This is a genomic window from Phyllobacterium pellucidum, from assembly GCF_013327855.1.
Taxonomy (GTDB): Bacteria; Pseudomonadota; Alphaproteobacteria; order Rhizobiales; family Rhizobiaceae; genus Phyllobacterium; species Phyllobacterium pellucidum.
Genome location: NZ_JABUMX010000004.1, coordinates 285121 through 342791, shown reverse-complemented (window position 1 = coordinate 342791; position 57671 = coordinate 285121). Strand labels below are relative to the sequence as shown.

The 57671-nt window shown below is 57.7% G+C and carries 36 protein-coding genes and 4 pseudogenes (2 of these 40 only partly in view); 9 read left to right on the top strand and 31 right to left on the bottom strand.

The annotated features are described in order from the left end of the window. From HQ945_RS18165 to HQ945_RS18110, 12 genes are all read right to left on the bottom strand, one after another. Positions 1–17 carry the 5' portion of a GrlR family regulatory protein gene (locus HQ945_RS18165; RefSeq protein ID WP_091923065.1) on the bottom strand. 328 nt of this gene lie to the left of the window's left edge, so only the first 17 of its 345 coding nucleotides appear in the window; its start codon is at positions 15–17; the stop codon falls past the left edge of the window. Between the two features lie 903 nt (positions 18–920). Further along, positions 921–1700, bottom strand: a complete 780-nt coding sequence (gene ehuA, locus HQ945_RS18160) for an ectoine/hydroxyectoine ABC transporter ATP-binding protein EhuA (protein ID WP_027232345.1) — start codon at positions 1698–1700, stop codon at positions 921–923. After that, positions 1697–2389 carry an ectoine/hydroxyectoine ABC transporter permease subunit EhuD gene (gene ehuD, locus HQ945_RS18155; RefSeq protein WP_027232344.1) on the bottom strand — a complete coding sequence of 231 codons (693 nt, stop codon included), beginning with the start codon at positions 2387–2389 and terminating at the stop codon, positions 1697–1699. Before ehuD ends, ehuA begins: the two co-directional genes overlap by 4 nt. 13 nt (positions 2390–2402) lie before the next feature. Beyond that, on the bottom strand, positions 2403–3068 hold the full coding sequence (gene ehuC / locus HQ945_RS18150; protein WP_027232343.1) for an ectoine/hydroxyectoine ABC transporter permease subunit EhuC: 666 nt from the start codon (positions 3066–3068) through the stop codon (positions 2403–2405). A gap of 59 nt (positions 3069–3127) precedes the next feature. Further along, positions 3128–3979, bottom strand: coding sequence for an ectoine/hydroxyectoine ABC transporter substrate-binding protein EhuB (ehuB, locus tag HQ945_RS18145; RefSeq protein WP_174208360.1), 852 nt, complete (start codon positions 3977–3979; stop codon positions 3128–3130). A gap of 64 nt (positions 3980–4043) precedes the next feature. After that, positions 4044–5051, bottom strand: coding sequence for a N(2)-acetyl-L-2,4-diaminobutanoate deacetylase DoeB (gene doeB / locus HQ945_RS18140; RefSeq protein WP_175585048.1), 1008 nt, complete (start codon positions 5049–5051; stop codon positions 4044–4046). A gap of 10 nt (positions 5052–5061) precedes the next feature. Next, positions 5062–6240, bottom strand: a complete 1179-nt coding sequence (doeA, locus tag HQ945_RS18135; protein ID WP_027232340.1) for an ectoine hydrolase DoeA — start codon at positions 6238–6240, stop codon at positions 5062–5064. Then, positions 6237–7250: an ectoine utilization protein EutC gene (gene eutC / locus HQ945_RS18130; protein ID WP_091923058.1), complete on the bottom strand. Its 1014-nt coding sequence runs from the start codon at positions 7248–7250 to the stop codon at positions 6237–6239. The genes doeA and eutC overlap by 4 nt, the downstream gene beginning before the upstream one ends. Next, positions 7247–8266, bottom strand: coding sequence for a hydroxyectoine utilization dehydratase EutB (eutB, locus tag HQ945_RS18125; protein ID WP_174208358.1), 1020 nt, complete (start codon positions 8264–8266; stop codon positions 7247–7249). Before eutB ends, eutC begins: the two co-directional genes overlap by 4 nt. Before the next feature lie 67 nt (positions 8267–8333). Beyond that, positions 8334–9782 (bottom strand): MocR-like ectoine utilization transcription factor EhuR, encoded by a 1449-nt coding sequence (gene ehuR / locus HQ945_RS18120; RefSeq protein ID WP_174208357.1) that lies wholly within the window; start codon positions 9780–9782, stop codon positions 8334–8336. 174 nt (positions 9783–9956) lie between these two features. Beyond that, positions 9957–11360, bottom strand: a complete 1404-nt coding sequence (locus tag HQ945_RS18115; protein ID WP_091946779.1) for an aspartate aminotransferase family protein — start codon at positions 11358–11360, stop codon at positions 9957–9959. A gap of 12 nt (positions 11361–11372) precedes the next feature. Beyond that, complete coding sequence (locus HQ945_RS18110; RefSeq protein WP_174208356.1) at positions 11373–12851, bottom strand: NAD-dependent succinate-semialdehyde dehydrogenase; 1479 nt, start codon at positions 12849–12851, stop codon at positions 11373–11375. A 120-nt stretch (positions 12852–12971) separates the two neighbouring features. On the opposite strand from HQ945_RS18110, the gene HQ945_RS18105 reads away from it, so the two are divergent. After that, entirely contained in the window at positions 12972–13439 is a 468-nt protein-coding gene (locus HQ945_RS18105) for an Lrp/AsnC family transcriptional regulator (RefSeq protein WP_027232334.1), read from the top strand. A 4-nt stretch (positions 13440–13443) separates the two neighbouring features. Here the strand turns inward: HQ945_RS18105 and HQ945_RS18100 are convergent. Then, positions 13444–13840, bottom strand: a pseudogene (locus tag HQ945_RS18100) (transposase); the annotation flags it as partial. Between the two features lie 630 nt (positions 13841–14470). On the opposite strand from HQ945_RS18100, the gene HQ945_RS18095 reads away from it, so the two are divergent. The 3 genes from HQ945_RS18095 to HQ945_RS18085 all read left to right on the top strand — a co-directional run bounded on the left by HQ945_RS18095 (position 14471) and on the right by HQ945_RS18085 (position 20234). Then, complete coding sequence (locus HQ945_RS18095; protein ID WP_113281203.1) at positions 14471–17200, top strand: aminotransferase class I/II-fold pyridoxal phosphate-dependent enzyme; 2730 nt, start codon at positions 14471–14473, stop codon at positions 17198–17200. 94 nt (positions 17201–17294) lie between these two features. Further along, positions 17295–18989, top strand: a complete 1695-nt coding sequence (aspT, locus tag HQ945_RS18090; protein WP_113281202.1) for an aspartate-alanine antiporter — start codon at positions 17295–17297, stop codon at positions 18987–18989. A 150-nt stretch (positions 18990–19139) separates the two neighbouring features. After that, a complete protein-coding gene (locus HQ945_RS18085; RefSeq protein WP_174208355.1) occupies positions 19140–20234 on the top strand; it encodes a porin in 1095 nt (364 codons plus the stop codon). Between the two features lie 928 nt (positions 20235–21162). Here HQ945_RS18085 and dapA read toward each other — a convergent pair. The 5 genes and pseudogenes from dapA to HQ945_RS18060 form a co-directional block, all read right to left on the bottom strand. Further along, a complete protein-coding gene (gene dapA / locus HQ945_RS18080) occupies positions 21163–22113 on the bottom strand; it encodes a 4-hydroxy-tetrahydrodipicolinate synthase (protein WP_246272710.1) in 951 nt (316 codons plus the stop codon). A 511-nt stretch (positions 22114–22624) separates the two neighbouring features. Next, the gene (locus HQ945_RS18075) at positions 22625–23938 is read right to left on the bottom strand and encodes an epoxide hydrolase family protein (protein ID WP_174208354.1); all 1314 of its coding nucleotides are present in this window, start codon (positions 23936–23938) and stop codon (positions 22625–22627) included. Next, a pseudogene (locus HQ945_RS18070) lies at positions 23935–24344 on the bottom strand (isochorismatase family protein); the annotation flags it as partial. The gene HQ945_RS18075 and the pseudogene HQ945_RS18070, both read right to left, overlap by 4 nt. Before the next feature lie 88 nt (positions 24345–24432). Beyond that, positions 24433–25212 (bottom strand): sulfite exporter TauE/SafE family protein, encoded by a 780-nt coding sequence (locus HQ945_RS18065; RefSeq protein WP_081815915.1) that lies wholly within the window; start codon positions 25210–25212, stop codon positions 24433–24435. After that, on the bottom strand, positions 25212–25448 hold the full coding sequence (locus HQ945_RS18060; protein WP_027232328.1) for a DUF1127 domain-containing protein: 237 nt from the start codon (positions 25446–25448) through the stop codon (positions 25212–25214). The genes HQ945_RS18065 and HQ945_RS18060 overlap by 1 nt, the downstream gene beginning before the upstream one ends. Positions 25449–25628: 180 nt before the next feature. Between HQ945_RS18060 and HQ945_RS18055 the strand changes: the two genes are divergently transcribed. Together HQ945_RS18055 and HQ945_RS18050 are read left to right on the top strand one after the other, a co-directional pair. Next, the gene (locus HQ945_RS18055) at positions 25629–26966 is read left to right on the top strand and encodes an aminotransferase-like domain-containing protein (RefSeq protein WP_091923534.1); all 1338 of its coding nucleotides are present in this window, start codon (positions 25629–25631) and stop codon (positions 26964–26966) included. Positions 26967–27238: 272 nt separating this feature from the next. After that, positions 27239–27436 carry an SDR family NAD(P)-dependent oxidoreductase gene (locus tag HQ945_RS18050; RefSeq protein ID WP_207719716.1) on the top strand — a complete coding sequence of 66 codons (198 nt, stop codon included), beginning with the start codon at positions 27239–27241 and terminating at the stop codon, positions 27434–27436. A gap of 230 nt (positions 27437–27666) precedes the next feature. Here the strand turns inward: HQ945_RS18050 and HQ945_RS18045 are convergent, their stop codons facing one another. Both HQ945_RS18045 and HQ945_RS22945 read right to left on the bottom strand, forming a co-directional pair. Next, on the bottom strand, positions 27667–28632 hold the full coding sequence (locus HQ945_RS18045; RefSeq protein ID WP_174208379.1) for a L,D-transpeptidase family protein: 966 nt from the start codon (positions 28630–28632) through the stop codon (positions 27667–27669). A 351-nt stretch (positions 28633–28983) separates the two neighbouring features. Continuing rightward, positions 28984–29148, bottom strand: a pseudogene (locus tag HQ945_RS22945) (3-keto-5-aminohexanoate cleavage protein); the annotation flags it as partial. Positions 29149–29462: 314 nt separating this feature from the next. Here HQ945_RS22945 and HQ945_RS18035 point away from each other — a divergent pair. Then, positions 29463–29621, top strand: a pseudogene (locus tag HQ945_RS18035) (integrase); the annotation flags it as partial. A 315-nt stretch (positions 29622–29936) separates the two neighbouring features. Here the strand turns inward: HQ945_RS18035 and HQ945_RS18030 are convergent. Genes HQ945_RS18030 through HQ945_RS18005 form a run of 6 tightly spaced genes read right to left on the bottom strand, consistent with a single transcriptional unit; the run spans position 29937 to position 37334 of the window. Further along, the gene (locus HQ945_RS18030) at positions 29937–31601 is read right to left on the bottom strand and encodes a Na/Pi symporter (protein WP_113281402.1); all 1665 of its coding nucleotides are present in this window, start codon (positions 31599–31601) and stop codon (positions 29937–29939) included. 55 nt (positions 31602–31656) lie between these two features. After that, positions 31657–32400 (bottom strand): 5'/3'-nucleotidase SurE, encoded by a 744-nt coding sequence (locus tag HQ945_RS18025; protein ID WP_113281401.1) that lies wholly within the window; start codon positions 32398–32400, stop codon positions 31657–31659. Between the two features lie 26 nt (positions 32401–32426). Then, positions 32427–33581, bottom strand: coding sequence for an MBL fold metallo-hydrolase (locus HQ945_RS18020; protein ID WP_343051256.1), 1155 nt, complete (start codon positions 33579–33581; stop codon positions 32427–32429). Beyond that, positions 33578–34648, bottom strand: a complete 1071-nt coding sequence (locus HQ945_RS18015) for an ABC transporter ATP-binding protein (protein ID WP_113281400.1) — start codon at positions 34646–34648, stop codon at positions 33578–33580. Before HQ945_RS18015 ends, HQ945_RS18020 begins: the two co-directional genes overlap by 4 nt. Next, positions 34636–36339, bottom strand: a complete 1704-nt coding sequence (locus HQ945_RS18010) for an ABC transporter permease (RefSeq protein WP_027232320.1) — start codon at positions 36337–36339, stop codon at positions 34636–34638. The genes HQ945_RS18015 and HQ945_RS18010 overlap by 13 nt, the downstream gene beginning before the upstream one ends. Before the next feature lie 8 nt (positions 36340–36347). Beyond that, positions 36348–37334: an ABC transporter substrate-binding protein gene (locus tag HQ945_RS18005; protein WP_174208353.1), complete on the bottom strand. Its 987-nt coding sequence runs from the start codon at positions 37332–37334 to the stop codon at positions 36348–36350. A 186-nt stretch (positions 37335–37520) separates the two neighbouring features. On the opposite strand from HQ945_RS18005, the gene HQ945_RS18000 reads away from it, so the two are divergent. After that, positions 37521–38468: a sugar-binding transcriptional regulator gene (locus tag HQ945_RS18000; protein ID WP_113281399.1), complete on the top strand. Its 948-nt coding sequence runs from the start codon at positions 37521–37523 to the stop codon at positions 38466–38468. On the opposite strand, the gene HQ945_RS17995 is transcribed toward HQ945_RS18000, so the two are convergent. From HQ945_RS17995 to HQ945_RS22935, 5 genes are all read right to left on the bottom strand, one after another. After that, positions 38465–38830 carry a hypothetical protein gene (locus HQ945_RS17995; protein WP_113281398.1) on the bottom strand — a complete coding sequence of 122 codons (366 nt, stop codon included), beginning with the start codon at positions 38828–38830 and terminating at the stop codon, positions 38465–38467. The genes HQ945_RS18000 and HQ945_RS17995 overlap by 4 nt on opposite strands. A 1214-nt stretch (positions 38831–40044) precedes the next feature. Next, complete coding sequence (locus tag HQ945_RS17990) at positions 40045–41382, bottom strand: HlyD family type I secretion periplasmic adaptor subunit (protein WP_174208352.1); 1338 nt, start codon at positions 41380–41382, stop codon at positions 40045–40047. Positions 41383–41419: 37 nt separating this feature from the next. Next, entirely contained in the window at positions 41420–44050 is a 2631-nt protein-coding gene (locus HQ945_RS17985) for a cadherin-like domain-containing protein (protein WP_174208351.1), read from the bottom strand. Next, positions 44047–45813, bottom strand: coding sequence for a type I secretion system permease/ATPase (locus tag HQ945_RS17980; protein WP_027232306.1), 1767 nt, complete (start codon positions 45811–45813; stop codon positions 44047–44049). Before HQ945_RS17980 ends, HQ945_RS17985 begins: the two co-directional genes overlap by 4 nt. A gap of 453 nt (positions 45814–46266) precedes the next feature. Then, positions 46267–55194 carry a peroxidase family protein gene (locus tag HQ945_RS22935; protein ID WP_281358769.1) on the bottom strand — a complete coding sequence of 2976 codons (8928 nt, stop codon included), beginning with the start codon at positions 55192–55194 and terminating at the stop codon, positions 46267–46269. Between the two features lie 2415 nt (positions 55195–57609). Here HQ945_RS22935 and HQ945_RS17945 point away from each other — a divergent pair. Continuing rightward, positions 57610–57671: the start of a LacI family DNA-binding transcriptional regulator gene (locus tag HQ945_RS17945; protein ID WP_174208377.1), read on the top strand. 955 nt of this gene lie beyond the right edge of the window; only the first 62 of its 1017 coding nucleotides appear in the window; its start codon is at positions 57610–57612; its stop codon lies beyond the right edge, outside the window.

Here is a 57671-nt window from a genome sequence, read left to right as displayed (position 1 = left end):
CGAAAGTTGTTAGGCATTAGCGTTCCTCCAACGTTCAAATTGTAAAACGATCTTACCACCGGTGAAGGTAAGTACTGGGAAACTTTCTAGATGGATCTGCGGAAGATTGGCAACGATTGCGATGAGCAGCATACGTTGCAGCGACCGGCGTACAGTTGCTCTGCCAAAGCCTGACAGTTCTATTGCAAAGAAGCCGGGTACCCGCAAAACCCCCTGGCGCGCCGATATTCGTAAAATCTAATTACCCGACAAATCGGCTATCACGGGAGGCAGTTCTTATGAAATGTTGGTTGGCACGACGCGGGGCCTTGTTGCTGACGCCGCACTTGTGTTTGTTCTTCGACACCTGGCCCTTCAGGGTAACCACAGCGACAAACAAAACTGATCTCGTCTGGCCACATGTGCCCGCTGTGCAAAATACGCAAGATGCGGATCGTATCCATCGCTACGGCGTGGACCGCAACATAAGACGTACGCGGACAATGGCGCCGTCCTTAACTTCGAAATCTATTCGCATTTAAACCGAAGCGTCTGTTTATCAACGAACCGTACAATCGCCGGAGCCATTCCCCCATTCGTCACGGATTGCGCTTAACGTATTATCATGAAAATTAGGGAAAACGGTCGTTTGAAGCTGCCGATATAGCAGGATTCGGCCCAAATCGGTCATTTATACTGAAGCATTTGAGATGAATGGATTGCAGCAAGGGGATTAGTGCCAGTCTGCTGTGGCCGCCCGTGGCCGCCGTTGGAAATGGCATTACCACATCGAGTCATCTGTTGGTTTCAACGGCGCCAACCGGATAGCAAGTAGTTGCTTGGACTGGAAAATTTAGTGCCAATAGAAGCTAGTTAATCACGGGGTCGTCGGTTCGATTCCCTTCAAGACCGTAGGTTTCTCTAAAAGGCTACAACTAGGATTATCCCAGAACCGAAGACAGAAACTCACGCGTGCGCGCCTCTTTCGGCGCGCCGAATATCTCCTCCGGCGTTCCCTGTTCGCAGATGCTTCCCTTGTCGAAAAAACAGACGCGGTCGGATACTTCCCGCGCGAAGCGCATTTCATGTGTGACGAGCAGCATGGTCAAGTCGTGCTCGTGCGCCAGGCTGCGAATGACGGAGAGGACTTCCCCCACCAATTGCGGGTCAAGCGCTGACGTCGGTTCATCGAAAAGTAGAACCTGCGGGCGCATCGCAAGCGCACGGGCAATAGCCACACGCTGTTGCTGCCCGCCGGAAAGCTGCACCGGATAGTGGTCTTTCTTCTCCGCAAGCCCCACCATCTGTAGCAGTTCAATTGCACGCGCTTCCGCTTCCGCCCGCGCCATCCCCAAGACTCGAACCGGCGCTTCGACAATGTTGCGCAGGACGGTCATATGAGGAAAAAGATTGAAGCTCTGGAAGACCATGCCGACGTGATTGCGGATCTGGCGCAGGTGTTTTTCCGAGGCCTGGAACCGGCCTTTGCCGCCCGGCTCGTGGTAAGGCGTGCCGGCAAGTGTCAGCCTGCCTTCCTGGAACGGCTCGAGCGTCATCAGCACGCGCAGAACGGTCGACTTGCCGGAGCCGGACGGGCCGATCAGTGTCACTTTTTCTCCCTTCGCGACGCTGAAATTGAAATTGTCGAGCACAGTCAGAATACCGAAGCGCTTGGTGACGTCGGAAAATTCGATGATGGGCTGATCATTATTATTGGTCATCGCAAGGGTATTCCCGCTTTTGGAAGGGCTTTCTGCAGGCGGTGGAGGCCAGCTGAGCAGATCAACGTCAGGACAAGGAAGATCAGGCCGACAAGCGTCAGGGGCACGAGATATTCAAAAGTGCGTTCGCCGATCATGTTGGCGAGCCCCATCATTTCTAGAACTGTGACCACGGAAAGGACGGGCGTTTCCTTAATCATGGCAACGAGATAATTGCCCATGGCAGGCACGATTCGCGGTATCGCCTGAGGAATGATCACATCGCGATAGGTCTGCATCCGCGTCAGATTGAGGGCGGTTGCTGCTTCCCATTGGCCACGGTGCACCGCCTCTATGCCGCCTCGATAAACCTCAGAGGTATAAGCAGCGTATTGCAGGCCGAGCGCCAGCGCGCCGGTGAGGAAGGCGGGCAGAACGACGCCGAAATCAGGCAGAACGTAATAAAGGAAGAACAGCTGCACCAGCAGCGGCGTGTCCCGCAGGAACTCGACGATGAAAGCGGTCGTCCAGGAGATCACCTTGATGCGGCTGCGGCGCAACAGCGCAAACACCAGGCCAAGCACCAGCGCAATTGCAAAGCCCGCCGCCGCCGCCTGTAACGTGACTGTCAAACCGATAAGGATGATGGGCAGGATCGAGGTTGTATAAGTGATCCAGTTCGTTGTGTCCCATTCGTAGCCGTACATCATAATGGTAAGATCCTCACGAATGGCGGGCGCGGGGGAAGACGTCGCCGCGCCGCACGAAATGCTCGATGATGCGGATAGCGACCATTAGCAAGAGCGACATGCCGAAGTAGCAGACGAGCGTGATCGAATAGATACTGGCGCTATCCAGCGTGATGTTGCGGATCGACTGGGCCGCGAAGGTGAGATCGGCGATCGATATCAGCGACAACAGCGACGAAAGCTTAAGCGTTTCGATGGCGAGATTGCCAAAAGCCGGCATCATCTCGACAACCGCTTGGGGCAGGGAGATGCGAAACAGCGTCTGAAAGCGACCGAAATTCAGTGCACGAGCGGCCTCAAGCTGCTGCGTGGAAACGGCCGAAAGCGCGCCGCGTACGATTTCCGCGCCGTAGCCGCCGGCATGGGCAGCCAGGACCAGAATGCCTGTGGTGATGGGATCGAAGCTCAAGCCGACCAGCGGCAGCGCATAATAGAACCAGAACAGTTGGACGAACAGGGAAGTGCCGCGAAACACCTCCGTATAGCAGAGCGCTATCGCCGACAGGATCGGCCCACCTTCGACACGCAGAATGCCGAAGACAAAAGCAAGCAGGACGCCGATGGCAATGGCGGCAAGCGTAATTGTCATAGTAACGACGGCACCTTGCCACAGCATCGGCAGGTAGGCTGTCCAGTCCATCTGGAAGTCTCCCGGTTATTGCGAATGGCGCCCGACTCTCGACCGAGCGCCTTCTGCCGTTACTTCCCGGCGCAAAGGTCGGCGACGTTCTTTTGCGCGGTTGCGGCGATGCTTTGTTCCGAAAGGCCGTATTTGCCGAGGATTTTCTTATAATCGTCTGTCTCGCGGAAGGCGACCAGGGCAGTGTTGAAGGCGTCACGCAGTTCCTTGTCTTCCGGGCGGAAGGCAAAGCCGCCGTAATTGCGTACCGGTGCTCCATTGACGACCGGATCCTTGAAGGGAGCGACCTGCTCGACATTGGCCTGGCCCTTGGCGAGCTCCGAAACTGTCAGCTCGGTCGCCGCATAGGCATCGGTCCGGCTTTGCACTGTCGGAATCGCATCCGCGTTGGCCGGAATGAAGACGATCTGCTCGTCCTTGACGCCGACGGCGCGCAGGAAGTCGACATTGTTGGCACCCGAAACGACGGCGACCTTCAGTGACGGATCCTTTGCGATATCCGCATAGGTGGTCAGGCCCTTGGGATTGCCCTTCTTGACCAGCAGTCCTTCGCCATACGACGAGTTCGGCTCGGTGAAGGCGACCTGCTTGCAGCGCTCTGGCGATATGTTCTGCTCTGCGGCTGCAAAGTCGAAGCGACGGGCCTTAAGACCGGGAATGAGTGTTCCGAAGGGCGTTACGGTCCAGTTGACCTCCTCGATGCCCATGGATTTGAGGACCGCATTGGCGACGTCGGGACCGATTCCGGCCGATGTTCCGTCCGGCTGCATGTAGGAATAGGGCACTTCGTTCGCCGTTGCAGCGCGAATATAGCCCTGCGACTTGGCTTCCTCAACGGTGAGGGCGCTGGCGGTCGTGACGCCGATGGACAGTGCAATGGCGCCAAGCGACGCGATTTTCGTCATAGTCATTCGTCATTCTCCTCTGGTTAAAGTTTCGGCGGTCCGTTTTCGGATCTCGCATCGATTGTTCCGGTCAGATGTCCTCCGTGATCGTCGCGATGACGGAAAGGCAGTCGCCGACCTTGATGAGGCCGGGCACATGGCGTGCTGCAAGAACGCCATCCATGACGGCGCAGTATTCGACAGGGGCGATGCCGGTCCGGCCCAGCGGGTAGACGTGGGCAACGGTCTCGCCGGATCTGACCGGATCACCGAGATCACGGACAAATGCGATCAATCCGTCGTCCTGCGCGAAAGTGAAGCAATCGTCCGACCGCATATCCAGCCAACGGGTCGGACGGACATCCGGCTCGCCTTTCAGGATGCCGGCGTGGCGCAGGAGGTTAAGGCTGCCCTTGCGTGCGATCTCTATGGAGCGGGCGGTTGCCGTGCCGGCCCCGCCAAGCTCGGTCGTGACGAAAGTCTTGCCCATTTCCTCGACCGTCGTATCCAGCATTCCAACCGCGTCGATCTCCAGCATCTTCATCGAGAAGGGCGCCGAGAAGGCGGCAACCGCTTCGAAGCAGCGGGCTTCCTGGTCCTTGTCCGGCAGCTCGTGAGCCGCAGCATAGGGCAGAAAGTCGAGCGTCTTTCCACCCGAATGGAAGTCGAGCACGATATCGGCCAGCGGAATGAGATGGCGCGTCACGTAGTCGGCGATCTTCTCCGTCACCGTGCCGTCCGGACGGCCCGGAAAGCTCCGGTTGAGGTTGCCGCGATCGATCGGCGAGGTGCGCGTACCGGCGCGGAAAGCCGGATAGTTGAGCGCCGGGACGATGATAACGCGCCCGCTCACCTGCGACGGATCGAGTGTCTGTGCCAGTTCCAGCAAGGCAGCCGGTCCTTCATATTCGTCGCCATGATTGGCACCGGTTAGCAGCGCAGTCGGGCCTTCCTCGTTGGCAATCACGCAGATCGGAATCATTACCGAACCCCAGGCGCTGTCATCGCGGCTGTAGGGCAGCCGCAGATGACCGTGCTGCACCCCATTGGCGTCGAAATCGACGGTCGGAGCAATGGGCGAAGGGCGGGACACGCTCATCAGCACGGTCTCAGCCCTTCACGAAGAGCTGGCGCGGCACGTTCGACAGGCATTCGACACCTGTTTCCGTGATCGCGATGCTCTCGGTGATTTCCAGTCCCATGTCTTCCAGCCAGAGGCCCGTCATGAAATGGAAGGTCATGCCGGGCTTCAGTTCCGTACGGTCGCCCGGGCGCAAGCTCATCGTGCGCTCGCCCCAATCCGGCGGATAGGACAGACCGATCGGATAGCCTGTGCGGTTGTCCTTGATGATCCCGTATTTCTTCAGGACGGCAAAGAAAGCGTTAGCGATGTCCTCGCAGGTATTGCCCGGTCTTGCGGCGGAAAGGCCTGCTTCCATGCCTTCGAGCGTCGCCTTCTCCGCGTCGAGAAAGGCCTGTGTGGGCTTTCCCAGGAATACGGTTCGCGACAACGGGCAATGATAGCGTTTATACGCGCCGGCGATCTCGAAGAACGTGCCTTCGCCCGACTGCATCGGCTTGTCGTCCCAGGTCAGGTGGGGGGCCGAAGCGTCGGCCCCGGAGGGCAGAAGCGGTACGATTGCCGGGTAGTCGCCTCCGAATTCGGATGTACCGCGAATGCCGGCATCGTAGATTTCGGCGACGAGATCGCATTTGCGCATGCCGGGCTCTACGACATCGACAATGCGCTTGTGCATGAGCTCGACGATCTTGCCCGCCTTGCGCATGTAGTTGATTTCGGTCGGGCTCTTGACGGCGCGCTGCCAGTTGACGAGGCCCGCAGCATCCTTGAAGCGGGCATTCGGCAAATGCTTTTGCAGCGATGCGAAGGCCGCAGCCGAGAAATAATAGTTGTCCATCTCGACGCCGACGGTGAGACCCGACCATTTGCGCTCGTCGATGATCTGCGACAGGAGATCCATCGGATGACGCTCGGTCGACTGCACGTAGTGATCGGGGTAACCGATGATATTGGCGTGGTTCAGATAGGCGGTGCGCTTCGCGCCATTGGCATCCTGCTTGCGGCCGTACCAGATCGGCTCGCCCATCGGCGGGACCAGCACGCATTGATGCACGTAGAAGGACCAGCCGTCATATCCGGTAAGCCAGTGCATGTTGGACGGGTCCGTGACGATCAGAAGATCGATTCCGGCCTTTTCTGCGGCATGACGGGTTTTGGACAGGCGCTCGGCATATTCCTCGCGCGTAAAGCTCAGTGTCACGCTCACACTGCATCTCCCGTGTTGATATGGTTTTCGATGACCTGACCGCTTCCAGCATCTTTCGCGCGGGTGACGGCCAGATTGGCAATGGCGGTGTCCTGCACACCGGTGCCAGTAAGGTCGGCGAGGGTGATGTCATTCGCACCGGTCCTGCCTTGTGCCTTGCCGGCTATGACGGCGCCGAGTTCGGAAAAGGGCTGGTCGGGCTGTGCCGCGCCTGCGATGATCGCATGATGCAATTCGCCGAGAATGCGCGTCTGCGTGATGCGGTCGGCGATATAGGTGGCGCAGGAGAAGACGGCCGGATCGATCTCGTTCTTATGTTCGGCGTCCGATCCCATCGCGGTCAGATGCTGCCCGGGCTCCAGCCAGTCGGCCATCAGGATCGGCTTTTCCGCCGGCGTCGTGGTGACGACGATGTCCGCGCCTCGTACGGCTTCATGCGGATCGGCAATGGCGACGACGTCGATGCCGTGGGCGTGGGAAAATTCGGCCGCGAGCGTTAGCGCTTTCGCGTGATCGCGCGCCCAGATGCGTGCGGACCTGATTTGCCGCACCAGCATCAGCGCCTGAAGTTGCAGTTGCGCCTGCATGCCCGCTCCGAAGATCGTGGCGACGGCAGCGTCCTCGCGCGATAGATGCCGTGCGGCGACCGCTCCGGCCGCAGCCGTTCGAATGTCCGTCAGATAGCCATTGTCGAGAAGAAGGGCTTCGACCAGTCCGGTTCTCACACTGAAGAGGATCATCAGACCATTGAGGCTCGGCAGGCCAAGCCTGGGATTGTCGAAGAAGCCGGGGCTGATCTTGATCGCAAAGCTGTCGAAACCGGGCACATAGGCCGTCTTGACGTCTACCTCGCCACGGAATTCCGGAATGTCCAGACGCAGGATCGGCGGCATCGCGATTGCCTTGGTGGCGAGCGCGGCAAAGGCCTGCTCGATACAGTCGACCGCAGAAATGTCGAGCCTGACAGCCGCGCGAAGATCTCTTTCCGTGAGGATGCTCATCCGGCTCATGCTGCGGTCCCCTCGACGATTTGCCGATGGGTGTCCGGATCGATATTGCCACCCGATACGATGATGACGGTGGGTCCCGAAAGTTTGATCTTCCCGGCGAGGATCGCAGCGACGCCGACCGCTCCGGCACCCTCCACGACTTCGTATTCCTCTCGTGCCATGTGGCGAACGCCAGCGGCGATCTCGGCTTCCGTCAGCAGGACGATGTCATCGAGTAGGGCGCGGCAGAGCGGGAAGGTGATGGTGTTTGTGAGGCCAATGCCGCCGCCGAGGGAATCCGCCAGCGTCTCTTCTTCGCGGACCCCGACCGGTTTGCCGGCTGCGATTGCCGCATACATGGCCGCGCCGCGTTCCATGGAGATAGCGATAACCTGTACCTGTGATTTCGCGGCTTTGACGGCTACGGCTATGCCGCCGACCAGGCCGCCGCCGGAGAGAGGAACGAGCACGGTTGCGAGATCGGGCAGGTCCTTGACGATTTCCAGGCCGATCGTCCCTTGACCGGCCACTACATCGACATGGTCGAATGGCGGGATTGAAACGAGGCCAAGGCTTCGAACCAGGCGCTCGACTTCCTCCTGCGCATCGTCCTGCGAGACGCCGACGATACGGATCTTGGCGCCGAGTGCGCGGATAGCCTCGATCTTGTTCGCGGGAACTCGCGACGACATGCAGATAGTGGCCGACAAGCCGAGTTCCCGAGCGGCATAGGCTACGGCACGGCCGTGATTGCCCGTTGAGGCGGTGACAAGGCCACGTTTCCGCTCGGCATCATCGAGCGACAGGATGGCGTTCATTGCGCCACGCAGCTTGAAGGCCCCGATCGGCTGGCGCGTTTCGAGCTTGAGATAGACAGACTGGTGGGTGCGTTCAGACAGTGTGCCGGAGTGCGCTAGGGGCGTAGGCTCCAACCGACCGGCAATGCGCGCCGCAGCCTGCTCGATATCCGTCGGCGTAACCGGCAGCATCGCTTGGTTGGGAGTTCTGGGCAGGTTGGCGCTCGTCATGATTGTCATGTTGGGAGCGAAGTAAAATCATGTCAATTATTATATTGTCATGATTCAATGATTGTGGCGGACAGCCTCAGCCGATCGAACCTATATCGTAGACGGGCGGCAATTGCTCGAACGCCTGGCGCACCGTCGTTAGCGCCTTGGAGAGGCTCGAATGGCTCATGCGGCCGCCGATGCAGATGCGGATGCCGCCGCCATGGCCGGGGCCGGCGACGAAGGGCTCGGATGGCGTTACGGCGACATTCTGGTTGGCGAGCGAACGCACCAGTCCGTCTTCCGCCCAGTGCTTCGGCACTTTCAGCCAGGCGCAAGGCGACAGCGGATGGCTGGAAGCGATGTGATCGCCCAGAATGTCTGTCGTGATTCCCTGGCGGGTTCGGATTTCGCCGCGCTGGAGACCGATCAGCCGCTGGACCGTACCGTTTTCGATCCAACGTGTGGCGATTTCGGCGGTCAGATAGGTGCCGCTCCAGCTCGATACGCGCAAGATGGAGGCCGCACGAATGGAATAGGCGGGGGGCACGACAAGATAGCCAACACGCAACCCGGTCAGCACGGTCTTGGTGAAACTCGTGACGAAGAAGCCGAGATCGGGCAGCATTTCGGCGATCGAGGGCAAGTCCTCGTCGATCATCGGCCGATAGACCTCATCCTCTATGACAAAGATACCGTGACGCTTTGCGATCGTGGCGATTTCATGTCGTCGGGCGGCGCCTGCGACATGACCCGTGGGATTGTTGAGTGTCGGAATCCAGACGAGCGCTCGAACGCCACCTGATGCGCACGCGGCTTCAAGAGCGTCGGGCAGGATACCTTCTTCGTCGGTGGGCAGGCCCTTCAGGCTGAAGCCGAGTATATTGGAGAGGCCGATAATGCCGTGATCGGTGAGATTTTCGCAAAGAACCACATCGCCGGAACGAATGATGCAGGTAAGCGCGAGAAATATGCCGTGGGCCGCACCGTTCGTCACGAGGATGCGTCCGGCATCGGCGGAGACGCCCAGCGTGCGCAGCCAGATCCGTGCGGTCTCGCGATGACGGTCGAGACCTGCGATCGGGCGGCAGGGACGCATGAAATCGGCGACATTCCCTTCAGCCATCTCGCGAAAGATTTCTCGCGATGCGGTTTCATGCTCATCGAGATAGACACCGCGAATGATGGACAGGTCGAGGACTTCGTTGGAGCTATGATCCAGCATCATTCGACCGGCACGATCAGTCACGCGCGCCTTCACGAAGGTGCCGCGGCCGATCTCGCCGCTCAGATAGCCGAGCCGTTCCGCCTCCTTGTAGGAAAGGCTGACGGTCTGCACGGAAAGCCCGAGATCGCGCGCCAGGTCGCGATGTGTGGGCATCCGGTCCATCGGTTTGAGAAGGCCGCCATCGATATCGGCGATGATGCGTTCGGTCAGTGCCGCGTGCTTAGTCTCGCCCTTCTGTTTGGCGAGGCTTGGTCGCCACACCACCGGCCTCGTCGCAGGGCTCGGGTCGGTGGCAAGCGGATTGGCTTGGCGGCGCATGAAATTGTCTCGTTATTAGAGCTATAATTTCATGACATTATGCACGCTTCATCCATAAAGATGAAGCGTTTTGCACGACGCGGCGGCAATTGCCTTGAAGATAAGCGCAATTGCCGGGCTTTTGGGCTCCGAATATGTGCCGGGAGAGCGAATCCAGCCCGGCACATGCCGGGATCAGATTTTTTCGCCAGCTTGTGCCAGCTCATCCATGACGGATCGGACGGCAGATTCTGCAATGGCGACGATTTCGTCGACTTCGGCTTTTGTGGTGACGAGCGGCGGCGCAAAACCCAGGATGTCGCCATGCGGCATGGCGCGGGCAATCAGGCCACGATTGCGAGCCGCCTTGGAGACGCGTGCGCCGACAGCGAGAGCCGGCGCGAAACGCGTCTTCTTATCGCGATCCGCGACGAATTCGATCGCACCCATCAAGCCCACTCCGCGCACTTCGCCGACGATGGGAAGCTGGGCGAACCTCGCCTTCAACTGCTCCTGGAAGTAGGTGCCGACCGCCCGCGCATTGCCCGGCAGGTCTTCTTTCTCGACGATGTCGAGAACGGCATTTGCTGCTGCAGCACCGATCGGATGGCCGGAATAGGTGTATCCGTGGGAGAAGGTTCCGACGCGATCTGCTCCTTCCTCCATGACCTTGTACACCTTCTCGCCGACGATGGCGGCCGAGAGCGGGAAATAGGCTGAAGTAAGGCCCTTGGCGACGGTGATCAGGTCTGGTTCGATGCCGTAGTGCTGCGAGCCGAACATGGAACCGGTTCGCCCGAAGCCGGTAATGACTTCATCGGCGATCAGCAGGATGTCGTATTTCCTGAGGATTTTTTGCACTTCTTCCCAATATCCCTGCGGCGGCGGCGTGATGCCCCCGGTGCCGAGCACGGGCTCGGCGATGAAGGCCCCGATGGTCTCAGGGTCTTCTCGCAGGATCAGGGCCTCAAGTTCTTCGGCACGGCGCTTGGAAAACTCGAGCTCCGTCTCGCCGGCCTCCGCTCCCCAATAATGATGCGGAGCGCCAGTATGGAGGATGCCCGCACGCGGCAGATCCATGTGGTCATGGTAGAAGCTCATGCCGGTCATGGATCCCGAGACGACGCTGCAGCCGTGATAGCCGCGTTCGCGGGAAATGATCTTCTTCTTGTTCGGCTTGCCGCGAAGGTTGCTGTAGTACCAGACGAGCTTTGCCTGGGTCTCATTGGCATCGGAACCGGACATGCCATAGAAGACCTTGCTCATCTTGCCCGGCACCATCTTCACGAGGCGATCGGAAAGGATTGCCAACTCATCCGTCGTGTGCGCGGCGTAGGAATGGTAGTAGGCGAGACGATAGGCCTGGCGCGAAATTGCCTCGGCGACCTCGGTGCGGCCATAGCCGACATTAACACAATAGAGGCCGGCAAAGCCGTCGATCAGCTGATTGCCAAGCGCGTCCTCTATGCGGATGCCCTTGCCGGTCTCGACGATCGTCGGATCGCCCATCTTGCCGCTGGCGAAGTCATTGAGTTTCGTGAAGGGATGCAGGACCGAATTGCGGTCCATCTCTGCAATCCGAGTGACGTCTATGGCCATGACAGGTTCCTTTCAGGCAGAGAGGTTGCCGAAGCAAACATATTTTGATTCGAGATATTCGGAGAGGCCGTGGCGCGAGCCTTCGCGACCGAGTCCGGATTGCTTCCAGCCACCGAAGGGGATGGGCGCGCCGGTGAATTTTGCGGTGTTGACCGCCACCATGCCGTATTCGAGCCGGTCGCTAAGGCGCATCGCGCGGCCGAGATCGTTCGTGTAGACATAGGCCGCCAGCCCCATTTCGGTGGCATTGGCGCGCGCGACTACATCCCGCTCGTCGTCGAACGGTAGTATCGCGGCGACCGGTCCGAAAGTTTCCTCGCGAGCAATCGTCATGTCGTCGGTCACATCGGCCAGCACGGTCGGTGTGACGAAATTGGCGCCAAGTGGGCTCTCCTGCGCGCCGCAGACAAGGCGCGCGCCGGCAGAAAGCGCCTGCGCGATCTGCTGGCCGCATTTTTCCGCCACCGACCTCCGTGTCATCGGGCCGATATCGGTCCCGTCTTCAAGACCGTGCCCGACATGGAGTTTAGACGTCGCCTCGGCGAAGGCCTCGACGAAACGATCATAGATCCCGCGTTGAACGTAAATCCGGTTGGCGGCGAGGCAATCCTGGCCCGAGGTTGCGAATTTGGCACCGATACAGCCTTCGACAGCCTGAGCGAGTTCGACATCGTCGAACAGGATGAAGGGTGCGTGCCCGCCGAGCTCCAAGGAAGCTTTCTTGACGGTAGCAGCCGATTGCGCCAGCAGGATGCGGCCGACTTCTGTAGAACCGGTGAAGGAAAAAGCGCGCACCTGCGTATGTTCCAGAAGCCGGCGTGCAAGCGGCTCGGCTTCGCCGGTCAGAACCTGGAATACGCCGGCGGGCATGCCGGCCTCGTCGGCCAGCTTCGCCAGGGCGAGCGCCGAGAGGGGAGTTTCCGGAGCGGGTTTGACGATCATCGCGCAGCCGGCGGCCAAGGCTGCGCCCGCCTTGCGGGTGATCATCGCCGAGGGAAAGTTCCAGGGCGTGATGGCGACGGTCACCCCCAGCGGCTGCATGTGGACCGAAAGCCGGCTAGCGGGCAGATGGCTCGGAATTGTTTCCCCATAGGCGCGCTCGCCCTCGGCGGCAAACCAGTCGAGGAAATTGGCAGCGTAGGAGATCTCGCCAAGCGACTCCGCCAAAGGCTTGCCCTGTTCGGCCGTCATGATGACTGCAAGATCCCGTGCGTTGTCACGCATCAGTTTGCCCCAGGCCCGAAGGACCTGGCCCCGTTCAACGGGAGGTCTGTCCCTCCAGTCGAGAAATGCCTTTCCCGCCGCACCGACGGCGTCATCGGCATCTTCAAGCGAGCAAGCCGCAACATCAACGAGGTGTTCTCCCGTCGCAGGATCGACGACGTCCAGCGTCCTCTCGCGCGCGGCCCAGGTGCCATCCAGAAAGGCCCGACGTTCGATCAGATCAGGTCGTGACAGATTGGTCAAGGCAGCAGCGGCGGTACGGTTCATAGTTGCTCCGGATTGTCTTCATAGGAAGTGTACTCGCGTCTTCGCATCGCATTTCTGCGTTGACTTCCTATTTGATGCAGAAAATATGCGATTATCGATTTGCTTTCACCGGAGTTCTGCATGGGTGAACTTGATAGAGCTGACAGGGTACTGCTTGATGCAGTGCAGAAAAACAACCGCATGACGTCGGAAGAGTTGGCGCAGATCGCCAACCTGTCGCCGACCGCTTGTCAGCGACGACTGAAACGGCTGCGTGAAGAGGGCGTGATCGAGGCGGACGTGGCGATCGTGTCGCCGAAGGCCGTCGGGCGCGGCATCACCATGATAGTGCTTGTCTCCCTGGAGCGCGAACGGGCGGATATCGTGGACCGGTTCAAGACAGCGATCCGTATGACCAAGGAAGTCATGATCGGCTACTATGTGACGGGCGACGCAGACTTCATCCTGGTGATCACGGCAAAGGATATGGAGGACTACGAGGCTTTCACGCGGCGGTTCTTCTATGAGAACCACGATATCAAGGGCTTCAAGACCATGGTCGTCATGGATCGAGTGAAGGCTGGCTTTGCTTTTCCGATTGAAAATTGACCATCTTCATGCTCGCCCAGGCTTTGATCAAGGTGCCGACCACCGAGAAGAACTCGTCTGACAACTAGAGAGCCTTAACCCGCAGCTGGCTCAGCAAGGCGACTAGGAACTTGGCGGCGACGTCCGTCCGCCAAGAGGCGCTCGCGGTTCTTGGTGAATACTGTGACGTCCCGACCGGGTGTCCATCGACAAGCCGACGAACCATCGGAACAACACATTGTAGTCCACCTGCTCCATGAACTGACGCTCAGAGCGGATCGTAAAAGGCCCGCAACAACAGGGCACGCAAGCAGTTTGTCCGGCGGAATCGACGGGCGGGTAATCGCCGAATACATGACCTCGAAATCAGGCGATTGAACTTCCAGCGCCTCGTCTACAATGGCACGGATCGTCTGCAGCGGATCAGGACTCATATTCCTAGACTGGTTGTCGAACCGTTCAGTGACCTTTCGGGTATGCAGCGGTCTGCAAATCCGCACAACCTGTTTAAACTTCAAGACGACATCGCTGGTTCGATGGCTACGCCGCTGGCGCACCCCTACGGTGTTATTTTTCGAAGCGACGTAGCCCGCTTCTCACAATAACCTCCGGTCGGTGTCCAGGCCTTGCGCACCTAGGCTTATTGTGGCCAGGCCATATGAATTTACAAAACCCACACTTCGGTCCCGAGCTGGTTGAAGCGGGCTTCGAGCGCTATCCGGGCTGCATAACTGTCTGGGCACTTCACTCACTGCCTTATCTCGTCGCGGTCCGCTTTCGATAACGTCTCAACTCTCTCCGAAAAGCGGGCTTGACGATCCCGGAAACTGACTGTTTTGCTGGCCTGGTCTGTAAGTGGGCGCCGTATATTACACGATGCTACACGTATTCGCGTTCACATCGGTCTACACTCTAAGTTGCATGAAACGGGCAAAGCGCCCGCTCGACGGAGGCATAGTGAAGCGGCTGAAGAGACGCTCCTCTGCCTGACGTCAGCCCACTCGCTCGCCCAGACGAATGAACTAGTCACCATAGGCAGGGGAGATACCGCGATGCCGAAACCGGCCAAGATGCTTGAGCAGCGGATAGACCACTTCTTCTCGATGCCCGCGGAACGCGCAGACCGGTGGCGCGATGTTGTTGCCGCAGCGCGCGCATGGTCGGTCGGGCGAGCCGATCAGAACGCGGCCGAAGCTGCCTTTGCAGAGTTAGGCCCCATTGAAGGGTTTCACGCATTCCCAGGCTCTGCGCTCATGGCGAGGCTAAGCGACAGGCTGCGGGGAGGCGATGCTGTTGGCTTTACTGATTTGGTGCGACGCGTTTCGGCCGCGATTGTCACGCGTGACTTCAAGTATGATCCTGCCGAGTGGCGAACGACCGAGGAAGTCGTCGATACGCCGGCTGATGTCCTACCGCCCACGCTCAGACACGGAGACGCAAAGCGCCCCTACTTCGAAATGCTGATTGTTGCGCCGGGTGCCACAACGCAAGCTGCCGATCAAATCGCGCAGTTGCGCAACCTGCGACGTCCTGAGGACGCGTTTATTTACGAAATTGTCCCGGTAGACAGCTTCGAAGATGCGATCTGCGCTGCGATTATCAATCCGGATATTGCCGCGGTTACGATCTTCGAGGGCTTTAACTACGCTTCGCGACATTCGGCGCCGGTGTTGCGCAGCGTGCTGTCCGGCCTCGGACTGGATGGGGCGCGAGCGGAGGATGCTGATCTGGCGTTGCTCTTGGCAAACTCGTTGAAACGCCTGCGACCAGACCTCGACATTTATCTTCTGTCTGACCGCCAGGTAGAAAATTTGGCGGGCGATGCACGGTCGGCATCCATCCGTCGCGTTCTCTATGCGATCGAAGAACCGTTGGAACTCCACCTGTCGGTGCTTGAGGGGATTCAAGACCGTTTCGAGACGCCGTTCTTCGACAACCTCAAGAGATATGCGCGGCGCCCGATAAGCACATTCCATGCGCTTCCGCTCGCTCGAGGAAAGTCGGTTTTCAAGTCTGACTGGATCCGCGATATGGGGGAGTTCTATGGTATCAACCTTTTCCTTGCGGAAAGCAGTGCCACAACGGGCGGACTTGATAGCCTGTTGGAGCCGACAGGCAATATCAAGCGCGCTCAGGAAATGGCCGCGCGGGCTTTTGGCGCGGACCATGCCTTTTTCGTAACCAACGGCACAAGCACGTCGAACAAGATGGTCCACCAGGCGATAGTCGCGCCCGGTGACATCGTCATTCTCGACCGAAACTGCCACAAGTCCCACCACTATGGGCTTGTCCTTGCCGGCGGGCAACCGCTCTACGTTGATGCATTCCCGATGACAGAATACTCGATGTATGGCGCGGTACCCCTCAGGAGCATAAAAAAGGCACTCCTGGATCTGAAGGCCGAAGGCAGGCTTGACCGTGTCAAAATGGTGGACCTCACGAATTGCACCTTTGACGGCCACATCTACAACACGCGTCGGGTCATGGAGGAGTGCCTCGCCATTAAACCGGACCTCGTATTCCTCTGGGATGAGGCGTGGTTCGGCTTCGCGCGGTTCTCACCGGTATTGCGTCCTCGCACCGCAATGGGCGCCGCTGCCGCAATTGAAACATGGATTCACGGTTTGGCCGCGGTTGAGGCCTACGAAAAACAACAGCAGGAACTTGGGTCTGACCCCACCGTCGACGAACTGCTAACGACGCGGTTGCTCCCGGACCCGCGGAAGGTTCGTATTCGCGTTTACCAGACCAACTCGACGCACAAATCCATGTCAGCGCTGCGCCAGGGCTCGATGGTTCTCGTGAAAGACGTCGACTTCTACACAGTTGAGTCGCAGTTTCACGAAGCAATCTTTACGCATGCTTCGACAAGCCCCAACCAGCAACTGATCGGCAGTCTCGACGTAGCGCGGCGGCAAATGGAATTGGAAGGCTACGGCCTCGTGCTCAACGCCATCGAGATCTCGCTTGCTATCCGGCGTGCGGTCAATTCACATCCGATAATCTCGAAATACTTCCATATGCTTGGTGCTGACGGCATGATCCCCGCGCAGTACCGGGAGAGTGGGTTTGTGGATTTTCTGGCGCCGGACACAACCTGGGCCAGCCAGGTGCGCAGCATGCACGACGACGAATTCTGCCTCGATCCTACGCGTATGACGCTTGTCTGTGGAACGGCAGGTTTCGATGGAACCGAGTTCAAGGCGTTGCTGGCCAATGTCTACGACATTCAGCTCAATAAAACGTCGCGCAATTCGGTTCTGCTGCAATCCAATATCAACAATACACGGAGCGATGTGGCGCAGCTCGTTCGCGTGCTCCTGGAGATTTCTAACGGGATCGAGACACGCCTTGCCCGGGGCGGCGATGGCGAAAGAAACGCGCTGGCCGCTCGCGTCAAGTCGCTAATGACGGACGTGCCTGACCTACCGAATTTCAGTCATTTCCATGAAGCGTTTCGACAAGACGCGGGGCGTGCCACACCGGAGGGGGATATGCGCACAGCTTTCTACGGTGCTTACGATGCCACGGGCTGTGAATACATTCCTTTGCATGGAGATGAATGTAATCGTCGCCTTCGCGAGGGGCCGGAAATGGTGTCCGCCAACTTCGTAATTCCTTATCCACCTGGCTTCCCGATCATGGTGCCGGGTCAAGTGATCACAGAGGAGACAATTGAGTTCATGCGCAAACTCGATGTGAAAGAGATTCATGGCTACGAGAAAGCGCGCGGTCTCAAACTGCTAAAGCCGGAGGTCATCTCAACCAAACTGAGGCACTAGATAAGCGCCTGTGGGCGCGTCTGCTTGCCCACGGCGGGTTCGATCCGGGGTTGGTCGTTGACTCCTTGAGCTTGACAATGGGCAGGAGTAGGGGATGGCTTTTTTTGTACAAGCATTGCGCGACAATCCTGAACTGGCAATCTTCCTTGCGCTGGCCATTGGCTTTTTGATTGGACGGGTAAAGCTCGGAAGTTTCAGCCTCGGAATCGTGGTGGGGACGCTCTTGGCGGGGGTGTTGATTGGACAGCTCGATATCAAGATTCCACCGATTGTGAAGATCATCTTCTTTGATCTTTTTCTGTTTACAACCGGCTACAAGGTCGGACCGCAGTTTTTCCGCGGGCTCAAACAGGACGCAATTCCACAGGTGGCGCTTACCTTGGTCTTATGCGTTGCATGCTTGCTCACTGCATTCGGTTTTGCGACGCTGCTTGGGTACGACGTCGGAACGGCCGCCGGACTGCTTGCAGGAGCATTTTCAGAATCGACGGTTATTGGCACGGCCGGGGAGGCTATTCAGCGCCTGGCTATTCCCGAAGCGGAAAGAATTAGCCTGCTGAACAATATTCCAGTGGCTTACGCAGTCACATACCTCATTGGAACCGCCAGCCTTGTATGGTTTCTCCCTACAATCGGACCCAAACTGATGGGAGTTAACCTGCGCGACGAAGGGATGCGTATGCAAGGCACCGCATTGGCAGGCTCCGCGCAACTGGAACTTGGCGTGACCTCGGGAGCAAGACTGTTCGATCTGCGTGCTTACCGTGTCACCAATCCGAAACTCGTTAACAAGACGGTGGCAGAACTTGAAGCCTTGCCGCAAGGCTCGCGGGTGTTCATCGCAAGAATCCGACACCACGGAGGCATCATGGAGGCGCTTCCCAATTCGGTCATCCGCGAAGGTGACGTCGTCGCCGTACTCGCTCGGCAGGAAATACACGTGAACAGCGGAAAGATTGTCGGCCCGGAAGTAGACGACAAGCCTCTGCTCGACCTACCGGTCGAAGTGTTGGATGTCGTGGTTACGCGAGGGATCGCGGTTGGGAGAACACTTGGAGAACTGGCGCAGCTCGAATTCACTCGGAGCGTGTTTCTGCGGAAGCTTACACGGGCCGGACAGGAGATGCCCGTTACTGCAAAGACGACCATCGATGGTGGAGACGTGCTCAGTCTGATCGGCACTAAGCCGGAGGTTGAGAGGGCCGCAATGGAATTAGGCTATCCAGACCGCCCAACTATGGCGACGGACATGGTTTTTGTTGGGACAGGCATCGTGCTTGGGGGCCTTGTTGGCCTCTTGTCGGTAACCGTTGGCGGTATCCCGTTAACTCTGACTGCAAGCGGAGGTGCGCTGATCATGGGGCTGGTTTTTGGCTGGCTTCGGTCTGTACACCCATTTTTCGGCCGAATCCCGGAACCGGCGATCTGGATCTTCGACACTGTCGGTCTGTGCATTTTTATCGGTGTGGTTGGCATCAACGCCGGGCCAAGCTTCTTCTCTGGGCTCCAACAAACCGGTTTGAGTCTTGTGGTGGTGGGGCTGGTATCGGCGTTGCTGCCGCATACGATAGCGATTCTTTTTGGCCGCTATATGCTCAAGATGAATCCCCTTATTGTTCTTGGTGCATGTGCCGGTGCCGGAACGATCACGGCCGCCCTCCGGGCGATACAAGATGAATCTCGGAGTAGTATTCCTGCGCTCGGTTATACGGTCCCCTATGCAATTGGTAATATTCTTCTCACTGCGTGGGGGCCCGTGCTCGTCGCATTGATGACGATTGGCGAATGACGAATGTCCACCTCGCCTTTGGTACGATGGACCACCGGGTGTGGCTGAGCGGAGACACTTTGGATGGGCCGACTGATGATATGATTGTGGAATCTGCGCGAAGTGCTCGAACGTATCTTGCTGACTAGTTGGCAGAGAATGGGGGATCGCATGGCTATTCGGAGGCTTTTTCTGATATCGGGTGCAGTACTCGTGACGACGTCGGCCTATGCAGCGGATGCGGTGGTCGTTGCGGAGCCCGAGCCTGTTGAATATGTCCGGGTATGCGATGCCTACGGAGCGGGCTTCTTCTATATCCCGGGAACCGAAACATGCCTCAAGGTCAACGGTTACCTGCGCTTTGAGTTTTCCGGCGGGGACAACGTGTTTACCGGTGGCCCCGTTGGTGCAGGCGGAAATGATACCTGGCGTGTCCGCACCCGCGCCGAAATTCGTTTTGATGCGCGTTCCGAAACAGAACTTGGCACGCTGCGGTCGTTTATTGACACCCGTTTCCAGAATACAAACAGCGACGACGCCGGAGGCACGCTGCATCAGGGGTTTATCGAGCTGGGCGGGTTCCAGATGGGCGTCAACGATGTCCTCTTCGGCTCCTGGCTCGGCTATGCTGGGACGATTATTCAGGACGACGTGATCCAGTATGGATCCGACAGCATTTCCAGCAATCAGATCAGCTACACCTTCAAGGGTGGAAACGGATTTTCCGCTGTCATCGCCGCGGAACAGGGTATGGTATTCAACGGTTATGACTACGTCATCGATGATTACATGCCGCATGTCCTTGCCGGCGTAAAATATCAACAGGGTTGGGGCCAGATTGGTGCTGTCGTCGGTTATGATTCCGTTCAGGATGCTGTCGGCGTCAAGGCGCGGCTCGACGTGAGCCTGACGGATGCAATATCGGCCTGGATCATGGCGGGCTATCAATCCGACTATGATTCTGATTCTTTCATCACCAATCAGAACAAAAACTGGTACGGCTTGTGGGAAGGCGACTGGGCCGGCTGGGGTGGCTTTGCCATCAAGGTTACTGACAAGGCGACAATCAACGGCCAGGCGGCCTATGAAGAGCAGGGCACCTGGGCTCTCGCCCTCAACGTCAACTACGAGCTGGTGCCGGGCTTCTTCATAAGGCCGGAAATCGACTACACCAAGTTCGGCGGCGACCGAAAGGAAGTGGCAGAGAGCGATTTCGGCGAGGATGACGCACTTGGCGGCATCATTCGCTTCCAGCGTAACTTCTAGGCAAAGATCAATTAGTTTGTTTGCCCGCCGCCGTTTATCCGGTTGGCGGGCTTTTTTGCATTTTAGGTTGGCCGCTGCATACCGACTTTCTTCATATCGATGAACAAGAGGAAGTCACGTCCTAAGTTGTAATAGTAGATGTTTTGCCTTCGACCTTCACTAACTCCTGATTGATCAAAAATCTCGAACAGGCATCAAACTCTAAGGCTGAATACAATTGCGGGTTGGTTACCGGGCTGAGAACCCATCGAGTTTGAATCGATCGACGGACCGCCGGTCGACCTGGTCTTCGTTCTTCCGACGCCGGATATTGCAACAAGCAAACAGCTCAATCTTCGTGCCTGCTTTGCCTGGATGCCTAAGGGGATGAGATCGGCGGAGGACGCACTATCGCTTTATGACCGTCTTGTCGAGGAACCGAGGAAACCACCGGTCCTCCGGCCCAATAACCTTGTTCCCGATTGGACGGCGACCGGGGCGGGGTGAGGAAGGCGGCTGCTATGATCAGTGCGGTGACAATCAAAACGCCGATTATGCACCGGATATTCGGGGATAAGCTCACGGTCTTTGTTCCGTGATCAAAGACATCACGCGCGCTTGGAGTGACGGGGCGCGGGAGCGGTGAGATCCTGCCACGGATCGGTCAGGAGACAATCATCATCGTTGGCGCACCACACGGCCTCGGGCCGGTGTTCGCTCTGGGTAACCGCGAAGTGCAGGGCCGATTCCCTGTCAGCAAACAGTCCGCCGACCAGACGCTGCCTGTCGCAGACGATCCAGCATCCTTCCAGATTTCGACCAACGAGAAAACGGGTGCACGTTCTAAAACGATCGTGGCTTTTACGTGGGTATCGCATGATCTTCGCTTTCAGCAGCTGGCAGGCGCAGGCCTGGCGGATGCAGCATTGTTTGGTGAAGGGTCGCTTGCTCAGATCCGCCAGTTGAGCGGCTGGGGTGCTTTTTCGATCGGCCTTTCGTCCGCGCCGAAAATCGCATCGGCTGGATCGCACGGGACATCGCTGCCCGGATCGCCCAATCGGTCGAGCGCTATCCTGATCCGATCCGCCGTCTCTGCCGAAACAGGCACGAGCGGCAGACGCATTTCGTCATTCATGCCGCGCCGATATTTCAGGGCGTACTTGATGGGGCCGGGATTCGTGTCGAGGTCGAACGCTTTATAGACCCGCATCAGCCGCTGCTGAATATAATTGGCGGTGGACCAGTCGTGTTTCCGGCATGCATCGTGCAACGCGGCGAAGACGTGCGGCAGGACGTTGGCAGTTACGGAAATCGTGCCGTCGCCTCCCGAAAGGTTGAAGGCGTGCGACGACGCATCATGCCCGGACAAAAGAATGAAACGGTCTTCGAATGCGCGGCGCATTTCCCCGACACGCCTGACTTCGCCCGTCGCGTCCTTGAGGCCGATAATAGAGGGGATCTGGGCAAGCCGCGCGAGCGTCCCCAGTGACAGGTCGATGCCGGTACGCGAGGGTACATTGTAGACGATGATAGGGAGGTCGACGCGCCCTGCGATCGCCTCGAAATGGCGGACAATGCCATCCTGGCTCGGCTTGTTGTAATAGGGCGTTACAACCAGCGCAGCGTCGGCGCAGCAGGATTGGGCGGCCAAGGTATGGGCGATCGTCAGTTCCGTACTGTTCGTGCCGGTTCCGGCGATCACGGGCACCCGTCCGCGCGAGGCTTTCACGCAGGTCCTGATGATTTTCAGCCGCTCGTCCCAGGCAAGCGTGGGGGCTTCGCCGGTCGTCCCGCAAGGAACCAGTGCGCTGATTCCGAATTGAATCTGCCAATCCGCAAGGGCGGCGAGGGCGTCGTAGTCGACGGCTCCGTTGTTGAAGGGGGTGATGAGGGCGGTCATTACGCCCCTTAATCGTGAGGGTTGGTCGGTTCTGCTGTTTATCATGGATTTGCTCATCGATTGTGATCGCAGCGATACTTGCGTCGAGCCGACTGTGTCGGGATCGGAAGATCGCGGCTTGCTCAGATCGCGTGGTTGAAGGCGACCCAAACGCGGAGCGCTACACAAACCGCCACGATGACGGCAAGGGCGATAAAAGTTGGCAAGTTCCGCCAAACTACATGCTTAAAGTCGACGGTGGGCTGGTAGCGGGATATTACTTTCGTTAGTCGCTCAGACATTCCAGGCACTCCTTTGTTGAGTACGTGGCAACAGGTATCATGGGGTCGGATAGGCTTTCTATTCCGGCTTCAAGGCAAAACATCAGGAATTCATAAAAATCGGTCGTCCGGCAAAATGGCGCAAAAGGTCGTGCTGCCACCGCGCTCGATACACGACCTCGAAAGCTCAAGGCCCCCGCGGTCTCGATCGCATTTATCCTGCTCAAGACAGAAGGTCGTAGACTGACAATTCAGCGCAGCGGCTTGAACGCGGCACGAAGCTCTGCGCTGAACAACTCAGGTTCTTCCCACGCGGCGAAGTGACCGCCCTTGTCGACCTCGTGGAAATAGCTCAGGTTCCGATAGGCGCGACGGGCCCATGTTTCCGGAGTTCGATAGCTTTCGCCAGGAAAGACCGTGATGGCGACGGGAAGCAAGATGTCGGAAGTCATCTCTCCGGCCGAGAGGGCGGGGCTCCGCCCACCGCCATATTCCCAGTAGAGACGCCCGGACGAGGTCGCGGTATTGGTCAGCCAGTACAGCGTTATCTCGTCCAGAACCTCGTCAGGAGACTTTTCGGGATCGTCGGTGCTGTATGTCCACGTCGAAAAGCCTGGATGTCCGAGCATCCACGCGGCGAGACCGGCAGGCGAGTCGGTGATGCCGTAGCCGATCGTCTGCGGTCTTGTGCCCATCATCGTTGCATAAGACCTGTTGCCCATCTTGGCAGCGGCACTGAGCACATCGAAAGTCGAGCGCTCCTGGTCGGACAATCCCGCTGGCGCTGGCCCGCCTGAGGCCAGGGCCGCGGCCACCTCGGGTGGCACCACCGCCGGAAGGTTGATGTGGATGCCGAGCAATCCTGCCGGTGCCAGGCGAGCCATGGCGCTGGAGACCGGCGAACCCCAGTCCCCGCCCTGCGCGACATACCGGGTGTACCCCAGACGCTTCATCAGCTCAGCCCAGATTCGCGCGGTGTGGTCAGGACCCCAGCCCGTGCCGGTCGGCTTGCCGGAAAAGCCAAAGCCCGGCATCGACGGAATGATCAAATCGAATGCGTCGTCGGCGGTGCCGCCGTGAGCGGTCGGGTTGGTAAGCGGATCGATGATCTTCAGTTCCTCGAACACCGATCCCGGCCAGCCATGAGTGATTATCACTGGCAGCGCGTTGGGGTGCTTGGAGCGGACATGGATGAAGTGGATGTCGACGCCATCGATTGTGGTGACGAATTGCGGCAGGGCATTCAGTTTCGCCTCCGCCTTGCGCCAGTCGTAGCCGGTGCCCCAATACTCGACGAGCGGCTTGAGTTTCGCAAGCTGGATGCCCTGGGACTGGTCTTCTACCGTCTCTTTATCGGGCCAGCGCGTTTCCTGGATCCGGCGCCGCAGCTGATTAAGGGCCTCGTCCGGAACGTGAACGCTGAATGGCCGGATCGATGCGTCTTCCGTGGCCTTGGATGCGGGGGCAGTTGTTGCCTTTGGCGCAATCGCAGTCTGGGGGAATGCACCCGAGACGACGACGGTGACGGCCGTGATAGCAGCAGCGGCCGTGATGAGCCTGGTCATGGCCTCGTCTCCTTCGGATGTGATGCTGACAAAGCTGCGATCAGTTCCGCGGGCCCCATGATTGCGTGGGCGCAGGTAGGACCACTCAGTTCGTGCGCGGCGTGCATCATATCATGCCAGAGCGCTGCCGTCGCGTCGCGGACCAAGGTCAGATGATAGCCAAGCTCTGGTGCATAATGCGCAGTGGTTTCGATACGAGTATTGGCCAGCAACCCGACCACGATAACATGGGTGATCCCCTTCTGCCAGCCACTCCAATGTTCCTTGGCGACTATGTATCCTGCTTTCGGGGCGAAATCTGGGTGCCACTCGCCACCCCACTCGCCGCGCGCGAAATGAGGGCCTCTCACGATGTTTCGTTGGGAGGGGCTGGGATGGTCCACTGCTCGTAGTCTCCGGGCTCCCAGCTAGACGCCGTTTGCTCTTACTGACGACTCGGCAGTTTCGCGTGCGCTCTCAAAGTTCCGGAGGTAGCGCTACGCCGGCCTTTCAGCTCACGGGAGATATCCGGAAATGCCATCCCACATCAGTTTCAACGCCGTTAGAACCAACAATCCGTAGCAGGCGCGATAAATCTGGCGTTGGTCCAGCCTTCCGTTCAGCAGCCACCCGAGCCAGACGCCGCTGGGGATGGCCAACAGACCAATCGCCATCAATGCCCAGACACCCGCGGTCGGCCTCACCAGCAGCAGCCACGGCACCGCCTTGGTCGCGTTGCCGACTGTGAAAAACATACTCGTTGTTCCCGCGTAGATTTCCTTGCTGAGCCCGAGGGGCAACAGATACATCGCAAGCGGCGGTCCGCCCGAATGCGCAACCATCGTGGTCACTCCTGAGGCAAGACCCGCAGTGATCGCCTTTGTTGTCGAACGCGGACGCCTCGTCACCTGTCCGCCCCTGACAAACCAGAGACCGACAAAGATCAGGGTGATCACCGCCATCACGATCGCGATGGCCCGGTGGTCGAGGAAGCGGAAAAGCCCATAGCCGAACCCGATGCCGATCACCAGCCCCGGCAGGAGCAGCACAAGGTCCGGCCTCGACCATGTCGAGGGCTTCCAGTAGCGCAGCGCGAAAAGATCCATCCCGATGAACAAAGGCGCAAGCAGACCGCCGGCGGTGACTGGATCCATCACCAACGACAGCAGCGGAATACCCACGATGGCGAACCCGCCTCCGAAAGCTCCTCTCATGAAGCTGATCAGGAATACACCGGCAAACACGACCAGGATCGTGGCAGCGGTCAGCTCCGGTGTAACCGGGGTGGCCATCATCACCTCCTCGCCCCGTTGGGGTTGGTCACGAAGCCGTAGGCCGCCCCTTTGATCTGGGAGCGGGCGATGCCAATATCCCGAAGTGCTTCGTCGTCGAGCTCGCACAGGCTCGCAATGGCGGCGCGATGGACGAAATAGCGAGCGATCCGCTGCCAACAGGCGTTGAATGCCCGAAGAAATGAGCCGTGCGTCTTTGTTCCCGCCGGCCTACCGATGGTTGAAAGGGCTGTAGACATTTTGACCTCCAGCTATTGCTGTGCGGCAATCCTGCTCCGCCGCCCATCAGCGCTTGTTAAGCGCCGTAGCGTTCTCATTACCGCAGACCTTGGCAATTCCCGGTGCAATCCGGTTTGACTTAGCCATTATGTTCCGATAGGTTGCTCGGAGCAATTAAAACATTGTGCTCGGAGCAATAGATGTCGGAATATCTGAAGCTCGCTGACATCATCGCCGGAGAAATAGCTGATGGCACTCTCAAGCCCGGGGAGCGCCTGCCTCCGCAGCGCCGTTTTGCCTATGATCGCAAGATCGCCGTCTCGACCGCGAGCCGCGTCTATACCGAGCTATTGCGCAGGGGCCTTGTCGTCGGCGAAGTTGGGAGGGGCACCTTCATCTCCGGCGATGCCCGGCGCGGGGCGGCAGCATTAACTGAGCCGCGCGGGATCCGAATTGACCTTGAGTTCAACTACCCGATGCTCTCCAATCAGACCGCGATCATCGGAAGAAGCCTGGCTGGCCTGGAGAAACCTGCGGCGCTCGACCCCGCCTTGAGACAGGCGACCAGCGTCGGAACTCCAGCGGTCCGAACCATTGGAGCCGCATACCTGTCGCAGGGCAGGTGGTCCCCGACTCCCGAACAACTCGTATTCACCGGCAACGGACGACAGAGTATCGCCGCAGCGCTCGCCGCAATTGTTCCTACGGGCGGCCGTTGCGGTGTGGAGGCCCTGACATACCCGTTTATCAAGGGCATTGCCGCCCGGCTGGGAATTACACTGGTGCCACTGGCGATGGACGAAGGCGGTGTCCGGCCTGACGCTGTGCAAAAGGCGCACCGTGACGCCCATCTCTCGGCAATCTACGTTCAGCCGGCGATCCAGAATCCATTAGGCATGACGATGACCGCGGCGCGCCGGGCCGACCTCCTGCGCGTTGTCGAAAGCTTTGGCCTCCCGATCATCGAGGACAATGTCTACGGTTTCCTTGACGATGAGCCGCCGCTTGCCGCACTCGCGCCGGACACCTGCATTGTCATCGACAGTCTCTCCAAGAAGGTCGCCCCGGGCCTGACGCTGGGCTTTATCGTGTCGCCGCCACGATTGCGTGAAAGCGTCACGGCATCCGTGCGTTCGGGCGGATGGACTGCATCAGGATTTGCGTTTGCGGCCGCTGAGCGGATGATGGGCGACGGTACCATTGCCGAGCTTGCAAGATTGAAGCGACTCGACGCGTGCGCCCGCCAAAAACTGGCAGTCGATCGTCTTTCGGGTTTCGAAATCCAGACCAACGGAAAATGCTATCATCTATGGCTGGTGCTGCCCCCGCACTGGCGTTCGCAGGCTTTCGTCGCTGCGGCAGCCAGGCGCGACATTGCGTTGACGCCTTCCACAACCTTCGCCGTCACCCCCGGCCATGCGCCGAACGCTGTCAGACTGGCACTAGGTGCGCCGACAATGGATCAGCTGGATGTCGGCCTGCACACACTGGTTTCCATCCTGAATGCCCGGGAGGATGATTTCGATTCAACGGAATGAACGAGAAGTGGGGGCCGGAAATCGCGATGCTTGCTCTGCGTCCAAAGGCCGTTGGACAGGGCCGCGCCCGAAGCGGACTGGCGGGCGATGCGACAAGAGCTGGCCGAACTGGTATGCGGCTTACATGACGGCGGAGCAGGCGAGGAAGGCCGTCGCAGTAGAATAGCGTGAACGCGCGGCAGCATGCCGGCGCTTGTTCGTCAGGTCCCTGCGTCGATCGATATGGAGTACATGCACGTACTGGCGAATTGAAAGCTGTTATCGGAGGAGGCATGAGCACTACAACCATCCCCGCGCAACGCGAACCCGAACTGCTTGGCCAGACTGTCGTCGTCATCGGCGGCAGCGCCGGTATCGGGCTGGAAACTGCCCGGCGAGCGCGCGCCGAAGGTGCCAGCATCATCATAACCGGACGCAATCGCGAACGAACGCAGTTGCGGCAAAAGACGTGTAACGGTATGAAATTATGAAAATTGAAACGTTCTGTTCGAAGCTAGGGGAGCCCTTCTACCGTTTCGGTTCCATGGACAGCCGAAGGGAGGCACCTCTACGGCAAGCGAATCTTCAGCCGAACGCGTTGTTCGATAGATTTCATCAAGTTTGTTCTGGAGGGTAGCGTGCGTCACAGACCTAAAGCGCGTACCAACAACGTCATACAGAAAACGCTAACTCGCTAAAGGGCCGATCTGAATATCAACACTTAGTTGACGAACCGTACAACAACGCCAGGCTTCACCATTCCAGCTAGCTCCTCGGCGTCCCAGTTGGTCAGACGAATGCAGCCATGCGACCCGACTTTGTCGATAAGTTCGGGATCAGGCGTTCCATGAATGCCGTATGTTGGCTCGGTTAGATCGATCCAGATAGTTCCGACCGGTCCATTGGGGCCTTTGGGGATCGTGTTCTTCCCTTGCTTAAAGTTGACCTTTGGATTGTATCTGAACACCGGCATCCGCGCGACGCCCTTCACCTTGTGCGTACCCTTTGGAGAAGGATTATCCTCGCTGCCAACTGTCGCGGGATATGCCGCTAGTATGACGTCGCGCCTGTCGTAAGCCGTGACCTGCCCAGCGGTCTTGTCGGCTTCGATGCGGACCACCTTTCCATGGCGCGGGGGACCGGGCATCGCCACCTGGACCGTATCCCCGGAAGCGAAATCAGAACCTGGATTGAGCGTAGTCAACAGGTCGATATGCATGTGAAAACGCTCTGCCAGTTTTTCGGCGACGCTGGTGTATCCCAAGCTGGGCATCTTCGCCTTTTCGCCGTAGTCCACGGGAATATGGTCCACGAGACCTTTCAAGTCATCGTCCGTCACCGTGTAGGTGCTAATTATCGGGCCCCCTGTCTCCAGCCTGCTGACGACATCGGGGTCGATCGCACCGTCCGGAGGTATCCCCATCATATTTTCGAAACTTATCACCGCCTTGGTGACGTTTGTTCCATCAAGGCCGTCGATCACCCCCGGCGACACACCTGCGCGGTCTAGGAGAACCTGCAGACGGACGATCGCTGGATCGGGATCAGCTATTGATTTGGAAGCGGGCCCCGCAGTGATTGTGGAAAGTGAAGCAGAATTGATCGCGTCGGGTGTTACCTCTGCAGCTTCACCGACGATGACGGAAACGATCAGAAAGAATGTGGACATTCCAACAATTGTTTTCATGTCGTTCAAATGGCATTTGTAATGAAGATGTTCCAAAAATAAGTTTCTTGTGAAGTTACAACATCTTCATAAAGTTTCGTGGTTCGAAAGTCGCGTCATCGCTCAGCAGGAACCGTACGTTCCGCAGACAGGTCCGATTCTGCTCCTGGAAAGGGCCGCTCGTACGCCGACGTCACGCCGACCAACTGGCCGGGCCCGAACACCTGCACCATTTTGAATGTTCGATAATCTTCATACACGGCCGCAATGTAGGGGCGGCGTTTCCGGATTCCGAATCATTAAATCGCACTTTATTTTTTTGCGGTCCGGCGTGGCCCGATCCGCCATTACGCATTTACATGGGCGGGTCGGGCGCACGTGGCAATGGACGATCGTCGCACCTGCCTCAAAGGATCCGTGGGTCGACTCGACCTGCTCTGCGATCGTTATCGGCACCGCAGGATTGTTAGATTTTTGCGGCAGCGAGCCGGTGATCGCGACGCAGATTATGCAGGGTTCGAAAGGCCCACTGAGCATCGAGACAGTGCAACACGTCAAGGAGATCGATGAGGCGATAAGCCAACTCATCGGTTACCTCCGACTCGAGATAGTCCAGATAGGACAAAACGGCGCTAACCCTGGGCCTCTCAATAATCTGGTGGAAATTCCGGCAGCGATCGATGCCTTATGGCGCGCCAAGGAACATGAGATGTCGTTGTAGAAGCCGTCACGCCTCCAACGTACAGCCCACCGAGCGGCATTATCAGCTAAGTAGCCCATTGGAAACGCATACATCTTTCACCATATTCTAACCATGGCAGCGCAGGGCTCCATTGGTTGATAGGCCAACATCAGCCGGCCGCACCAAGGCGGCAATGATCTACAAGGCGCCAGGCAATCTTCGCGCTATTCAAATCCTGTTGGGGCACACCAAGATCGAAAACACGGTCAGGTACCTTGGTGTGGACATCGAGGATGCACTGGAGCTAGCGGAGCATACTGAGATCTGAGCGCGTGCGGCCCCGCTCACTGTGGGGCTGCACGTATCAATGGAATGTTTCCAATTTGAACGTTTGCAATTGAGCGGCTAGGCGCCTCCATAATGGTCATCGAGCCACCGGTCGCTATCGCTGCAAAGCGGACAACACACAGTGACAACGCGGGTCGAAGTTGCGCCAACAGCGGTCGTTGTTCACGATTGGTCATCAGCAACCTTTACACGGCAGACGTCGTGGAAATCGAGCGCAATACTTCGCAGATGTCAAAGTATTTTCTGGGGCTAAGTTCAGGTCGCAACTTAGGTTTAGATACGGTGTGTTTCGACCTTACAGCGCTCGCAGACGTGTCGTATTCAACAGCCCCTGCTCCTCGAGCACGGGGTAAGCCATCGAAGCGAGCAGCGAGTTGATCTGCTTTAAGTCGCGGATCGTGTCGAGGTGAATGGAGCTCGTCTCCAGGCTGCGCGGCGTGCCTTCGCGCAGGCGGCTGAAATGCCGGTCACTGGTTTGCTTTTCCACATCCCGCAGATGATCTTTTTCAAGCACGAGCTGATGTGCTGTTTCGCGATCGCGCGAAACAAGGACGTTGAACGCCATCCGCGCATTGGTCAGTACCCTTGCATGGAAATCGCTGAGTTCGCGCCAGCCCTCATCGGTAAACTGCAGCTTGCGGTCCATCTTCTTTTGCACGAGCGCCAGCATGTTGCGCACGATGATGTCGCCGACCTGTTCGAGTTTGACGCAGGCGCCGAGTAGTTCGCGCGCCCGGCCCACCTCATAATCCGACAGTTTTCGCGTCGTCAGTTTGGCTAGGTAAAGCTTGATGGCGGCGTGCTTGCGGTCGACCTTGTCATCGAGCGCCGAGAGTTCATCGATGCGTGCCTGATCGGGATTTTCGTAAAGGTCGATAATGCCGCGCAGCATGATCTCGACCGTTTCGCAGACGCTGACCGTCTCGCGTGTCGCATTCGCAAGGGCAAGGCTCGGCGTGTCGAGCACGCTCTCGTCGAGGGCACTGAGTTCGGCATGATCGAGCGACCGAGGCGATTCGGTTGGAACGTTAATGGCGACGACAGCCTTCGTGGCCTTGAGAACGAGATGGGAGAGGGGAAGTCCGGCAATGAGGATGATGATGTTGAAGAGAATATGGCCATTGATCACCTGATCGGCCGGCGCGGCGCCCAGGAACGCAATCGATGGCTTAAAGCTCAGATAGAGGATCAGGATCACGACCGAACCGAGCCCGCGCATCAAAAGGTTGCCCATAGGAACGATGCGAACTTGCGGCGCCGCATTTCGGGTTAGAATTGGGGCGATGAATGACGAGCCAAGGTTGACGCCGCAGATCATGATGATGCCGAGTTCCGGCTGGATCAGGCCGCGGGAAGCGAATGTGACGACGAGCAATACCGCGGCGATGCTCGAGTGGAACAGCCAGGTCATGACCGCCGCCAGAAGGAAAGCGGTTACGGGATCGGTGTCGAGGTAACCGACGATCACTGGCAAGAGGTCGCTGTTGCGCAAGGGCTCGGTTGCCTGCCCGGTCATCTGGAGCGACAGCACCAGCAAACCGATACCGACAAGAATACGACCCATCTGCCGCCAGTTGCTGCGCTCGGTCGACATGAAGATGGCTGTGCCGGCCACAAGGCAAAGCGGAACCAGCAGGGTCAGATCGAACGAGAGGATTTTGACCACGAGGGCCGAGCCGACCTCGGCGCCGCGTACCGCCATCAACCCGGCAATGCCGCTGACGATGCCGGAGCCGACGAAGGAGCCGACGAGCAGGCTCACCGCCGTCGAACTTTGCAGGGCGATGGAGAGCATCAGGCCCCAAAGGGCGGCAAGCATAGGGTTGTGCAGGACACCGCGCAGGCTTTGTCGCATGCGTTCACCATACGCCCGCTCCACACCGGTGCGGACCATGCGCGTAGCCCAAAGTAGCAGCGCCACGGCGCCCGCAAGGTGCAACAAAACCGAAGAGCCGTTCACCTCATGTTTTCCTTCAGTGCATAGACCGCAGAGCAATGGCGCGTGCACGTACAAATCAATTTGCCAGGCTCCCAACGAAGCCTTGATCCAGCTTACTCTCGCCGAACCAGTTAAGGCGGTTTACGCATACATGACCCAAATCAATGAGATCGTTCTCATCCCCCTTGGAGGAGCTGTGATCGCGGCCACGTGGCACGATCAGCGTGGTGACGCCATTTTCTTCATTGAGGACGTCAGCGCTCCGCCCAATCTTGTCACGTCCGATACGGGGTTGTCTGATCGACGCCGGCAAGTCTGCCGGCAAATTGACGCTGAGCCAATGTCCAGCCTCGGCCCACTTCCTTCGCTCTTCCCATGCCCGCCTGATAAAGCCGGTCAGCCAGTGGATATCGGCGGGCGTTTGACGTGGCTCCTTGACTCTTGAAAAGCCAATCGCAGGAATCCCCCAGAAAGTCGCCTCGCGGGCGATGCCCAGTGTACCGGAGTAGGCAAGATCTTCAGCGACATTGCGACCGTCATTAACGCCTGCAAGAACGAGATCAGGCTTGGGCTGGTCATTGAACAACCAACTCATTGCGGTAACGACGCAGTCGGCTGGCGTGCCTGAGCAGGAATAGCGCCTTTCGCCAGCTTGCCGCATCGTCAATGGGCGAGCAATGGTGATCGACGAGCTTGCTGCTGTACGTTTTCCATCCGGAGCGACGATCCATACGTCATCGGTCACCAGTCGCGCAGCTTCCCACAACTTTCCGAGCCCCGGCGCGTCGATACCATCGTCGTTACAAACAAGAATTCTCATAAAGTGCTCCAGGTCAACATCGGGCTTCACACAATACGCCGCTGTCCCGACTTGGCGGTGACATCCAGTTTCGGCAAATAAGTTTTCAGTTCCTTAAGCGTCTCCACGACACAAGAATGCCCCAGAACCGGCGGACGGCCGGCACTCTCCCAAATCGCCACGCTTCCGACTCTGGTCGGATGCGTAGGCAGTCGTATCCATTCGGCACGTTTCGCCGAGAAGAGCCTACTCGCCGGCGTATTGGGAGGTATGTGACCGGTCAGCAGGATGGGCAAATTCTGCTCCGCCGCCCGACAGATCGCTCGGACCGAGGGACCAGCACTTCCCATGCCGTCATATGTGAGGAGAGGACAATCCGGAAATGGGGCTTCTTCGCGCCAATCGAGCGCCCTATTGAGGCACGCTTGCAGCACCGGAGCGATACCGGGCAAGAATGCGTCACTTGCAGCGATCTGAGCAGCGATTGGCTCGCGCATCGAAGCATGTATGGCGAACCGTCCCTGCAATATTGCCATTAGCTCGAGGGGTTTGCCCGACAGAGGGATCGGGAGTAAGCAACCCGCTTGCCGGTTGCCGATCCAGTCGCGAATAGCCTGGCTGCGTTCATTTCCGGAAATCGGATCCGCACCGTAGGATGCATCGAGAACCAGGAGATCACATCTGGAGATCGCATCCATCGCAAGGACGTTGCTCTCGGGGACAACATCGGCAGTATAGACGACGTTCGACCCACCTGCTTCGGCACCAAACCAGACGCCGCCCGGAACGTGGCCCGAACGGCCGGTCGCGATGCGAATATCGCCGACATCTATTTCATCGCCCGCGAAAAACGTCCTGATTCCTTGCAGGTTGACAGGAAATGAGCGACCACTCCCATTGCCGGCATACTGTTCCAGCATGGCCGGCGCCTCCGACAGCGTTTCGGCCGTCATATAAACTTGACCACGGAAGCCCCGGGATTGAAGCCAACTCAGGCCGCCAATGTGATCCTCATGCGCATGCGATATGAAGAGTGCATCGACCCGGGAAATTTGATCATCGTCGATAGCCGGGTAGTACTCCCTGCCCACAGCGCCAACCTTGATACCAACATCGCACACTATGCTCGTGGTTTGCGTTGCTATGCCAACGCTGGTACGGCCTTTTTCGCCAAATCCGCCAAACAGATCGACGCGGATCACGATACGTACTCCTGCGGAATGACCCAACCTGATATGACGCGAATTTGTATTCGATCACCAGCTTTGAGTCGTTTCGGTTCAGGAAGATCGAAATGGAGTTCCAGATCAGACCCGTCCAACGGTCTCGCCTCGATACGGGCACCGCCGCCGCGATAGATGCATCGTTGGATTTCAATGGGAATGCCACCGGTTTCGACCAATTCAATGTCTGCCGACCGTATGCAGGCATTGGCCGGAGCAATGACCTTTTGATCCGAACTGCATCGAAGCTGGACGTCGTGTCCGAGCATCCGCGCTCTGCACTTGCCATTTTGCGCAGATAGAATCTCAATCGGGAAGACCATGCCCTGCGCGATGAACGATGCCACCATCTTGGTAGCGGGTTGTTCGTAAAGTTCGCGCGGGGTTGCAAATTGGACGAGAACTCCCTTGTCCATCACGGCAATCCGATCTGCGAGCGCCATAGCCTCGGCCTGATCATGGGTAATATACACGATCGTAGTGCCAGTCCGTTTATGGAATGATGCGAATTCGTCCTCCATCGAGGCGCGAAGATGAACGTCCAAATTGGCGAGTGGCTCATCGAACAGGACAAGGGATGGCGCAGAAACAAGGCAGCGCGCCAACGCCACACGTTGTCTTTGACCTCCGGAAAGGTTGGAAGGGCGGCGATCGCCAAAACCATTTAGATCGACGAGAGCAAGCGCTTCCTCAATACGCCGGTGTCTTTCGGTCTTGTGGACCTTGGCGACCTTGAGGCTGTAGCCCACATTTTCCGAAACGGTCATATGAGGCCACAAAGCGTAGTTCTGGAAGACAATTCCAACTCTGCGCGATTCCGGCGGTATGTTGATAGACGGGCTCGACATCAGATTGCCGTCGACGGTAACAGTGCCTTCTGTGACCTTCTCGAAGCCAGCGATCAAGCGCAATAACGTCGTCTTGCCGCAACCTGAAGGGCCAAGGATCGCGACAAATTCACCGTCGCGCACGTCCAACGATACGTTCGTTAGCGCGTTGAACCCGGCGAAACTTTTCGACACATTGTTGATTTTTAATCCCGCCATGGGAGCACTCCAGCTGGAAGATGCCGCGCAAAAAGACTGGTGAACAGCATGAGAATGAAGGTTAAAGCGACGGTGAGGACTGATATGGCCGCCGCGTAATTCGAATCACCGCCCTGTTCGAACGAAAATATCACGACGCCGATCGTCTCGGAGCCTGACGCCCAGAGCAATGCCGACACGGTCAACTCGCTGAACGCGGTCATGAAGATCAATATTCCGCCCGCAAGTGTCGCTGGGGCGACGAGCGGAAAGATGATCGAGCGCATGCGATAGAGCAGCTTTGCACCCGCAACCTGCGCTGCTTCCTCAAGTGAACGGTCAATTTGGTGCAAGCCGCTGATCGTCGGACGGACCGCCAGCACTAGAAATCGCGCCAGATATGCATAGAAGATGATCCAGATCGTATTGTAAATCTGCACCCCAAGAATCGGCAATGGCTTCAAAAACAGAAGAAGGGAGGCGATGGCAAGCACCACTCCAGGCAAGGCATAGGGCAATTCCACGGAAAGGTTCAGGAAATTTGTCCACCACCGTACACGCCAGGTGACGAGGTAAGCGAGTGGAACGGCAAGCACCACCGCGAAAAGAGCCGCAGCTATCGAGAGACCAAAGCTGTTAAGAAAGGCACGGCTTGCTGCAGTGTGGTCGAACATGACGAAGGCATAGTTAGCCAACGTTACCGTCTTCGCATTCAGCGGTATGCCGTAAGCCGAAACAAGCGACGTGAGGAACAGGCCGAGAATAGGCAAAATAAGAACGACCACGATCAGTGACCACATCAAAATTTCGAAACAGATGCGCCAACCCCCAAGCTCGAACGGAGCAGCGGGCAATGAAGTTGACGCTATCCGATAATCTCGGCGGCGTGACGTGTAGTCCTGTGCCAGGATACCGGCGATGGCGATCAGTCCTATCAGGAACGAAAGCACAGCAACTTCCGACAAGACGGCGGGACCACCGCCGGCCAACCGCTGATAGATAAGTGTTGGCAGGACCAGATAGTTTGCAGGAATTCCCAGGAAAGCAGGAATACCGAAATTTCCGACACACGATACAAAAGCAAGCGCCGTCGCGCCGATTATCGATGGCGTCATGAGCGGTAGGATAATCGTGCGTAAGACCGTAAGGCGGCCTGCACCCGAACTAAGTGCGGCCTCTACCAACTCGCGGGGAAGCTTTCGCAATCCCGCACGCACCATCAGAAACACCAGCGGACCATATTGGACACCAAGCAAGACGATAATGCCGGTTGTCGAATAAAGGGGATTCCGGCTACCCAGTGCTGGTGCTAAGCCAACGAGCTTGAGGAAGGGGCTGGCCGGTCCAAACAATTGCAGCCAGGCCAGTGCCGTTACCTGCGGTGCAATAAGCAGCGGAACAACGTAGAATAAGACGAATGGGCTCTTGGCGCGTACGTCTGTCAGGCTGACCAGCAAAGCGACGCTGGTCCCCAGCACGACTGAGAGTAACGTGCCTCCGACACCAACTTGCAGGGAATGCCACGTTGCCGTCCAGGTAGTCGAACTGCCCATCGCCGTCTGGATCGGGCGAAGCGAGAAGCTACCCTGAGGCATTACCAGCTCGAACACCAACCGTCCCATGGGGAGGATGGATAGTGTCGCGACGACAAGCGTCACCCCTGCGATCAGGGCCATGTCAATGCCCTGACGCTGTTTGGTCTGCGTTAACATGCTGTTCCTTAGCCGCCGAACATTTGCGAGAATTTTTGCTTGTCGACGTCCGTCGTTTCGAGAACCTTTTGAGTTTCGATAGGCATGACCGTGACTTTGATGCCTTCCGGCAGCCAGGCAGGGCGACCAACCGAGGGCTTGGCCGGCAGATACCCTTGGCTTAGAGCGAGTTTCTGGCCGTCATCAGAAAGGATGAAATCGACGAACTTTTCTGCTGCAGGGACGTTTTTTGCCGTGGACATGATTGCCACTGGCTCAGTCACAGCCGGCACGCCTTCAGACGGGAATACAAACTCGATGGGTGAACCTTTTGCCTTTGCGTTGAGTGCCATAAAATCCACGAGAATGCCGTATGGCTTTTCGCCGCTTGCCACCGATTTCAATACAGCGCCGTTACCACGTACGCTCACGACTTCGTTTGCCTTGAGCTTTTCGAAGTAGTCCCAGCCGAGTTCGGGTTTTGCGGCAAAACCACTGAGCATGTAAGCGGCTGCTCCCGAATAGAGGGGGCTGGGCATGACAATCATGCCTTTGTATTCCGGCTTAGCGAGATCTGCCCAATGTTCTGGTTTGGCGGTGGCCGCAGAGTTATAGGCGATGCCGGTGGTGATGAGCTTGCTGCCGAAATAGGTCTTCTCCGGATCATAAGAATCCGTAGAAAATCCATCAACGTTAGCTTTCTCGTAGGCCTTCAGCTTACCTTGCTTCTTCAAGCCTTCCATGCTCACCGCATCGGCAATGAGGAGCACATCGGCTTGGGGCGCGCCGGCCGAGAACTCCGCTGCAAGCTTGCTCATGATGTCGCTCGTACCCGAACGATAGACCTGCACGTCGATATCAGGATTGACTTTCTTGAAAGCTTCCACCGTCTTGGCCGCATCGGTATCCGGTTGCGAGGTATATAGCATCAGCGATTCAGCCTGCGCCGAGGCCCAAAACATCGAGGCGGCCAACATGGCCGGCACGCCTATGGCAATGCGCATCAACTTGTTCATGTTAATTTCCTCCCGGGTTCTCTTGCGACAAGCGCAAACGCATTGTCAGTTAATCCTCCATGCAAAGGCGCCGTAACCCATGAACACCCTTGCTTGAACATATAATCAATGTTCATTTGTTTCATGTCAATGACAATTGAACAGTTTTGATGTAAAACGAAACGGCCAACACGAAGAAAGCGGCCCATGGAAGCTGAAGCCCTCCCGATCGTTTCCTCCGACATAAAGGTGAAGACAGCCTGGCTGTACTATGTTGAAGGCATGACCCAAGAGCAGATTGCCGACAAGCTCAAGGTCAGCCGTGTCAAGGTCATGCGAACGCTTGCTGCCTGCACTGCCGAGGGGTTGGTCATAACAACGATCAATACTGCCACGGCAGAGCAGATCGCTCTGGAACGAAGACTCGAGGCTCAATGGAGCCTCGCCTCGGCAATTGTTATTCCGACCCCGAGTTCGGATGAGCACCTGGAAACCGCATTGGGGCATGCCGTTGCACAATATCTGGGCGAACAAATGCAGGATGGCATGACACTCGCGATCGGCGGCGGCGCAACACTTTTTGCAAGTCTCCGATTTATTGAGCGTCGAAAGCTATCGAATGCGGCTGTGGTTGCGCTCGTTGGGAGCCTCGCCCATTCGCGTTGGATCAACCCGTCCATTGTTGCAGCAAAAGTGGCCGAGGCTTTCGACATCGACAGCTATCAGATCACAGCGCCGGTCATCGTAGACGATGAGCTATTGCGCGAGGCCCTCTGGCATCAGCCTACCCTCGAGGAGGTGCGCCAACGGGCCGCTCGAGCAGATATCGCGCTTCTGACCGTGGGTGACATTTCGCGGCAATCAACGATCTTCCGGCACGGCATCGTGCCGAACGAACTGGTTGATCCCCTGAAGGCCCAAGGCGCAGTTGCCAACATTCTTTGCTATTTCATCGACAGGGAAGGCAAGCTGGTAGACCATATGATAAATCGTCAGGTGATGGCCATTGACCTCGATATTGTCGCTCGGATACCAAATGTGGTCATTGCAGCGGGGGGGAGTTCCAAAGTCGAAGCCATTAAGGCGGCGCTGAAAGTTATGCCCGCACGGGTCCTCATAACCGATAGCCAAACGGCTACTGCCCTGATAAGTTAAACTATGCCCCGGCTGCGCAGAAAATCTTTAAGCCCGACATGGGTGATGGCTTCAAACTCCTCGACAGCCTCGGCAAAGCGCTTGCGCTGACTAATAAGGTAGGCAAATACCTGTTTCATTTCGCTGGACACGCCGAAACGCTCCCAGCGTTCGGCTACGTGCGCTGGCATGCCCAATTCAGCGCAGAATTCCACGACAGTGCGATAGCCGAGCAATTCCAACGCAGATCGTAACTCTTCTCCCGACATACGTTCTTCGAGCGCATGATCATGCAGTCGCTGGGCGACGAGCCGCAAATCAGCGGGCGACGAACCCATTACTCGGTTAAGAATGGAACGGACCTCGGCAGGAAACGGCGGCATCAGAAACTCCAGATTCGAAATGAGTAAATTAGCTTAGACCGAAGCATCCCTGTTCGCCAGCGCATTTGTTTATAAGGACAGCGTCGCACTTGAACAAACTCGCCTCCGCGCTGTCGATCGAAATACGTCCATATAATCGCGAATTTCAATTGGTGCCGATTAATCACCATACCCGCCTAAACGCATCGCGGAATAAAGCCATTCTCAACTCGGCGCGAGTTTTTCACCCACGCGAGGACCCCACCGCCTCTTCGCCCACACCAATGCTTACCCTTTGATGCGCGCACCTGCGACGGCGGGAAAATGTCCGCTTTGGCCAATCCCAAACCCCGGCGGCAGAGCTCTGTCCGCTTTTCGTGTGGGGTGTCCTAGCAGCGGACGGTCGGCCGTCGGCCCCGACAGTGTTCTCATGAGTTGTTCTTGCGGCCAATGTTGGTCGAAGGAGAACGAAAATGGGTATTGCACAATATGATCCTAACGCACTAGGACGTCCGGCATGGAACCCTGGCCAAAAGGTTGGCGTCAAGAAGCCGCTTAGACAGCGCCAGATTTGGGCGATCCGCTTCTTCCCCTGAGTCGCAGGTCGATGGCCGCCAATACTTTGTCTTCTGCTTCCAACTCAGTAAGAAATATGACCTTAGTCAGGCTAGTCGACGTCAATAGCTTTTTGGCGGCCTCGATGCCACCACCTGGCATGGAAATGTCCAGTAGTGCAATATTAGGAGCATAGCGAGAACTGAGTTGGATAGCGTCCTCGGCCGCTCATCCTTCGCCCACAACCGTAATATTCTCGTCAGTACTGATAGTTTGAATGATACCGGTCCGGAATAACGGATAATCGTCTACTACGATGACCTTAATTTGACCCGACATAACCCTTGCCTCACTTCCGAACCTGCTCTTGCCTTGGGTGACAATAAACCGCAACAAACTGGATGAAGATGATGGTCGCAGTGGCGTTGCACGTCTTCAATAACTCGAGAGGCCAAAATAGCCATTTGCAAGGATAGTTTACAGCTAACGTTTCACAAACTAAACTTTGTGAGAAGCATTGGTCCTAGCAAATGATGCGGCCACTCGTTCTGGTATACTGCATAGCGTCCAGCGAGATTGCTGCTTTGGTTTCAAAATGTGGTACGGTCAAACCCAATTTGTTGAGGTTCGTTTAACGTTGGAGACTGACCGCACGCAGATGTTTTCCTAATGCCTCTTCCTTACTGTTCGCGAAAAGCGCGATTAAATTGATCCGCGAGGGGTTTGGACAGGAAGGACATGGCCGTGCGCTGTTCCGTCGAAACAAATACTTCGACTGGCATGCCAGGCATGAGCTTGCTGTCGCCGAGCTTTTCAAGCTCCTCCGAGGGAACGATCACATCGCACAGATAGTAGACCTGGCCTGTTGTTGGGTCGCTACTGGTCGCGGCGGAAACATAGGCAATCTTGCCATGCAGTTCTGGCGTCGTACGCGTGTTGAATGCCGAGAAGCGCAATTTTGCCGGTTGGCCGACGTATAACTGGTCGATATCCGTCGGAGATAATTTTGCCTCGATCTTGAGCGCCGCGTCAGCCGGCACGAGTGTCACCAGCTTCTCAGCTGGCGTTATGACACCGCCGATGGTGTGGACCGCGAGTTCGTTGACGGTACCTGACAGCGGCGCACGAATATCGGCTCGCGCCAGCCGATCCTCAATGGCTACTCGCCGTTCCCGAAGTTCGGAGAGCTTGGGTTCGATAGAGGAGAGTTCCCGCTGTGCTTCGGTACGGGCAGTCTCGTCTATGGCAATGATTTGCAGGCGAATTTCACCCATGCGGGCCTTGGCCCGTGCGATATTGGCTTCGACCTCTCCGCGTTCTCCCAACAGCTTGGCCATCTCCCGGTCGATGACATACTTGCGCGAAGTCTCGATCAGCCGCTTGTCGGTCAGCCCCTTGATCTTGTCGTGTTCAGTCTTCACCAGTGCGATCTCGTCGATCTTTGCATCGCGCTGCGCTTCGAGCCCCTTGATCTCCTCACCCAATTGATCAATGCCAAGGATTAGCTGTTCTTTCTGGCTCTCGCGGTTTTGACGGTTGCCATCAAACATACGCTTCTCACCAAAGAACACGTAGGGGTAATCATTGGTTCGTGCGGTTAGTTCTTTTGACATCATGATCGCATCGAGATTATCGCGCTCAGCCATGAGCCTTGCCTGTTTCGCCATGAATTCGACGAGCTGCGTGCGGACGATCGAAAGCTCTGCTTTGGTTTCGGCATCGTCAAGCCGCAGCATAATCTGACCCTTGCTTACAAAATCACCTTCTTTGACCGCAATCTCACTGATGATGCCACCATCGCGGTGCTGAATTGACTTCAAATTTTGGTCGACCTTAACCATGCCTGGCGCGATGATCGCCCCGGTCAGTTGCGCGGTTGCAGCCCATCCTCCTGCGCCCACGAACAGAAGCATGCCAAGGGTGATACCTGCAAAAACCCGTGGGCCCACCGGGAAGGTGTTTTCCGGCTCGATCTGCGTTCCAAGGCCCAGGTCTTTTTGTTTTTTGCGGCCGAACATTTCTTCACTCCCGTTCGCGTCAAGACGACGTATTCATTCAAGGATTTTCAACGATCATCAGCATGTGATGACCGGTCAGGTTAATTGTCATTTCATAGTGTTCGTCGCGGTCCATATCGACCTCGATTAACGTCTGCTGCAGTTCGTCAGTCCCTTCGTGGCGCACCCGAATTGGCAGCGGTTGTTCGTCGGCGTCGTCGCCGTATGTATCTTCAAAGCGGTCCTCTAGGCTATCGATGACATCTTCGAAGATCTCATACCTTGACATCTCGATGCGATCGCCAACCATGAAGTCGAGGATCTGGTGGATAACCTCGGCGCTGGAACTGCCTTCAGGGATCTGGAACTGAAAAGTATCAGCACCCCCATTGCCTTCTAGAATCATTGCAGTTGTGCCAATGTTAATCTGATCATTGGCAGCACTTCCGATTACCTGCTCGAAGCCTGAGATCACATCATTCCCGATCGCAAATCCTGTCGCAGTACCGGTGTTCAGATCGACAAGCACGCCCTGTGCCGACTGCGAATAATCAAGGGTGTCAGACCCTTCCTCGCCACGATAGATATCATCGTCTCCGTCGGCAGCGGCCTGCACGATATCGTCGCCCGTGCCTGCCAGCACGCAGTCTTCGCCGGCCCCGTCCGAAATCACATCGTTTCCGTCATTGCCGATCAGGGTTTCGTTGGCGCCACTCCCCCTGATTTCGTCATCCCCTTCGCCGGACTTGATGACCTCGAAATTGGTGACGCTATCGCTGCCGATTTCCGCGCCGCTGGCATGGGCAGCAACGAGGTCGATAACCACGTCCATCAACGCGGCGGAATAGTCGAGCGTGTCGATTCCTGCGCCGCCATCATAGGTGTCCGCCGCCCCATCCATGGCAGCCGTGACAGTATCCCGGCCAGCATCGCCGCTGACCCTATCCGCTCCTGCTCCACCAGACAGCTGATCATCGCCCACGCCGCCTGACACGATGTCGGCGCCACCACCGCCATCGATCAGGTCATCGCCGCCATTGCCATGGATCTCCTCGGCCGCATCGCTGCCTTGTATATCATCCTGTCCCGCCCCAGCTAGGAGCACTTCAAAGTTCGAGATTGTGTCGTGACCGATCTCGTCACTGAATGCAGCACCTTTGTCGAGATCGATCGTGCTGCCGTGCAGGACTGCGGAATAGTCGAGTGTGTCGATGCCGGCGCCACCATCATACCGGTCGGCTGCCTGATCGACATCACCTGCGACGGTATCATTGCCGTCGCCGCCGCGCACGATGTCTTCGTCATCCCCGCCACTGAGAAAATCATCGTCTGCGCCGCCGTCGAGAACGTCTGCTCCGGCTTGGCCAAAGAGGCTATCGTTCCCGCCGCCGCCATCCAGCCTGTCATTCCCGACGTCGCCATGTATGGTATCACGGCCAAGATCACCGGCAATGCTGTCATTGCCCTCGCCGCCGAACAGCAGGTCGTCGTCCGCTCCGCCGCTGATGCTATCATCGCCGCCTTCACCGAAGATGGTGTCGCGACCTTCTTCCCCGAACAGACGGTCGTTGCCGCTGCCGCCAAACACCTGATCGTCGCCGAGACCGGCCAGAACGATGTCGTCGCCGGCTCCCGCGAAGATGAGATCATCACCACTGCCGGTGATGATATGGTCATTGCCGTTGCCGCCGTTGACCGTGTCGTTGCCGCCCCGGGTGTCGATATTGTCATTTCCGTCACGACCGTCTACGTCGTCAGCGCAGTTTGTTCCGACGAGGATATCGTCGCCTTGGGTGCCGATGATCGGCGGTGCCTTCAGCACGGAAAACTGGGCCGTTTGCAGGATCGACACCTTGCCGTCACTGATCTGATAGGTGACAGTCACCGGACCGAGCATCGCCGCATCAAAATACCAGCCACTTGGCGTCTGCGTCAGTGTCCCCGACGACACGGTAACGTTCTCGATGCGGAGAGCATCGCCGTCCGGATCAGATGCACCACGCAGAAGATCGGAAAGCCCGATCAGGGCGACCGCACACCCAAAGACGTCCGCCAGATAGACCGGCCCGTTGACCCTGGGCGCACGATTGACGGCTTTCTCCTCGTCCGCATCGTCCTCGTCATCCACCTCAGATTCGGGATCGTCGCGCGGGTCGAGGTCATAGACAGGCGCAGCCTGGGAATTTGAACTACCGCCACCGCCACCGCCGTAGCCAATATTGGATACCCTGCCACCACGCCAGGCATTGTCATTTGCCGCATGGAACGAGAACGATACCCCACCGAACTTTTTCAGAAGGACAGTGTGTGGCAGGTTAAGCTTTTGGAACTCGATCATCGGGGAATCGGAAAGCTCATAGCGCCAGTCTCCGCTTCCAAACAATCGGCCACCGGAACCGGACCTCTCTTTTGCTGTTTCTTCGAGTTCCGTCGTAACTTTGGGAGCGCCAGCTGCCACAACCGCAGGCGACCCAGACTGCTCCGGCGCTTGAGACTTGGCTTCTTCTTGCTGCTCGTCACTGCCCAGCCGTGGGAATGCGCTTTTCAGGTAAAGCGCAAGTCCGGTGAGAAACACCGTAAAGAACAGTGGTGCATTGGAGCGTTTGTCCTGGTTCTTCAGGACATAATGTTCATGTGACTCGTCCGTTTCCGGCTTGGTGGTTTTGGTCCCTTTGACATCGATCATCATGCTGAAACCCTCGATGTGACGCGCGGCGCATTTTGTGCGGCAGGCGCGGGTCGGTTGACTGTTTCTGCGGGCGTGGACGATTTGAGAATCTCGTCCTTTGGTCCAAAAGCCACCATCTTGCCGTTCTGGATGACGGCGACCATGTCGACTGCGGCCAAAGCGCTTGGCCGGTGGGCTATGACGATGGCGATACCGCCGCGTTCGCGGATAGCCTTGATCGTCTGGGTTAGTGCCATCTCGCCTTCACCATCGAGATTGGAATTCGGCTCGTCCATGACAACGATGAAGGGGTTGCGGTAAAGGGCACGTGCCAAGCCGATGCGCTGGCGCTGGCCAGCGGAAAGTGAGGCACCCTGCGGACCAAGCGCCGTTCGATAACCATCCGGCATACGCACGATCATCTCATGAATCCCGGTGATCTGGGCCGCCTCGACGATCGCCCGTGCGTCTACCTTGGGCTCAAGCCGCGAGATATTCTCTTCGACCGTTGCATCCAGCAGTGCCACATCCTGCGGAAGATAACCCAGATATTGGCCAAGCTTGCTGTCCGACCACTGCGTCAGTTCGGCATCATCCAGTCGCACGCTACCGCGTAGCGTTGGCCAGATACCGGTCAGGGCACGCGCAAGTGTCGTCTTGCCGCCGCCGCTCGGTCCGATAATGCCGAGCGCCTGACCCGCATTGATCTCAAAGGTGACATCACTAAGAAGCACCCGTCCGGACCCTGGCGCGGCTACCGTGATCTTTTCAACCTTCAACGATCCAACAGGAGCAGGCAGATCCATCGGTGCCTCAATAGAAGACAATGCTACGACGGTTTCCTTGAGCCGCCCAAATGCCGTGCGCGCAGCGACGACGCTCTTCCAGTTGCCTATTGCGAGATCGACGGGCGCGAGAGCACGGGCTGAAGAAACCGACGCGGCGATAATTGCGCCAGCGGACAACTCACCCTGGATCGTGAGCCACGCACCCAGACCAAGCACAGCAGATTGTAGGATCATGCGAAGTACGCGAGAGATCGCTCCAAATGTTCCACTGATGTCGTTCGTGCGTGTTTGAAGTTCGAGGTGATCCTGATTGGCTTGATTGAAGCGATCGACCGCTCTTCCGGCAAAACCCATCGCCTTCAGAATATCGGCGTTTCGGGCGTTTGAATCGGCGATCCCGTTGCGAGCAATGGCGGCCTGATGGGTTGCACTTGCCAGGCGGCGGGTCATCAGCTCGGTTGCAATCGTCAGCATCGACAGGATGAATGCGCCGGCAAAGGTGAGGGCGCCGAGATAGGGATGAAGCATATAGACGAAGATGAGATAGAGCGGCATCCATGGCAGGTCGAACAGCGCGACTGGGCCTTGGCTGCCCAAGAAGCCGCGTACCGTATCGACATCACGGCCACGCTCCAGCGCCTCGGCCGTTGAAAAACCAAAGCGTGGCATGTCGATAGCCACTTGATGCGCCATCGGAGCGATCCTGCTGTCGAGACGCGCGCCGATACGCACCAGTACCTGAGAGCGGATAATATCAAACATACCTTGGAACAAATAGAGACCAATGGCCAGAGCCGACAAGGCGAGGAGCGTCGGAACACTGCCGCTGGTCAGGGCGCGATCGTAAATCTGCAGCATGTAAAAGGAGCCGGTCAGTGCGAGAATGTTGATGACGCCGGAGGTGGTGAAGAGAAATACGAATATCCCGCGAAAGCCTTGCGTTAGCTTCTCGGCATTTTTCCGCTTAGTGCCAGTCAATGGGGTTTTCGAGCGCATTTTGTCTTACCGTTTCTTGTTGAAGCTTTAGGCGGAGCGGCCACGGGCGGACCGCGCTTGCCAGTTCAAATCAATATGTCGGGCTCCACCATCGCGCCACGTAGCCGCCTCTGGGACGACCGCTTAGCGACAAGGCGCTTCGTCAGTATTTCCGAGGTAGCCGTCATGACTGCCAGGACCACGGCGGCAGTGACTGCGGCTTGGCCCAAAGCTGGCTGACAAACACAAATCGCGAGGAGATAGAGAGGGAGCCAGGGCAGATGCAGCGTCCTTGTCGGGCTGCGCGCGTCCGAGGCGCCGGCGGCGCCAGCGGTGCGGCGCTTGAAGGGATCAAAGCGAGCTGTGCTGCCCGCAGGGTTGGTAGAATAAAGTCTAGTACGCATTTCAAGCCCCCTTTTTTATATTTGTATAGGGCGGCGAGCCGGTTGTTGCGGCTCGCCGTCGGTTCTCGGACTACAGATGGAAGTCCGAGTTGGTCAGGTCGTGGTTGCCCTTGATGCTCAAGCGCAACTCTGCCCCGCTATCGCCATCGACGCTGCCCTGGACGATCGTATATTCGCCGTCCTCGCGGGTTTCATGCGTGACAACCAGTTGTGCGGCACCGCTCAGTGTCGAGCCTGCAACCAGCGTGAAGGACTGGTTCCCGGCCGCGCCGCCATTGGCATCGATACCACCAAGATCGATCTTGTCTCCGGGCTGGAAGCCGGCGATCGTATCTCCGTCTGCATCCCCTGCAGAGAGGAAGCGGAAGGTGTCATTGCCCGCGCCACCGTCGATGACATTGACGGCGCTGCTTGCAGTGATCGTATCGTTGCCGGAACCAGTCACGACATTCTCGACGTTCCACAGTGTGTCGTTGCCTGATTGACTGCTCGATGCACTTCCCCGGCCCGCAAAGCCCGTTCCAAGGTCGACTGTGAGGTTCGCTGTGATTGCAGCCATGTCGAGCGTATCGCTGCCGGCGTCACCGTAGTAGGTGTCGTCGCCGTCGCCGGATGCGGCAACGAACATGTCGTTACCTTCTCCGCCATGCGCAGTATCGTTGCCGGACCCGGCATCGATCAGATCATTGCCGGCGTCGCCGAAGATGCGGTCTGATCCAGCATCGCCGTAGAGCATGTCGTTACCCGCTCCGCCGAGGATGTCGTCGCTTCCCGCACCGCCGAAAGCGATATCATCGCCGCCTTCCGCACTGATGAAGTCATCGCCCTCATCGCCGCGAATGACATCGGCGCCACCCCCGCCAACGACCGTATCATTGCCGCCAAGCGCTATGATGTTCTCGCCGTTGATCGTTCCAAGCAGAACATCTGCATTGGCTGTCCCTATGACCGGCGCGCCAGTTCCGCTCGAGTCTGATGCCGGTGCCGGAGCATCGTCGTCATCATCATCACAGGAGCCGCCACCGCCATTGTGATGATCGTCGCTGTCGTCGTCTTCGTCCTCATCCTCCTCGTCGTCATTTCCGCCGGGGAGTTCGGTTTCTTCTTCGTCGTCTTCGTCTTCATCGTCGATCGGGTCGTTGCCAATCTGCGGCATCCCATCGGGGGCGGTGAATTTGATCGTATGTTCACCGCTGGTCATTATTGTGACACCGTCTTCGATAGTCACCTCATAATCAGCAATGGTGGCCCCATTTGGCAGCTCGACCACATCCTGCGGACGCAGGGTTCCGATGATAGTGTCATTACCGCCATTGGACTTGAAGACAATGCGGTGAGCCGAGCTGAGTGACGTGATATCGATGTTGTCGTCTCCTGCATCACCATCGATGGTGATGGTGTTGAGCCGCAGGCTAGTACCCGAGAAGTCACCGATGATCTCGAAGTTGTCCCCGCCGGCCGCTCCTGTGGCACCCGAAGGATCAGCGCCGTTGACGCGGATTTCCTCGATCTCCGCCAATTCAGCGATGACTACCGCAGGCCCGGCGCCAACCGCACGTGTGATGACGATCTCGGCCGTCGCCGCCGATGCTATGCCGGCGGCTGTCGCTGCCAGCCGTGTGTAGATGCGGTATGTTTCGGCGCTAGCGTTGCCGTTGATCGTGAACGTATCGCCAAGTGCGTTTTCGGTACCACCGTTGACGATGTCACGGCCGTCGGACGGAGCCGCCGCATTGGCGTTCCAGATGATTGTATCGTCACCGGCATCGCCGTTGATGGTGTCGACACCGCTGTTGGCACCCAAAGTTACGGTTACATTGTCGATATTGAACGTCTCGGCGGCATCAAAACCGCTTGTCGTACGGAACCGAATAGCCGAGTGGGCCGGATCAAGTGCGGCGACGAATGCGCCGCTGGTTGCTCCTCCCAGCGTCCCGAGAGACTGCCAAGTACCGCCATTCAATGCTTCAACAGCGATGGTCTCGCCAGTGGCGCTACCCTGATAATTGAAGGACAGGGTCGGTGCAGTGGCTCCAGTAAGATTGATCGAGCGCTGGATGAAATCATTGGTGTCGATCGTTCCAGCAAACCTCAGTTGATTGTTGGTGACAAAAATATCGCCATTCGTCGCTGAGTTGTTGTCGCCAGTCTCTGTCCAGTTACCAGCGAAGTTGAGCGTCCCGTTATTGTTGTTGTAAGCCACGGCACTGAAAGTATCTGCATAGGTGCCGTCGGCAATATTTGTTCCTCCACTGAGCGTGTCGTTGCCATCGCCGCCGTTGAGGACGTCTGCACCCTCGCCGCCGTTGATGACATCGTCGCCGCCGGCACCACTCAAAGTGTCGTTGCCCCCGAGGCCATTAATGGTATTTGCAGCAGCGTTGCCGGTAATCGTGTTGGCGGCAGCAGTGCCGACGCCGAACACGGGAGGTGCAGCTGCCGCCAGGGTGAAGTCCGTGATATCGATATTGGCGTTGGTGACGCCGTTGATCTGGATCGTGCCCTGGATCGCCGAGGCCGCTCCATTCTCACGCACTGTAATGATCGTGTTACCGCCAGAAGTGGATTCGAACACACGTTGGGCAAAATTCGCCGCCGTGACCCCGAGCCCGCTGAGATCGATCCGGTCCTGACTTGCGGGAGTTCCGCCAGCTGCATCGAAGCTTGCAATCGTATCCGCACCGAAACCGGCAGCGTTATAGACGATGGTGTTGAAACCGTTGCCGACGTCAATGGTGTCGTTGCCGGCACCACCGATAATGGTGTCGTTGTCGTCGCCGCCATTGAGGATGTCATTACCCTCGCCGCCGTCGAGCAGGTCATTGCCGTCATTGCCGGCAAGGGTATCGTTACCGCCACCGCCGAACAACTGGTTAATGCCGTCGTTGCCATTGATGATATTGTTGAGAGCGTTACCCGTACCGTTGATGTCGGCATTGGCGCCGTTGAGGTCGAGGTTTTCGATATTGGCCCCGAGCACGAAGGTCACGTCGGATTCCACCCGATCGATGTCCGTCACCAGCGCGGAGGTCTCCGTCACCACATCGCCAACTTCGTCCACGAAGTAGACGTCGCTGCCGTCGCCGCCGGTCATCGTGTCGGCGCCGAGCCCGCCTTGCAGCGTGTCGTTGCCGGCCAGACCGCTCAGCGTATCGGCAAGATCGCCGCCGCTGATTACGTTATTGCCCGCATTGCCGGTACCGACGAACTGGTCGGCATCGACGCCGGTATAGGTCAGGTTTTCGACATTGGCCATCAGTTCGATAGAGAGCGCAGCCAGCAGGGTTTCCACCGTGTCGGTGCCCGCATTGAGGGCTTCGAGCACCACATCGCCGACATCATCGACGATATAGGTGTCGTTGCCGCCCAGGCCGACCATGGTGTCGAGGTCAGCGCCGCCATCCAGCGTATCGGTGCCAGTGCCGCCAACCAGAAGGTCGTCGCCAAGTCCGCCGTTCAGCGTATTGTTGCCGGTGCCGCCGAAGATCAGGTCATTGCCGCTGCCGCCGGTGATGGTGTCATTGGTGCCATTCTCGCCAGCCACGAAATTGTTGACGAGCGAGCCGGTCAGGTCGACGCGGGTAGTGTTGTTGGGGTCCGCCCGGTTGATCAGGTAATCCTCGGCACCCAGCGCGTAGCCCTCGTATGTGGCCCCGTTGAAGTTGATGCGTTCGACACCCGTCTCAGCATTAGCACCGTTGAAATGGCCGGCCACCGTGATCGTTTGCGAATTACCCGCGGCCAGTCCGTAGTTGATGACCAGGTCGCCGGTGGTCGTCGCGGTGTTGCTGTCATTGGCGTTTAGCGCCGTCATCGTCATGATCGGCAACAGAGTCACTGGATCGATGCCGGTGGTCGGCGCCAGGATCGAAATCCGATCCGCTGTACCACCACTGGACGCGTTAACCGCTTCGTTAATGGTGTCGTTGCCGTCACCGAGGCTGAACGAGTAGGTGTCGTCCCCGAGTCCGCCGTTGAGGGTATCCACGCCGGCGACTTGAGCAACTGTCGAGTAGCTGATGGCAAGGCCGTCGATGCTGACTCCTTCGCCGTTCGCGTTGATCGCCGTGGTCACGAAGCGGATTGCCGCGTTTGCCGCAAATGGACCGGTGACGGTATGGGTATAGTTGGTTGCGTTGCCGTCACCACTGATCGTCTGAAGGTTTACGAAGTTCGTGCCGTTGGCCGCGAACTGGACCGTTACGGTTTCGCCAGCGTCGAGACCGTCCGGATTAGCCGAGTACGTGATGGTGGCAGTTGAGGCGGTAGAGAGGTTCATGGTCCGCGTGATCTGCGCACCATTGTAATCGTTAGCCGGCGTGCCGCCGTAGAAGCGAAGAACATTGTTGCCGTCGTCAATCCGGATCTGGCCACTGGTCGTGCCACCAGAGTCATTGGCCTCAACCCAGTTCGACGCGAAGTTCGCGTTGCCGTTGTTGTTGTTGTTGTTGCCCTGCTCGAAGTTGTCGGCAAACGTCGTCGTCGTCGTCGTCGCCGCCGTACCGTTGGCACCACCAACAAGGATGTCGTTGCCAGCGTTGCCGTTGAGGACGTCGGCACCGGCGAGGCCAATGATCAAGTCGTCCTGTGCCGTGCCGTCGAGCGCGGGCTGGTTCAATGGCCCGGTACCCTGCGGAGGAAGGCCGTTGTCGCTGAACGGCGTGCCCACGATGACGTTGATTGCAGTGCCATCGCTGAACTGCAACCGTTCGATATTGCGCAGCATGTCGGTGCCGTCAAGCGCGGTGCCACCGGTATGGGAAACCACCAGCGTGCCGTCGGCATTGGCCGAGAACGAATAACTGGCACGCAGGTCCGAATAGACGGCAGTGTCGACGTCAGGCGTGGCATCTCCGGTCGAGACAATATCGCGGACGATCTTGAGCTGGCCGGGATTGATAGTTCCGGACATAACCTGCGAAACCAGCGTCTTCATTGAGTCATGGTAACTAAGCACCGTGTTGCCGGTCGGACCATTGGCGTCGAAGGTGGACATCACAGCGATGCGCACCCGCAGCCATTTGTCGCCATCGATGATGTCATCGCCGCCGCGGCCTTCGATGAGGTCGCTGCCGTCGCCGCCGAGCAAGATATTACCGCCGACGAAGCTGCCCTCGGCATCGAACGAGGTCGCGCCCGCGCCGACCAGCAGTTGCTGGAGCCCGTCGATCAGGGCGAGGCCTTCGGCGTCGAGTGCACTGCCACGGAAGCCTTCGGTCGGCACATCTGCGGCGGTCACGTCGGTGCCGCGGATCACGTCGGCGAATTTGGAGCCCGAGGCACCTTCCACTTGGGTAAAGGTATCCAGCGCCACATTGGCTGGAAGCACCGGTACGCCGGGGAGGATCTGCCGCGCGAGATCGACGTCGACAGGGAAGTTCATGTCGGCATAAGTAGTCCAGTCATAGCCGGACATGCCGTCGAACTTGCCACGGCCGAGACTGCCGAACCAGATATCGTCGCCGCCTTCGCCGATGAACTCGTCAAAGCCGCCGTCGCCATGGAACACGTCATGCCCCTTGACCGCGTCGGCTTGGAACTGGTCGTCGAAATCGTCGCCGACCGCGCCGGTCCACGCTCCCACCTCGATCCAGTCGTCGCCTTCTCCGCCCAGCGTCTGCTCGGTGGTCTTGCTGCCGAGCACGAAGTCATTGCCGACGCCGCCAAAGGCTTCGTCGAGCAAGTCGGCGCCCAGGATGATGAAGTCCTGCCCCGCGTCACCGACGATCAGATCGACGCCAGCCCCGGCATTGATCGCATCGTGCCCCGCGCCGGAGCGGATGATGTCGTCGCCGAACAGATCGCTGATGATGTCGTCACCGTCGCCCCCGAAGTAAGAGTCGTTACCGGAGCCCCCTTCGAGCCGGTCATTGCCACCGTCGGCATACAGCGTGTCGTCCCCTTCGCTGCCGATGAGGATATCTTCCCCATCGGTGCCGCCAAGCAGAACGTGTTCGGTGCCGGTATATTTCAGGTAATTGGTGTCAGCACCCGGGGTGGCGGGATTGTTGCGGATCACCAGCGGGGTCAAAATGCTGCCCCCAGTCGGATCGTTACCGAGATTGTCGGCAGATTCATCGACATTCGTCGTGGTCGGGTCATCAAGCAGTATGCCGTCCGCGCCGGCGGTTTCGCCGAGGCCGGGGTTCCATTGCTTGGTCCGGTCTACTTCCAGGATCAGGCCGGGGGTTGAGAACACGTCCGAAGGAAGGTGGCCCGCGTCGGCATTGAGGCTGATGATCTTGGCGAAAGTGTTATTTTCCATTTCAGACAACAGATGCAGGCCGTCAAGGCGCTGTAGGTAGTAGAACCGGTCGCCGTCCTGAAGTTGTTCGAGCTGAACTTCGAACACGAAGTTGAAGGTCGAACCGAGCATGCCGCCAAACGGCAGGATCTTTTCCGCGAGACCGCCGATCCACAGGTCGATATTGTCCAAACCGGTTGTGGTGATGCCGTTGACATTGGCCCAGGCGCCGGTGCCGTTGAGGAAATCCAGGCGGTCAGCGGGCGCAAGGTCGACAATGCCATCGCCGTCGATATCCATGTCGCCGAAGATCAGCAGCATGGCGGCATCGCGTTTGCCTTCGATCGTCGTTTCGCCGGTGATGGAAGAATGGAGGCCATAAGCCGCCATGAAGTTAATGACGGAGGCTTCATTCTTGAGATTACCGGCAAACTCCACCCAACTATCGTAGGGCTTGAGTTCAGGCGCATGCGAGCTTGCCTCGTAGAAATCGCGGCGAGCGGCGTTCAGCGAGGGCACGCCGGTATCCCGGCCACGCGCCAGATTGATGGTTGCCAAGTCGAGGGGCAGGCCGAGCAGGTTGTTGCGCAGCGCACTGGTGACGAACTCGTCGATCTCATTGCCGACCTGGCGCGTCATGCCGCGGATGATGTCGCCCGCAGCAATGCCGTCGGCGATGGTGTGGCCTGAGTCGAACTCGATCGGATTGAGGAAACCCTGAATAAGGCTGATCTGATCATTGGTGAACGAGGCATCGAGCCTGTCGATCTGCTCGGTCAGCATGGAATGGCCGAAGCGGTAAACCACGTGAGCGAACTCGGCGACGATGGCCGGGTTGATGTCGGCGTGATAGCCGTCAGGCACCACGAAGAAATCGATATTGGGTTGAATCTTGCGGGCAAAATCCTCGAACACGGTATGCTGGTACTGCATTTCCGTGCCGAACTTGGCGGCCTGAAACAACCGTTCGCCATCCCAGGTCAGGGTGTCGGCATAAGCTGCAAGAGCAATCGGGTCCGTCGGGATGGCATCGACCTGCGTCTGCGTCAGGTCGACGTCGAGCCACTCATTGATAAATGCCATATCCTTGCTGGCGAGCACCACTTCCTTGGTATGCTGGGCAAGCCGGTTATGTTCGGAGTGGAAAATGTGATGCACGGCGGTGAGACCGATGTTTTCGTTCACGCGGCCGTCGCCAGCGATGAAGTGCGCATCAAGCAATTCGTTATCATAGACGGCCGGGTTGTTGCCGGGGTTCTGAAGGCCGATTTCGATGTCGCCGTCCGCAATGCCGTTCGGAACCGCGTCATGGGCGATATCGGCCAGAAATGCCGCATTGATGCGAATTGCACCCGTCAGCGGCACCGGCGCGTCGAGCGTGCCTGAGATAACGATGTCGTCTGCAGTATTGGGAATGCCATCGGTCCCGACGCCTGTAATGATTTGGGCAAAGCCCGCGGCATTTGGGATGAAGTTGCCATAGGCGTCGGTGCGCAGCAGAGGCACAGCGCCAACATCCTGGTCGGTCAGGAGAATGCCAAGCATCTTGGCTTGTTCCTTGACATCAGCCCAGGTCGCCATACCACCCGGCTGCGCGCCACCACCTTCAATGAGGTTGCCGGTAGCGTGCGGCTTGCCATCCGCGCCCATTGCGTATTGACGCAAGAAAACCTGATGGGAGGCGTGCGAAGTATAGGTCTGGTTTTGATCGACGAAAGGCGTCGTGGTGTTGACTGGACGCGTGTCGTCGGCCGTTCCCATAACGCCATCGGCACCAGGGCCCACCGTAGCGCGCGTCAGCACCATGAAGTTGGTGTGACTGCCCTCAACGTATAGTGGGTCATCGGGCTGTAGCGGAATGAACACCGTGCCACTGCCGCCTTTGTTTACAAGGTCAAGGCCGTGATCGAAGAACTGGCCGAATAGGGTGAACCAGGAATTGAACGGAGCCGACAGGCCGACGTCGGGCGAGACGTTGGTGATCTGGACGTTCTCGCCATCCATGGCGATGCCGAACGGCTCAAGTGCGGTATCGCGAACGACGCTCGCCGCTTCAAGATCGGTTACGGTGACATCGTGCGCAGCCGTCGCCGTTGCCAGCGCATCGAGAGCCGCCTGTTCGGCGGCACTCGGCGGCGTGAGCGGATCGCCGTCGCTGAGGGCGTTGGCAGCTGATTTTGCGTTCTCCATGACAACGCGCGCCTGGTATTCTGCATCAGCAAAAGGCTTGTAGGCGGCATAAATATTCTGCACGAGAGCCACATTAGCAAGGTCCGCGGCGACTAAGCCGCCCACCTGCAAACCCTTGATGATAGCCGCGGGGTTGCCGAGCGTCTGATCAACGATCAGGTTGGAGATCGTGCGCAGGCTGGAGTCGAATACCAGCGAATTGGGGTTGTTCGACGGATTATAGTTGGGGGACGTCGGCATCGCCGGAGCCGGCCCGGGACCATCGGGATCGAACAGGGTGCCATCAGCATTGCGATATGCAGGATCAAGCAATTCCGGGAACGGCAGGTCTGCAGAGCCCCACGTTTCTTGTCCTGGCAACAGGTTGTTGTAAGAACCGTCGACGGTCCGCAGCCCCAGGCTAAGTGTATAGGCTGGAACGGACCCAACTTGGCCGGCAATGCCCACACCGAAGAGCGGCGCAGCGTTCGGATCATTGGGATTGGCAACGTATGCGGCGTGCTTTTCGGCGATCTTGATCTGCTCGAGAATGAAGTCCAGATCGGAACGGATATAGTTTACCATTTTGTTAGTCTCCCTTTAACCCCTGCAGAAATCGCCATGATGGCGTATTCTGACCGCACCGCTTATGCGGACGCTTGTTGCGTTGTCCCGTGATCTGGTTCTTCTTGACCGCCCCTGCTATTCGCTCGGGATTGTCAACATGATTGGCACGAGTTTCGATGGTCGGATGATGGCGAGGCGCAGGACAGCTTGATAGTTCTGAAGGTCCTGCGACTTTAAAAACACTTAGGTCCCAAGAGAATTAGGACTAAAGGCACGAGCTAGTGATCCAATGCGGCGCTCTAAGCGGCGGAAACCTAGACCAACGTAAGGTGGGAGATGTAATTCGGACCGGCTTGTTTATCCTGGAAGTCCGTCCTGTCGATTCCGAGCTGGTCATCACCCAGTGGCAAGAGGGCGAACCGAATCCGGTCTATCCGCAGCTCTCGCAGTAAACACAGGCGAATGGGGATGATAATTAGTTGTGTATATGAGTATGCACGGAAATGATCAGAAATATGCTTGATCTATGGCACTATGATTACTTGGAACGAACTTCGTGAGATTTTGAAACCGATACATCAAGCCCTGTCCGGCAGGGGCATAGATATTTTTCACTGTGTGGCGGAGCGTCATGTAAAGGCCCGACGCCCATTGATCCGGCGAACAGCGGAAAGGTGCTTTTACTCGCGATTCCTCCCCATTCTGTTCTTTCGCAACGCTTCTTCGAGCTTCTCTTGATATACTCCTCACAGCGGTGTGGGAACTGCGTGTGAATGTCCTCCACTTCTTTCGACACATGGCGGATATTGAGATCAGCAGCCTTCGGGCGTTATGCCCGTCTGTCGATCTCCGCCAATAATTCGGCATTTTGGCTCATCGTTCGTTTCTCCTTTGGATGCAAAAATAGCAGACTTCGCGTGGACTACCGACCGGTTTTCGGATAACGATGCCCATTATGGAGCATCCAATCCTCATTGCCATTGCTCTGATGGTGATATGCGTCGGAATTGTATTAGCGGTCTTCGCCCTCCGGGCAGACTGAAGCCAATGCGAGCCATCAATTGTACTAATTAAGCTTGCTACCCCGCTCGGCGCCGATGTCAGAAACATGTGTCTCTTGCTGGACCGCTGTCACGGCGATCTCCTTCGCGTCGCGCATGCCGTGGCCAAAGAGTTTCATCACCAAATGTCCGCTTTCGCGTCGAGTATTCTAGCAGCGGACTGTCTGCGATCGGCCCCGTTCCAGACGGGCAACAATGCGCCTTCATCGAGCAAGCTTGAGCGCTGAGACCTCGGGCAGATAGGGCAGAGACCGGTCCGTCTCGCGAAGGAGTTCGTAACGCTGCCTGTACGCCTATAGTACTCCCGATACAGTTCCAACGCGCGAACATAGCGCTTGTGTTCGGCAGCCCGAGCTTTAGCGTCGGCAGTTGGATTGTCAGGAATGCAGAAATGCACCATTCTTAGTTTCAGCGTGGCGCGTTTCACATGAGTGAAGTGTATTTTGCCGCTCTGTGCCTCGAACAAGACGGTCCCAGAATAATAGCGGGCGGTCGGCATCCAATCTGAGTTGAGGCTATATGCTTCTGTTACGTAGATGATGTAGTCGCCCGTTGGTTCGCTGGTTTCTCGCGAAGAGGGTTTTGCCATTGTAGTCTCTCGGTCATCAGTTGGGCAACCTAACGATTGTCCGACATCGCCGCCGGCGCAACGATATTTCATGCCGCATCTGTTGGATGTATGCATCCGCTCGTGTGTGGGTCCGTTGGCACCCCATGCGGCCGCTGCGATTACTTCCCATGATCAAAGCACCAGTGCGCGGCATTGATTCTTCGGATTGCAGGCGATTTGGCGCCTGGCCGTGAAGTCGGTCCACTGGATCTACCTGGCTGTGAATGCCATCGCTGACGTAGAAAAGCCCCATCTTCCAGCGAGTTGAACGAAGCGCCCTTAAGCCGTGAGTCATCGCTGAAGTGCAAACCTTTCGGCTAAGGAATTTCTCGGTCGTGCGCTGGCTTCGATGATCTTTACGATGTCACCGGTGGAATTCTAATTCCTAATTCCCTATCATATTTTGCTAGTTTCTGCGTGATTAATCGCAGATGCATGTTGGACGGCATGCCTGACGGCTTCCGATTCTAGTATCACGGATAAGAACCGATCCGGGCTGCGGCGCTCCGTACGGCAAAGTGGCTCACCTTTGCGCTAACTTCTGAGTGGCAACCCCGAGACGATTTTAACAGCTCATTTGGAGATGCGGCTGGCTGTCTTGTCGTTTGAGGTACGCATTGGGGAGGTTACTATATTATGTGTCGTTTGATATTTGCAACGCTGTGGACACATCAAACAGTCCATCAAAACAAGTCAAAAAGAGTTGCACACCTCAATGGGTTGATCTAAGACTTTAGCCGGAGGAGAATTCTCGTGGGGAAAATGACGCTTGAAGACGTCGCCCGAGAAGCCGGTGTAAGTCTCGCAACGGTTGATCGCGTCGT

Bases quoted from the DNA above. Each gene is read 5' to 3' on its own strand.
- ehuA (WP_027232345.1), bottom strand. From the start codon at position 1,700: ATGACCAATAATAATGATCAGCCCATCATCGAATTTTCCGACGTCACC.
- ehuD (WP_027232344.1), bottom strand. From the start codon at position 2,389: ATGATGTACGGCTACGAATGGGACACAACGAACTGGATCACTTATACA.
- ehuC (WP_027232343.1), bottom strand. From the start codon at position 3,068: ATGGACTGGACAGCCTACCTGCCGATGCTGTGGCAAGGTGCCGTCGTT.
- ehuB (WP_174208360.1), bottom strand. From the start codon at position 3,979: ATGACTATGACGAAAATCGCGTCGCTTGGCGCCATTGCACTGTCCATC.
- doeB (WP_175585048.1), bottom strand. From the start codon at position 5,051: ATGAGCGTGTCCCGCCCTTCGCCCATTGCTCCGACCGTCGATTTCGAC.
- eutC (WP_091923058.1), bottom strand. From the start codon at position 7,250: ATGAGCCGGATGAGCATCCTCACGGAAAGAGATCTTCGCGCGGCTGTC.
- eutB (WP_174208358.1), bottom strand. From the start codon at position 8,266: ATGACAATCATGACGAGCGCCAACCTGCCCAGAACTCCCAACCAAGCG.
- ehuR (WP_174208357.1), bottom strand. From the start codon at position 9,782: ATGCGCCGCCAAGCCAATCCGCTTGCCACCGACCCGAGCCCTGCGACG.
- HQ945_RS18115 (WP_091946779.1), bottom strand. From the start codon at position 11,360: ATGGCCATAGACGTCACTCGGATTGCAGAGATGGACCGCAATTCGGTC.
- HQ945_RS18110 (WP_174208356.1), bottom strand. From the start codon at position 12,851: ATGAACCGTACCGCCGCTGCTGCCTTGACCAATCTGTCACGACCTGAT.
- HQ945_RS18105 (WP_027232334.1), top strand. From the start codon at position 12,972: ATGGGTGAACTTGATAGAGCTGACAGGGTACTGCTTGATGCAGTGCAG.
- HQ945_RS18095 (WP_113281203.1), top strand. From the start codon at position 14,471: ATGCCGAAACCGGCCAAGATGCTTGAGCAGCGGATAGACCACTTCTTC.
- aspT (WP_113281202.1), top strand. From the start codon at position 17,295: ATGGCTTTTTTTGTACAAGCATTGCGCGACAATCCTGAACTGGCAATC.
- HQ945_RS18085 (WP_174208355.1), top strand. From the start codon at position 19,140: ATGGCTATTCGGAGGCTTTTTCTGATATCGGGTGCAGTACTCGTGACG.
- dapA (WP_246272710.1), bottom strand. From the start codon at position 22,113: ATGACCGCCCTCATCACCCCCTTCAACAACGGAGCCGTCGACTACGAC.
- HQ945_RS18075 (WP_174208354.1), bottom strand. From the start codon at position 23,938: ATGACCAGGCTCATCACGGCCGCTGCTGCTATCACGGCCGTCACCGTC.
- HQ945_RS18065 (WP_081815915.1), bottom strand. From the start codon at position 25,212: ATGATGGCCACCCCGGTTACACCGGAGCTGACCGCTGCCACGATCCTG.
- HQ945_RS18060 (WP_027232328.1), bottom strand. From the start codon at position 25,448: ATGTCTACAGCCCTTTCAACCATCGGTAGGCCGGCGGGAACAAAGACG.
- HQ945_RS18055 (WP_091923534.1), top strand. From the start codon at position 25,629: ATGTCGGAATATCTGAAGCTCGCTGACATCATCGCCGGAGAAATAGCT.
- HQ945_RS18050 (WP_207719716.1), top strand. From the start codon at position 27,239: ATGAGCACTACAACCATCCCCGCGCAACGCGAACCCGAACTGCTTGGC.
- HQ945_RS18045 (WP_174208379.1), bottom strand. From the start codon at position 28,632: ATGAAAACAATTGTTGGAATGTCCACATTCTTTCTGATCGTTTCCGTC.
- HQ945_RS18025 (WP_113281401.1), bottom strand. From the start codon at position 32,400: ATGAGAATTCTTGTTTGTAACGACGATGGTATCGACGCGCCGGGGCTC.
- HQ945_RS18015 (WP_113281400.1), bottom strand. From the start codon at position 34,648: ATGGCGGGATTAAAAATCAACAATGTGTCGAAAAGTTTCGCCGGGTTC.
- HQ945_RS18010 (WP_027232320.1), bottom strand. From the start codon at position 36,339: ATGTTAACGCAGACCAAACAGCGTCAGGGCATTGACATGGCCCTGATC.
- HQ945_RS18005 (WP_174208353.1), bottom strand. From the start codon at position 37,334: ATGAACAAGTTGATGCGCATTGCCATAGGCGTGCCGGCCATGTTGGCC.
- HQ945_RS18000 (WP_113281399.1), top strand. From the start codon at position 37,521: ATGGAAGCTGAAGCCCTCCCGATCGTTTCCTCCGACATAAAGGTGAAG.
- HQ945_RS17995 (WP_113281398.1), bottom strand. From the start codon at position 38,830: ATGCCGCCGTTTCCTGCCGAGGTCCGTTCCATTCTTAACCGAGTAATG.
- HQ945_RS17990 (WP_174208352.1), bottom strand. From the start codon at position 41,382: ATGTTCGGCCGCAAAAAACAAAAAGACCTGGGCCTTGGAACGCAGATC.
- HQ945_RS17985 (WP_174208351.1), bottom strand. From the start codon at position 44,050: ATGATGATCGATGTCAAAGGGACCAAAACCACCAAGCCGGAAACGGAC.
- HQ945_RS17980 (WP_027232306.1), bottom strand. From the start codon at position 45,813: ATGCGCTCGAAAACCCCATTGACTGGCACTAAGCGGAAAAATGCCGAG.
- HQ945_RS22935 (WP_281358769.1), bottom strand. From the start codon at position 55,194: ATGGTAAACTATATCCGTTCCGATCTGGACTTCATTCTCGAGCAGATC.